The 55,274-nt window shown below is 72.3% G+C and carries 53 protein-coding genes and 2 pseudogenes (1 of these 55 running past the window's edge); 25 read left to right on the top strand and 30 right to left on the bottom strand.

All coding sequences use genetic code 11. From position 1 onward, the window contains the following. The 9 genes in view from KDK95_RS04770 to KDK95_RS04730 are tightly spaced (at most 4 nt apart) and all read right to left on the bottom strand, a layout consistent with a single transcriptional unit that may run on beyond the window. A protein-coding gene (locus tag KDK95_RS04770) for a V-type ATP synthase subunit D (RefSeq protein ID WP_212516765.1) crosses the window boundary here: on the bottom strand, positions 1–436 show its 5' portion. 242 nt of this gene lie to the left of the window's left edge; 436 of the gene's 678 nt are visible here — the first part of the coding sequence; the start codon lies at positions 434–436; its stop codon lies off the left edge, out of view. Continuing rightward, a complete protein-coding gene (locus tag KDK95_RS04765; protein ID WP_212516764.1) occupies positions 433–1,821 on the bottom strand; it encodes a V-type ATP synthase subunit B in 1,389 nt (462 codons plus the stop codon). The genes KDK95_RS04770 and KDK95_RS04765 overlap by 4 nt, the downstream gene beginning before the upstream one ends. Beyond that, positions 1,818–3,563 carry a V-type ATP synthase subunit A gene (locus KDK95_RS04760; protein WP_372463263.1) on the bottom strand — a complete coding sequence of 582 codons (1,746 nt, stop codon included), beginning with the start codon at positions 3,561–3,563 and terminating at the stop codon, positions 1,818–1,820. The genes KDK95_RS04765 and KDK95_RS04760 overlap by 4 nt, the downstream gene beginning before the upstream one ends. Beyond that, on the bottom strand, positions 3,560–4,087 hold the full coding sequence (locus KDK95_RS04755; RefSeq protein ID WP_212516762.1) for a hypothetical protein: 528 nt from the start codon (positions 4,085–4,087) through the stop codon (positions 3,560–3,562). Before KDK95_RS04755 ends, KDK95_RS04760 begins: the two co-directional genes overlap by 4 nt. Beyond that, a complete protein-coding gene (locus tag KDK95_RS04750) occupies positions 4,084–4,311 on the bottom strand; it encodes a V-type ATP synthase subunit F (protein ID WP_212516761.1) in 228 nt (75 codons plus the stop codon). Before KDK95_RS04750 ends, KDK95_RS04755 begins: the two co-directional genes overlap by 4 nt. 4 nt (positions 4,312–4,315) lie before the next feature. Continuing rightward, a complete protein-coding gene (locus tag KDK95_RS04745) occupies positions 4,316–4,735 on the bottom strand; it encodes an ATP synthase subunit C (RefSeq protein WP_212516760.1) in 420 nt (139 codons plus the stop codon). Continuing rightward, positions 4,732–6,051 carry a V-type ATPase 116kDa subunit family protein gene (locus tag KDK95_RS04740; protein ID WP_212516759.1) on the bottom strand — a complete coding sequence of 440 codons (1,320 nt, stop codon included), beginning with the start codon at positions 6,049–6,051 and terminating at the stop codon, positions 4,732–4,734. Before KDK95_RS04740 ends, KDK95_RS04745 begins: the two co-directional genes overlap by 4 nt. Then, a complete protein-coding gene (locus KDK95_RS04735; protein ID WP_212516758.1) occupies positions 6,038–6,982 on the bottom strand; it encodes a V-type ATPase subunit in 945 nt (314 codons plus the stop codon). Before KDK95_RS04735 ends, KDK95_RS04740 begins: the two co-directional genes overlap by 14 nt. Next, positions 6,979–7,452: a hypothetical protein gene (locus tag KDK95_RS04730; protein WP_212516757.1), complete on the bottom strand. Its 474-nt coding sequence runs from the start codon at positions 7,450–7,452 to the stop codon at positions 6,979–6,981. The genes KDK95_RS04735 and KDK95_RS04730 overlap by 4 nt, the downstream gene beginning before the upstream one ends. Positions 7,453–7,638: 186 nt before the next feature. Here KDK95_RS04730 and KDK95_RS04725 point away from each other — a divergent pair, with 186 nt between their 5' ends. From KDK95_RS04725 to KDK95_RS04715, 4 genes are all read left to right on the top strand, one after another. After that, entirely contained in the window at positions 7,639–8,376 is a 738-nt protein-coding gene (locus KDK95_RS04725; protein ID WP_212516756.1) for a GAF domain-containing protein, read from the top strand. A gap of 116 nt (positions 8,377–8,492) precedes the next feature. Beyond that, a complete protein-coding gene (locus KDK95_RS36725; RefSeq protein ID WP_282971233.1) occupies positions 8,493–8,627 on the top strand; it encodes a hypothetical protein in 135 nt (44 codons plus the stop codon). Between the two features lie 38 nt (positions 8,628–8,665). Continuing rightward, the gene (gene ftsH / locus KDK95_RS04720) at positions 8,666–10,603 is read left to right on the top strand and encodes an ATP-dependent zinc metalloprotease FtsH (protein ID WP_212516755.1); all 1,938 of its coding nucleotides are present in this window, start codon (positions 8,666–8,668) and stop codon (positions 10,601–10,603) included. Positions 10,604–10,831: 228 nt separating this feature from the next. After that, entirely contained in the window at positions 10,832–12,556 is a 1,725-nt protein-coding gene (locus tag KDK95_RS04715; RefSeq protein ID WP_212516754.1) for a SulP family inorganic anion transporter, read from the top strand. A 42-nt stretch (positions 12,557–12,598) separates the two neighbouring features. On the opposite strand, the gene KDK95_RS04710 is transcribed toward KDK95_RS04715, so the two are convergent. Next, positions 12,599–15,298 (bottom strand): cation-translocating P-type ATPase, encoded by a 2,700-nt coding sequence (locus KDK95_RS04710; protein ID WP_212516753.1) that lies wholly within the window; start codon positions 15,296–15,298, stop codon positions 12,599–12,601. Between the two features lie 231 nt (positions 15,299–15,529). On the opposite strand from KDK95_RS04710, the gene KDK95_RS04705 reads away from it, so the two are divergent. Further along, positions 15,530–15,958, top strand: coding sequence for a hypothetical protein (locus KDK95_RS04705; RefSeq protein ID WP_212516752.1), 429 nt, complete (start codon positions 15,530–15,532; stop codon positions 15,956–15,958). Positions 15,959–15,985: 27 nt separating this feature from the next. On the opposite strand, the gene KDK95_RS04700 is transcribed toward KDK95_RS04705, so the two are convergent. After that, positions 15,986–16,309, bottom strand: coding sequence for a DMT family transporter (locus KDK95_RS04700; RefSeq protein WP_212516751.1), 324 nt, complete (start codon positions 16,307–16,309; stop codon positions 15,986–15,988). 61 nt (positions 16,310–16,370) lie between these two features. After that, positions 16,371–17,351 (bottom strand): annotated as a pseudogene (locus KDK95_RS38105) (NAD(P)-dependent oxidoreductase); the annotation flags it as partial. A 155-nt stretch (positions 17,352–17,506) separates the two neighbouring features. Between KDK95_RS38105 and KDK95_RS04690 the strand changes: the two are divergent. Next, positions 17,507–17,995, top strand: coding sequence for an ATP-binding protein (locus KDK95_RS04690; RefSeq protein WP_212516749.1), 489 nt, complete (start codon positions 17,507–17,509; stop codon positions 17,993–17,995). Between the two features lie 91 nt (positions 17,996–18,086). Here KDK95_RS04690 and KDK95_RS04685 read toward each other — a convergent pair whose 3' ends face one another. The 6 genes from KDK95_RS04685 to KDK95_RS04660 are packed head-to-tail and all read right to left on the bottom strand — an operon-like array spanning position 18,087 to position 24,168. Further along, positions 18,087–19,742, bottom strand: coding sequence for a fused response regulator/phosphatase (locus tag KDK95_RS04685; RefSeq protein ID WP_212516748.1), 1,656 nt, complete (start codon positions 19,740–19,742; stop codon positions 18,087–18,089). After that, positions 19,739–21,490 (bottom strand): ATP-binding response regulator, encoded by a 1,752-nt coding sequence (locus KDK95_RS04680; protein ID WP_212516747.1) that lies wholly within the window; start codon positions 21,488–21,490, stop codon positions 19,739–19,741. Before KDK95_RS04680 ends, KDK95_RS04685 begins: the two co-directional genes overlap by 4 nt. Continuing rightward, positions 21,487–22,575, bottom strand: coding sequence for an ATP-binding SpoIIE family protein phosphatase (locus KDK95_RS04675; RefSeq protein ID WP_212516746.1), 1,089 nt, complete (start codon positions 22,573–22,575; stop codon positions 21,487–21,489). The genes KDK95_RS04680 and KDK95_RS04675 overlap by 4 nt, the downstream gene beginning before the upstream one ends. Continuing rightward, a complete protein-coding gene (locus KDK95_RS35530) occupies positions 22,563–22,979 on the bottom strand; it encodes an ATP-binding protein (RefSeq protein ID WP_212516745.1) in 417 nt (138 codons plus the stop codon). Before KDK95_RS35530 ends, KDK95_RS04675 begins: the two co-directional genes overlap by 13 nt. Positions 22,980–22,981: 2 nt before the next feature. Further along, the gene (locus KDK95_RS04665) at positions 22,982–23,359 is read right to left on the bottom strand and encodes an STAS domain-containing protein (RefSeq protein WP_212516744.1); all 378 of its coding nucleotides are present in this window, start codon (positions 23,357–23,359) and stop codon (positions 22,982–22,984) included. Continuing rightward, positions 23,356–24,168 (bottom strand): STAS domain-containing protein, encoded by an 813-nt coding sequence (locus KDK95_RS04660; RefSeq protein WP_249160327.1) that lies wholly within the window; start codon positions 24,166–24,168, stop codon positions 23,356–23,358. Before KDK95_RS04660 ends, KDK95_RS04665 begins: the two co-directional genes overlap by 4 nt. A 312-nt stretch (positions 24,169–24,480) precedes the next feature. Here KDK95_RS04660 and glgX point away from each other — a divergent pair, with 312 nt between their 5' ends. The 11 genes from glgX (at position 24,481) to KDK95_RS04605 (ending at position 37,315) form a co-directional block, all read left to right on the top strand. After that, positions 24,481–26,616 (top strand): glycogen debranching protein GlgX, encoded by a 2,136-nt coding sequence (glgX, locus tag KDK95_RS04655; RefSeq protein WP_212516743.1) that lies wholly within the window; start codon positions 24,481–24,483, stop codon positions 26,614–26,616. A gap of 177 nt (positions 26,617–26,793) precedes the next feature. Next, complete coding sequence (locus tag KDK95_RS04650) at positions 26,794–27,234, top strand: Hsp20/alpha crystallin family protein (RefSeq protein ID WP_212516742.1); 441 nt, start codon at positions 26,794–26,796, stop codon at positions 27,232–27,234. Positions 27,235–27,439: 205 nt separating this feature from the next. After that, the gene (locus KDK95_RS04645; protein WP_212516741.1) at positions 27,440–27,832 is read left to right on the top strand and encodes a DUF2267 domain-containing protein; all 393 of its coding nucleotides are present in this window, start codon (positions 27,440–27,442) and stop codon (positions 27,830–27,832) included. Positions 27,833–28,079: 247 nt separating this feature from the next. Next, positions 28,080–30,275 carry a SpoIIE family protein phosphatase gene (locus KDK95_RS04640; RefSeq protein ID WP_372463262.1) on the top strand — a complete coding sequence of 732 codons (2,196 nt, stop codon included), beginning with the start codon at positions 28,080–28,082 and terminating at the stop codon, positions 30,273–30,275. A 634-nt stretch (positions 30,276–30,909) separates the two neighbouring features. Continuing rightward, on the top strand, positions 30,910–31,761 hold the full coding sequence (locus tag KDK95_RS04635; RefSeq protein ID WP_212516739.1) for an ABC transporter ATP-binding protein: 852 nt from the start codon (positions 30,910–30,912) through the stop codon (positions 31,759–31,761). Beyond that, positions 31,761–32,660: an ABC transporter permease gene (locus KDK95_RS04630; protein ID WP_212516738.1), complete on the top strand. Its 900-nt coding sequence runs from the start codon at positions 31,761–31,763 to the stop codon at positions 32,658–32,660. The genes KDK95_RS04635 and KDK95_RS04630 overlap by 1 nt, the downstream gene beginning before the upstream one ends. 55 nt (positions 32,661–32,715) lie before the next feature. Continuing rightward, positions 32,716–33,768 carry an ABC transporter substrate-binding protein gene (locus tag KDK95_RS04625; protein WP_212516737.1) on the top strand — a complete coding sequence of 351 codons (1,053 nt, stop codon included), beginning with the start codon at positions 32,716–32,718 and terminating at the stop codon, positions 33,766–33,768. A gap of 57 nt (positions 33,769–33,825) precedes the next feature. Continuing rightward, positions 33,826–34,476 carry an NADPH-dependent FMN reductase gene (locus KDK95_RS04620; RefSeq protein WP_212516736.1) on the top strand — a complete coding sequence of 217 codons (651 nt, stop codon included), beginning with the start codon at positions 33,826–33,828 and terminating at the stop codon, positions 34,474–34,476. A 12-nt stretch (positions 34,477–34,488) separates the two neighbouring features. Next, the gene (locus tag KDK95_RS04615) at positions 34,489–35,268 is read left to right on the top strand and encodes an SDR family oxidoreductase (RefSeq protein ID WP_212516735.1); all 780 of its coding nucleotides are present in this window, start codon (positions 34,489–34,491) and stop codon (positions 35,266–35,268) included. Positions 35,269–35,349: 81 nt separating this feature from the next. After that, a complete protein-coding gene (locus tag KDK95_RS04610) occupies positions 35,350–36,447 on the top strand; it encodes a DUF3500 domain-containing protein (protein WP_212516734.1) in 1,098 nt (365 codons plus the stop codon). Between the two features lie 10 nt (positions 36,448–36,457). After that, positions 36,458–37,315 (top strand): fumarylacetoacetate hydrolase family protein, encoded by an 858-nt coding sequence (locus KDK95_RS04605; protein WP_212516733.1) that lies wholly within the window; start codon positions 36,458–36,460, stop codon positions 37,313–37,315. A gap of 138 nt (positions 37,316–37,453) precedes the next feature. Here KDK95_RS04605 and KDK95_RS04600 read toward each other — a convergent pair whose 3' ends face one another. After that, positions 37,454–37,933: an SRPBCC family protein gene (locus KDK95_RS04600; RefSeq protein WP_212516732.1), complete on the bottom strand. Its 480-nt coding sequence runs from the start codon at positions 37,931–37,933 to the stop codon at positions 37,454–37,456. Between the two features lie 207 nt (positions 37,934–38,140). Between KDK95_RS04600 and KDK95_RS04595 the strand changes: the two genes are divergently transcribed. Beyond that, on the top strand, positions 38,141–38,401 hold the full coding sequence (locus KDK95_RS04595) for a hypothetical protein (protein ID WP_212516731.1): 261 nt from the start codon (positions 38,141–38,143) through the stop codon (positions 38,399–38,401). Between the two features lie 64 nt (positions 38,402–38,465). On the opposite strand, the gene KDK95_RS04590 is transcribed toward KDK95_RS04595, so the two are convergent. Both KDK95_RS04590 and KDK95_RS04585 read right to left on the bottom strand, forming a co-directional pair. Further along, entirely contained in the window at positions 38,466–40,097 is a 1,632-nt protein-coding gene (locus tag KDK95_RS04590) for a SigB/SigF/SigG family RNA polymerase sigma factor (protein ID WP_212516730.1), read from the bottom strand. Positions 40,098–40,367: 270 nt separating this feature from the next. After that, the gene (locus KDK95_RS04585) at positions 40,368–41,081 is read right to left on the bottom strand and encodes a GPR1/FUN34/YaaH family transporter (RefSeq protein ID WP_212516729.1); all 714 of its coding nucleotides are present in this window, start codon (positions 41,079–41,081) and stop codon (positions 40,368–40,370) included. A gap of 232 nt (positions 41,082–41,313) precedes the next feature. Here KDK95_RS04585 and KDK95_RS04580 point away from each other — a divergent pair, with 232 nt between their 5' ends. Both KDK95_RS04580 and KDK95_RS04575 read left to right on the top strand, forming a co-directional pair. Then, entirely contained in the window at positions 41,314–41,775 is a 462-nt protein-coding gene (locus KDK95_RS04580; RefSeq protein ID WP_212516728.1) for an SRPBCC family protein, read from the top strand. Continuing rightward, positions 41,768–43,381, top strand: coding sequence for a phytoene desaturase family protein (locus KDK95_RS04575; RefSeq protein ID WP_212516727.1), 1,614 nt, complete (start codon positions 41,768–41,770; stop codon positions 43,379–43,381). Before KDK95_RS04580 ends, KDK95_RS04575 begins: the two co-directional genes overlap by 8 nt. A gap of 75 nt (positions 43,382–43,456) precedes the next feature. Here the strand turns inward: KDK95_RS04575 and KDK95_RS04570 are convergent, their stop codons facing one another. The 5 genes from KDK95_RS04570 to KDK95_RS04550 form a co-directional block, all read right to left on the bottom strand. Then, entirely contained in the window at positions 43,457–43,798 is a 342-nt protein-coding gene (locus tag KDK95_RS04570) for a DUF3140 domain-containing protein (RefSeq protein ID WP_212516726.1), read from the bottom strand. A 384-nt stretch (positions 43,799–44,182) separates the two neighbouring features. Next, positions 44,183–45,175, bottom strand: a complete 993-nt coding sequence (nrfD, locus tag KDK95_RS04565) for an NrfD/PsrC family molybdoenzyme membrane anchor subunit (RefSeq protein WP_212516725.1) — start codon at positions 45,173–45,175, stop codon at positions 44,183–44,185. Continuing rightward, a complete protein-coding gene (locus tag KDK95_RS04560; RefSeq protein WP_212516724.1) occupies positions 45,172–46,170 on the bottom strand; it encodes a 4Fe-4S dicluster domain-containing protein in 999 nt (332 codons plus the stop codon). Before KDK95_RS04560 ends, nrfD begins: the two co-directional genes overlap by 4 nt. Before the next feature lie 2 nt (positions 46,171–46,172). After that, positions 46,173–49,457: a formate dehydrogenase gene (gene fdh, locus KDK95_RS04555; RefSeq protein WP_212516723.1), complete on the bottom strand. Its 3,285-nt coding sequence runs from the start codon at positions 49,455–49,457 to the stop codon at positions 46,173–46,175. A 64-nt stretch (positions 49,458–49,521) separates the two neighbouring features. Further along, positions 49,522–50,502, bottom strand: coding sequence for a helix-turn-helix domain-containing protein (locus KDK95_RS04550; protein WP_249160325.1), 981 nt, complete (start codon positions 50,500–50,502; stop codon positions 49,522–49,524). Positions 50,503–50,763: 261 nt separating this feature from the next. On the opposite strand from KDK95_RS04550, the gene KDK95_RS04545 reads away from it, so the two are divergent. After that, complete coding sequence (locus tag KDK95_RS04545; RefSeq protein WP_212516721.1) at positions 50,764–51,135, top strand: STAS domain-containing protein; 372 nt, start codon at positions 50,764–50,766, stop codon at positions 51,133–51,135. Positions 51,136–51,150: 15 nt separating this feature from the next. Here the strand turns inward: KDK95_RS04545 and KDK95_RS04540 are convergent, their stop codons facing one another. Together KDK95_RS04540 and KDK95_RS04535 are read right to left on the bottom strand one after the other, a co-directional pair. Continuing rightward, positions 51,151–51,939, bottom strand: a complete 789-nt coding sequence (locus tag KDK95_RS04540) for an Fpg/Nei family DNA glycosylase (protein ID WP_212516720.1) — start codon at positions 51,937–51,939, stop codon at positions 51,151–51,153. A gap of 9 nt (positions 51,940–51,948) precedes the next feature. Beyond that, on the bottom strand, positions 51,949–52,260 hold the full coding sequence (locus KDK95_RS04535) for a helix-turn-helix transcriptional regulator (protein WP_212516719.1): 312 nt from the start codon (positions 52,258–52,260) through the stop codon (positions 51,949–51,951). Positions 52,261–52,417: 157 nt separating this feature from the next. Here KDK95_RS04535 and KDK95_RS04530 point away from each other — a divergent pair, with 157 nt between their 5' ends. The 3 genes and pseudogenes from KDK95_RS04530 (at position 52,418) to KDK95_RS38095 (ending at position 53,175) form a co-directional block, all read left to right on the top strand. Then, a complete protein-coding gene (locus tag KDK95_RS04530; RefSeq protein WP_212516718.1) occupies positions 52,418–52,801 on the top strand; it encodes an STAS domain-containing protein in 384 nt (127 codons plus the stop codon). A 52-nt stretch (positions 52,802–52,853) separates the two neighbouring features. Then, a pseudogene (locus tag KDK95_RS38100) lies at positions 52,854–53,054 on the top strand (STAS domain-containing protein); the annotation flags it as partial. After that, positions 53,005–53,175, top strand: coding sequence for an STAS domain-containing protein (locus tag KDK95_RS38095; RefSeq protein WP_372463261.1), 171 nt, complete (start codon positions 53,005–53,007; stop codon positions 53,173–53,175). The pseudogene KDK95_RS38100 and the gene KDK95_RS38095, both read left to right, overlap by 50 nt. A 62-nt stretch (positions 53,176–53,237) precedes the next feature. Here the strand turns inward: KDK95_RS38095 and KDK95_RS04520 are convergent, their stop codons facing one another. Continuing rightward, complete coding sequence (locus tag KDK95_RS04520; protein WP_212516716.1) at positions 53,238–53,813, bottom strand: hypothetical protein; 576 nt, start codon at positions 53,811–53,813, stop codon at positions 53,238–53,240. Between the two features lie 52 nt (positions 53,814–53,865). Continuing rightward, the gene (locus KDK95_RS04515) at positions 53,866–54,294 is read right to left on the bottom strand and encodes an STAS domain-containing protein (RefSeq protein WP_212516715.1); all 429 of its coding nucleotides are present in this window, start codon (positions 54,292–54,294) and stop codon (positions 53,866–53,868) included. Positions 54,295–54,420: 126 nt separating this feature from the next. Here KDK95_RS04515 and KDK95_RS04510 point away from each other — a divergent pair, with 126 nt between their 5' ends. After that, positions 54,421–55,101: an HSP18 transcriptional regulator gene (locus KDK95_RS04510; RefSeq protein WP_212516714.1), complete on the top strand. Its 681-nt coding sequence runs from the start codon at positions 54,421–54,423 to the stop codon at positions 55,099–55,101. Positions 55,102–55,274 lie beyond the last annotated feature (173 nt).

Below are 55,274 nucleotides of genomic sequence, written 5' to 3'. Positions count from 1 at the left end.
GGTCCGCGGCGGCCGCCACCGCCGCGCGGGCGGCGTCGAGGTAGGCGCTGCGCGCGCATGCGAGTGCCGCGGTCTCCGGATCGGGCGCGCCGAGCGCGTCCGGCGGCGGCGGCTCGTACTCGGCATCGCCGGGCATACGCACACCCATGGACACCGTCTCGCGGACGGTGGTGTGCGCGGCGTCCGTCGGCGCGCAGCGGTGGAGCCCGCCGCGTCCCTCGGCGGCGAGCGCGCGGTCGAGCCACCTGTCCGCTTCGCGTGCGGCTTCGATCCAGGCGCGGGTGCTCGCCTCGGCAGCGCGGTGCCGGGCGCGCTGCTCCTCCAGGAGGGCATGGAGCTTGCGCTCCAGCAGGTCCGCGCCGCGCTGCGCGGCGTCGAGCCTGCGGCGCAGGCGGAGCCGGCCGGCCCGGCCCGGCGGTACGCGGATCTTCGTCATGGCTCCGCCGCCCCGGCGTCGAGGAGGGACTCGGGCAGCATCGTCAGTTCCGAGCGCGGCAGAGTCAGCGCGACCTGGCGGCATCGCTCCAGGGCCTGCGCGAGCGGGCATCGTTCGGTGCGGCCCTGGTCGACGAGGCGGTGCTCGAACTCGTCCTGGAAGTCGAGGTAGTGGCGGTCCGTCGGGCCGAGCGCGTCGGCGCCGACGAGGTCGGCGAGGTCGCGCACCTGGCGGGCCCTGGCCAGCGCCGCGAGGAGCTGGGCGGCGAGCGGAAGGTGCTCGGGCGCGGTGCGTCCCGGCCCGGCGCCGTGCCGCATCAGCCGGGAGAGCGAGGAGAGCGGGTCGATCGGCGGGTAGACGCCGCGGGCGGCGACCTCCGGCGACAGGACGATCTGGCCCTCGGTGATGTATCCGGTCAGATCGGGCACGGGGTGGGTGATGTCGCCGCCCGGCATCGTCAGCACCGGCAGGATCGTCACCGATCCCGGCGCGCCGCGGATCCGCCCGCAGCGCTCGTAGAGCGACGCGAGATCGCTGTAGAGGTAGCCGGGATACGCCCGGCGGGCCGGGATCTCGTCCCGGGCTGCCGACACCTCGCGCAGCGCCTCGGCGTAGCTCGTCATGTCCACCAGCACGACCAGCACGTGCCGCCCCTCGGCGAAGGCGAGGTCCTCGGCGACGGTGAGCGCGATCCGCGGTGTCAGGATGCGTTCGAGCACGGGCGCGTCGGAGGTGTTGACCAGCAGGGTCAGCTCTCCGGCGGCGGCCCGCTCCTCGAGGGCGTCGCGCACGTAAGCGGCGTCGGCGTGCGTGAGGTCCATGCCGGCGAACACGACGCAGAAGGCCTCGTCGCCCGCGGTCGCCTGCGCGGCGATCTGGGTGGCGAGCTCGAGGTGCGGCAGGCCGGGCACGGAGAAGACCGGCAGCTTCTGGCCGCGCACGAGGGTGGCGAGCGAGTCGATGCAGCGCACGCCGGTCAGCACCGGCTCCGCCGGCGGCTCGCGCCGGGTCGGGTTCATCGGGAATCCGTTGACCGGCGCGGTGCGCGCGCCGAAGACCGGCGGCCCGCCGTCCGTCGGCCCGCCGCGCCCGTCGCAGATCCGGCCCAGCCAGCCGGGGCCGACCGGGATGCGCAGCGGCGCCCCGGCGAACGCCACGCGGGCCGCCTGGCTGAGACCCGACGTGCCCTCGAGCACCTGGACGACGGCCGTGTCGCCGTCCACTTCCACGACCGTTCCGTACCGCCGCGTCCCGGAACCGTCCTCGGTGATGCGCACGTACTCGTCGAATCCGACGCCCCGCACGCCGGTCACGGCCATCAGCGGACCGCGCAGCGAAGCCACCGAGGTGAACTCGGCATCCGGCCACTGCGTGCCCGTCGTCATCGCGCCGCCTCCCCGGCCAGATCGGCGAGCGCGCCGAGGACGCGGTCGCGCCGGGCGAATACCGCGTCGAGGTTCTCGGGGCCGGCCTCGTCGCGGGCGCGCAGCAGCGGGCCGAAGTCGACGCCCTCGACGGCGGCGGGTCCGGCGGTCTGCGCCGCCCTGTCGCAGGCGTCGATGACGTCGAGGACCGCCTCGACCAGGGCGGCCGTCTTCGCGGCCGGGCTGTGCGCGTCGGCCTCGGACAGGGCGCTCTGCTGCAGGACGCCCTCGCGCACGAGCCGCCCGGCGAGCACGTCCATCCGCTCGGCGGGCGGCAGCGCGGCGATGCCGACCAGGTCGACGAGGTCGACGAGCCGGTCCGCCCGGGACAGGATGCGCGCCAGCCGGTTCCGCAGGGAGCTGAGATCTTCTCCGCCGGGCGCGGCGGCGTCCTCGGCCAGCGCGGCGGCGTCCCGGGAGAACGACTCGGCCCAGGAGACGGCCGGGTAGTGCCGCGCGTAGGCGAGGTCGCGGTCGAGCGTCCAGCGCGCCCGCACGACGCGCTCGGTGTGCACGGTCACCGGCTCGGCCAGGTCGCCGCCGGGCGGGGAGACCGCGCCGATCACGGTGACCGAGCCGCGCTCTCCGCCGAGGGTCTGCACCGCCCCGGCCCGCTCGTAGAACGCGGCGAGCGCGGAGGCCAGGTTCGCCGGGAACCCCTCCTCGGCCGGGAGCGCGCCCGACCGGGACGCGAACTCGCGCAGCGCCTCGGCCCAGCGGGAGGTCGAATCCGCGATGACCACGACGTCGTGGCCCATGTCGCGGAAGTACTCGGCCACGCAGACGCCCGTGTAGACGCTTGCCTCCCGGGCCATCATCGGCATGTTCGACGTGTTGGCGATCACCACGGTGCGCTCGGCGAGCCGGCCCCCGGTGCGCGGGTCCTCGAGCCGGGAGAGCTCGTCGACGACCTCGGCCATCTCGTTGCCGCGCTCGCCGCAGCCGACGTAGACGATGACGTCGGCGTCGCACCACTTGGCGATCTGCTGGAGCAGCACCGTCTTCCCGGTGCCGAAGCCGCCTGGCACCGCGGCCGTGCCGCCCTTCGCGATCGGGAACAGCAGGTCGAGCGCCCGCTGACCGGTGTGCAGCAGCGCGTTCGCGTCGACCCGCCGGGCGACCGGCCGCGGGCGCCGGACCGGCCAGTGCTCGGTGACGGCGACGGGAACGCCGCCGACCTCGGCGACGACCGCGTCGGCGGGGTACTCGCCGGCGGGCGCGATCCTGTCCACCCGCCGGGTCACGCCCGGATCGGGGCCGGGCGGCACCAGGATCCGGTGCTCGACGGCGCGGGCCGCCGCCACCGAGCCGAGCCGGTGGCCCGGCGCGACGAGATCGCCCGGCTTGGCCGCCGGGGTGAACCGCCAGACCCGCTCGGCCGCGGCCGGGCCCGGTGTTGCGGCCGGCGCGCCGAGCCAGATCCCGGTGTTCGCGAGCGGCCGCAGCAGCCCGTCGAACACGCCGCCGAGCAGTCCTGGCCCGAGCGCGGCGGACAGCGGACGGCCCTGGGAGCGCGCGGGATCGCCGGGGGCGAGTCCCCCGGTGTATTCGTAGGCTTGCACGGTCAGCACGCCGCCGCGGATCGAGACCACCTCGCCGGGGATCTCCGCCGCGCCGAGCAGCACCAGTTCCGCCATGGCCGCGCCGGGAAGCCCGTCGAGCTCGACGAGGGGCCCGGCCACCCGCCGCACCGCGCCGGTCACCTCGTCCACAGGGCCCAGACCTCCTCGCCGAGTCCTTCGATCGCGCGTTCGGCGACCGTCGGCAGGCTCAGATCGACGCGTCGGCCCGGCACCGTCGCGACGATCCCGCCGCTCGGATCCTGCCTGATCTCCGCCTGCGGACCGAGCAGTTCGAGGGCCCGCGCGCCGAGCGCGTCGAGCAGTCGCGGGTAGTCCGGCCGGCGCCGCAGACCCTTGATTCCGCTCGCCACCCGCGCGCGAACCGCGCCGTACACGTCGTTCTCCGCTTCCAATTCGAGCGACCGCGCGTGCCGCCGGGCATCGGAGCGCATCCGGGCGGTCTCCAGCGCGCCGCGTGCTTCGCCGTCCGCCCGGGCCTGGTCGAGGATGGCCGTCGCGTGTGCATGGGCGGATTCGACGGCGGCGGCCGCCTCGGCACGCGCGGCGGCGATCACGGACTCGGCATCCGACCTCGCACGAAGCAGAGCCCGGTCGCGCACCGGATCCAGCGTCTGCGTGTCCGGAGTCCGCAGGTTCGCGCTCATCGCGGCAACACCACCGTCAGTGCGGCCGAATCCCGCACGCGCGTACCGAGCGCCTGCGCGGCTTTCCGGGTCAGGATCACCACCACCGCGTCCGGCGCCAGCTCCCGCCACGCTTCGAGCACTGAGGTGCCGTCCTGCGCGGGCACGACGCGCACACCCGCCAGAGCGAAGCCCTGGACGCGTTCCTCCTCGCCGAGCGCCACCACGACTCCGTGCCGGGACATGCCGCTACGCCTTCCCGATCAGGATCACCGCGACGACGAGACCGTAGATCGCGATGCCCTCGGCCAGTCCCACGATCACCATCGCGCGGCCGAACATCTCGGGACGCTCGCTCAGCAGGGCGAGCGCGGCCGCTCCCGTGTAGGCCACGGCGATTCCCGAGCCGATGCAGGATCCGGTGATCGCGATACCGGCGCCGATGAGCGCGCTCGAACCGCTTCCGGAAGCCGATGCGGCGGCGAGGGTGTTCGCGTGGGCGGCGCTCGCGCCGAGGACGGCCAGCAGCACAGCGACGACGGGAACCACCAGGACGCTCGCCACGATGAACGCGCCGCGCCGGGCGCCGTGGCGAGCGCGCCTGCTGAGGAAAGCCGCGAGGGCCGCGCCGAAAACGAGCGCCGGCACCGCGATCAGCCAGGCGGTCATGGAGTCACCTCCGATGCGAGGGGGGAGAGGCGGAACGGCTGGAAGGGGCGTCCCGAGGACGCGAAGATCCGCGAGAACATCTCGTAGTACTCGAGCCGCATCGCCTGGACACCGACCACGAGGCCTTCGAGCGCGAACGCCACGGCGTTGCCGACGGCGAACAGCAGCACCGCGCCGACGAGGGCGAACGCGCCGTGGTGCGCCAGGCCCGTCGTGCCCTGCCAGATGATCGACCCGAGAGCGGCGTGCGTGAGGCCGAAGGCCGCGAGCCGGGAGAAGGAGATGGCGTTCGAGGCCATCCCGGTCACGGTGTCGACGAGCCCGAGCCCGACCTGGAATCCGCCGGCCGGGCCGGGCGGCGAAGTCGCGGCGAGACCCGCTCCGACGGCGGCGAGCCCGGCGACGGCCAGCGCGGCGCCGGCGATCTGCACGGCACCCGAATGCCGCCATACGCCGATCGCGAGCACCGCCAGCCCCAGAAAGGCCGTCGCGCCCGCTATCCCCGAGGCCGCGTAGAGTGCGGAGCCCGGTCCCGCCTCGTGCCAGCGATTGACGCAGCCGAGGGCGTATGACGCGGCGAGGAGCACCGCGCCGAGGACCACGGCGTAGGCCAGCAGCCGCAGGGGCTGGTCCAACGGCCTGAGCCACAGTGCCGGAACGACCCCGGTCGGGCCGAAGAACTCTCCGTACAGCAGGCCCGCGGCCGCCGAGGCGGCGCCCGCGCTCGCGACGAACGGCCACAGGTGCCTGATTCTGCTCAGGGCCTTGATGCGCCCGGTGCGCAGGGCGAGCGCGCCCGCGATGAGCACGAGTCCGTGCCCCACGTCCCCGAACATGAGGCCGAACATGAGGACGTAGGCGCATCCGGCGAAGACCGTGGGGTCCAGGTCGGGGTACGGCACGGTCGTGTACCCGCGTACGAGCGGGGAGAACGCGCGCCGCGTCCGGGTCGTCTCGCGCAGCAGCGTGGGCGGGTCGACCCCGCGCGGGCGGGGGAGCGGCACGAGCGAACCGCCGAATTCGCCGAGGCGCTCGCCCAGCCTCGGGACGTCCTCGACGGGACACCAGCCGACGAGCGCCGCGGTGCCCCGCTCGCGGGCCGCCGATCGCTCGAAGCGTTCGAGCGGGTCCGCCGGGCCGGCCGCCTCGGCGGCTCCCGGCGCGGCGTCCTCGGATTCGATCTCGACGCATCCCGCCGCTCCGGCGCACACCAGCACCCGGTCGAGGTCATCGAGCCCTGCGACGAGTGCGACCCGCTGCATCCGGACCGGCCGCAACGACCCGCCCCGGCGCGACGACGGTTCACGAGGCGCCATGGTCGTCTCCCGTCGGCTGCTGCCCGCCGCCCCCGTCGGCGCCGCGCGCGGCGCGGTTCACGGCACCGCGCACCGCCCGGGCGTCCACGAGGAGCAGCAGCGCGCACCCCAGCGGACAGGCCAGGTCGAACCGGGACGCGCGGGCCAGTGCCCCGGCGTCCTGCTCCGCGCGCGACCACCACCGCTCCTCGGCGCGCCACAGCTGCCGGGGTTCTTCGATCCCTTCCAAGACCCATCCGGCGGTCGCCTTCGGCACGTGCGCGGCGAACTCCTGCCAGCTCTCGGCGCCGGCCGCGCGCTCGCCGAGGAGCGTGCGGGCCCGCTTGCGGGACTTCGGGGCGAGTCGGCGGCCGATCAGGAATCGCTGCCGGGCGTAGCCGAGAGCGCAGGCGGCCACCCCCAAGGGGCGGCAGGCCTCGTGCAGGTCGGCGAGGCGTTGCGCCGCCCTGAGCCGAAGGTCGCAGACCAGCTCGGCGGCGTCGTCCACCCCGGGATCGCCCCAAGCCGAGGCGCCGAGCGCGCGCCGGAGCCCGCCGACCGAATCGGCCGCGGCCGCTTCCCGCCACGCGGTGGAAAGCGAGCCGAGCCGGTAGGGCGCTGGGACGGGCGCCCCCGCCAGGGCACGCAGCCTGTCGGCGATGTTGCGGATCTCGTAGTCGGCCACCAGCACGCCCACGGCCGCGGCGCCGGAGCGCGGAAGCCAGCCGGCCAGTACCCGGAGATTCCACAGAACGGCCTCGTCCACCGCTCTCTCCGCCTGCGCCGCGTTCGGTTCCTCCGGCAGGAAGCGGCGGTAGGCCGTGCCGGCGAGAGTGACGGTCGCCGCGTGGAACGTCGGGGCCGCGGCCAGGTTCCCGGTCGCGGCGGATCCGATCCTGCGCTCGAGCAGTGCTCTGGCCCGGACCGTCGCGGCGACCCACCCCGCGCTCATCGCGGCGGCTCCGAGTTCTGAGTCAGCCCCCGTACGACACGGTCCACGACCTCGTCGGCGAACGCGTTCACGTGCGGTTCGGCCTGTTCGCGTATCGACGCGGCTCGTTGCCGCGAACGGGCGAGAAGCGCATCGCAGTACTCGCCGGCATCGCGCCGAGCGCGCCGGACGGCCTGCTCGCTCTCAGCGGCCTGACGTTCCCGGGCCGCCCGGATGACGGCTTCGGCCTCGCGCAGCCCGTCGGCGCGGATCGCCGCCGCCCGCGCCTCGGCCCGCGCGCGCACCGCGGCCGCCTCCGCGACCGCGCCGTCCAGGGAGGCGAAGACTGGTTCGAGCTCGGCCGCGCGCTGTGCCGCGCGGTCCGCGGGCACCGCGCCGGTCGGCGCTCCAGGCACCGCCACCGGCCGGAACCGCGCGAGCACCGCGTGCAGGAACACGGCCACCGTGACCTCCTCGCCGTCCTCGGCCATCGCACCCATCGTCGGCCGCGGGCGTCGCGGCGCTCTAGGGCCGAAGGTCCCCCGGCGGCACGGCCGAACCGCTTCCCGGCGGCCCGGGCCGGGATTAGTCTTGGAAAAAGGCGTACATCTCCGGGGTTAATCCGGGAGAATCCAGGAGAACGCGGGAGAATGCGCCGGAATGCCGAGGTGGTTGCGATGGAGGTCATCCGCGAGCACAGGGCGTTCGCGACGGGCGGGGGCCCCGCCGCGCCCGCCCCGGCCAAGCACTATCCGGAGAGCGGGCGCGCCGCCGGCGGCCTCGAGGACGTGCTTCGGCAGATCCTCGACGGTGCACGCGACCTGGCCGGCGCGGACCTGGGCAACGTGCAGTTGGTCGATCCGGTCTCCGGGGGTTTGTGGATCGCGGCGCAGGACGGGTTCGGGCCCGAGTTCCTGGAGCACTTCGCCCTGGTGGTCGACGACGATTCGGCGTGCGGTCGCGCCGCCAGGGTGCGCGCGCAGACCGTGATCGCCGACGTCGAACTGGACGCGGACTTCGCTCCGCACCGCGCGGTCGCGGCCGCCTTCGGCTTCCGGGCCGTGGTCTCCACGCCGTTGACCGCCCGCAGCGGCGCGCTCGTCGGCATGGTCTCCACCCACCTGCGCCGCCCGGGCCGCGTCGAGGAGCATGCCCTGCGTCCGCTGCGCGTCTACGGCCGGCTCGCCGGCGAGCTCGTCGCGCGCACCTGGGACCCGGGGGTGGCGCGCTCCGACGAGGCGATCGCCCGGGCGGCGCAGGACGCCGTCAACCGGATCTTCGCCGCCAGCCTCCTGCTGACGGGCGCCGCCGCCTCGGACACCGTCTGGCGCGAGCGGCTGGAGGAGGCCGCGGACGAACTCGAACAGGCCGTCCGCGAGATCCAGACCACGGCGCTCACCGCGGCACGCGGGTAGCCGCGGGTCCGTTTCGGGACCATGGACCCGCGCGTTGCGGGCCGCACGGCCGTGCCCGGAGCGCCCCCGCGGCGGCAGCCTTGCAGGTACGTAGCCGGAACCTGGAGGCGATCACGATGCAGACAGAGCCCGTCCGCCGCGACCCGAACGGGTCTGCCCGCCGCCGCGTCCAGGTCGTCCGCAAGCGCCGTCCGCGCGACATCGAGCCGCTGGACCTGCGCACCCCGTCCGGCCGCGTGCTGCCCTACTGACACCGGACCGCAGGCCCGTACCGGAGGAGAGGACGGCCGTGATCTCCCGCACCGCGTTGCCGCTTCGGCACCTGACGGGAACCGCCAAGCCCGGCCCGCCGCACGAGGCGCCGAAGCCGCCTGCCTCGCCGAGCGGCCCCTCGTGGCCCGTGTGGCTGATCCCGATCGCGACGATCCTGGCGCTGGGGCTGCTGATCGGCCTGACATCGAGCGGCGCGAAATCGACCTCGTACCCGTACAGCGTGTTCCTGACGAAGGTCGAGGCCAGGCAGGTCAAGGCCGTCACGATCGACAGCGGCGGCGCCATCACCGGAACGCTCGCGAACGGCAGCGCCTTCACCAGCCAGATCCCCACCGCCCTCGGCGCCGGATCGCTGGAGCAGGAACTGCGCGCCGACGGAGTGCAGATCACCGGTACCCAGGCGAGCAGCGGAGGCGGCACCGCCGCGGTCTGGCTGGTGTTCCTGCTGCCGTTCGCGCTCATGGTCGGGCTCTTCCTCTGGCTCGGCCGGGCCGCGCGCCGGGCCGGCGGCACCGGGCTGAGCACCGTGGGCCGCTCCCGCGCGAAGATCATCGAGGCGGAGCGGCCCGAGACCGGGTTCGCGGACGTCGCCGGGTACGAGGGCGTCAAGCGCGAGGTCAGCGAGATCGTGGACTTCCTGCGCCGGCCCGAGCGCTACGCGGCCGCCGGGGCGCAGGGCCCGCGCGGGGTGATCATGGTCGGGCCGCCGGGAACCGGCAAGACGCTGATCGCGCGCGCCGTCGCGGGCGAGGCCGACGTGCCGTTCCTGTCCGTGACCGGCTCGGGGTTCGTCGAGATGTTCGTCGGCGTCGGCGCCTCCCGAGTGCGCGACCTGTTCAACGAGGCCCGCAAGCGCGCCCCCTCGATCATCTTCATCGACGAGATCGACGCGGTCGGCGGCCGGCGCGGCAGCGGCGGCCGCCTCGGCGGCAACGACGAGCGCGAGCAGACGCTGAACCAGCTGCTGGCCGAGATGGACGGCTTCGACCAGAGCAGCGGGATCGTGGTCCTCGCCGCCACGAACCGCCCCGACGCCCTCGACCCGGCCCTGCTGCGGGCCGGCCGCTTCGACCGCGAGGTCGTGGTGCCGCTGCCGAACCAGGCCGAGCGCGCGGCGATCATCGCCGTGCACGCGAAGGGCAAGCGGATCGCGCCCGACGTCGACCTCGGCGTCGTCGCCCGCGGCACGCCCGGCTTCTCCGGCGCCGACCTCGCGACGCTGATCAACGAGGCGGCGATCAACGCCGTGCGCGACAACCGCGCGATCATCGAGCGCGACGACCTCGACGCGGCGCGCGACCGCGTGCTCCTGGGCCGCCGGGAGACCTCCAACGCGCTACTGCCCGAGGAGCGCCGCTCCGTGGCGGTCCACGAATCGGGGCACGCGCTCGTGGCGGCGCTGTGCGAGCACGCCGACCCCGTGGCGAAGGTCACGATCCTGCCGTCCGGCATGGCGCTGGGCGCCACCGAGCAGCTGCCCGAGGCCGAGCGGCACCTCTACAGCGAGGCGTACCTCGGCGACCTGCTCGCCGTCCGGCTCGGCGGCCGCGCCGCGGAACTGGTCGTCTTCGGCGAGGGATCGAGCGGCGCCGCGAACGACCTGGCCGGCGCGACCCAGATCGCCGTGCGGATGGTCCGCGAGTTCGGGCTCTCCCCGGAGCTCGGCCCGGTCGGCTACGGATCGCAGTCCATGGAGTTCCTCGGCGCGCAGGACGACGGCCCGCTCTCCCGGCCGTACTCCGAGGCCACCCAGCGGGCCGTGGACGAGGAGGTCGCCCGGCTGCTGCGGCGCGCCGAGCAGCGCGCTCTCGAGCTGCTGCGCGAGCACCGCGCGGCCCTCGACATCCTCGCCGACCTGCTGCTGGCCCGGGAGACACTCGACGGAAGCGTGGTGCGCGAGGTGCTCGCCGAGGAGCCGCAGCCCCGCGACGTCTCATCTCCGCTCATCGCGTAAGGATCCCGGCCGCTCAGCGCGGCACCGCGGCCGCGAGGCCCGCGCCCGGCGCGCAGGTGTCCCGAACCGGACCACCGGTCGTTCGGGAAGGCTGAGCGCGACGCGCCCGTCGAATCGGCGGGCGGGGCGCGTGGGGCACGGCCAGAATGGTGCCCTGTACAGCCATTCACGCAGCTGTACCCGGTTGCTTTCCGGAACGGAGGCGGCGGTGAGTGCCGAGGGCGTTCCATGAGGGCCGAGCGATGGTGGCGGCGGGCGCTTCCCGCCGTGCCCGAGCCCGCGCTGGCGGCCGGGTATCGGCGAGCCTGGCTGCGCGCAGACCTCCTGGCGGGGGTGACCGTGACCGCGTACCTGGTGCCGCAGGTGATGGCCTACGCGACGGTCGCCGGCCTGCCGCCGGTCGCCGGGCTGTGGGCGATCCTCCCGGCGCTCGGCGGGTACGCCCTCCTCGGCTCATCGCGCCTGCTCTCGATGGGCCCGGAGTCGACGACGGCGCTGATGACCGCCACGGTGATCGGCCCGCTCGCCGGCGGAGACGCCGGACGCTACGCCGACCTCGCCGCCGCACTCGCGATCGTGGTGGGGCTGCTGTGCCTCGCGGCCTGGCTGGCACGGCTCGGCTTCCTGGCGGATCTGCTCTCGCGTCCGGTCCTGATCGGCTACCTGGCCGGAGTGGCCCTGATCATGATGGTGGACCAGTTGCCGAAGCTCACCGGAGTCCCGTCGACGGGCGCCGGGTTCGCCGCCCAGCTGAGGTCCTTCGCGAGCCATGCCGACGAGGTGAACCTCCCCACGGTCGCCGTCGGGGCGATCACGATCCTCTTCCTCGTCCTCATGGCCCGCTTCGTTCCGAGCGCACCCGGCCCGCTGCTCGCGGTCATCCTGTCCACGGCCGCCGTCGCGGCGTTCGACCTGAAGTCGCACGGTGTGGCGGTCATCGGCGAGATCCCGGCCGGACTGCCCAGGCCGTCGCTCCCGGACCTCGCCGGCCTCCAGCGCCTGCTGCTGCCGGCGCTGGGCCTGCTGCTCGTCGGGTACACGGACGTCATCCTCACCGCCCGCGCCTTCGAGCGCCCGGGCGGGGCCGAGCGGCTGAAGCCCAACCAGGAACTGCTTGCGCTGGGCGCGGTGAACCTCGGAGCCGGGATGCTGCACGGCTTCCCGGTCAGCAGCAGCGCGAGCCGCACCACGATCGCCTCCTCGGCGGGCGCGCGCAGCCAGGTGTACTCGCTGACCGCGGGCGCGGCGGTCGTGGCCGTGCTGCTGTTCGGCCACTCGCTCCTCGCGAACACCCCGTCGGCCCTGTTGGGGGCGCTCGTGGTGGTCGCCGCCGCCCGCCTGATCGATATCGCCGGACTGCGCCGCCTCGCGTCCTTCAGGGTCCGGGAACTGCTGCTCGCCTTGGCGTGCCTCATCGGCGTGCTGGCCCTCGACATCCTCTACGGGGTCCTGATCGCGGTGGGCCTCTCGGTCGCCGAACTGCTGAGCCGGGTCGCCCGGCCGCACGACGCGATCCTCGGCTTCGTCCCTGGCCTGGCCGGCATGCACGACATCGACGACTACCCGCAGGCACGCACCGTTCCCGGGCTCCTGGTCTACCGCTACGACTCGCCGCTGTTCTTCGCCAACGCGCAGGACTTCAAGCGCCGAGCACTCGGCGCGGCGTCTAGGCAGGATTCCCCCGTGCGCTGGTTCGTCCTCAACGTCGAGGCCAACGTGGAGGTCGACATCACCGCGCTCGACGCCGTCGAGGCGCTCCGCAAGGAGCTGACGCGGCGCGGCACCGTCTTCGCCCTCGCCCGCGTCAAGCAGGACCTGCGCACCCAACTCGACGCGTACGGCCTGACCGAATCCGTCGGCCGGGACCTGATGTTCCCGACCCTGCCCAGCGCCGTGGACGCCTACGAAGCCTGGCGCCGCGCCCACGGACGGGGATATGGCACGGGGGAGTAGCCCATCGGCGACGGCGGCGCGCACTCCCGCTGGCCGCCCAGCTCACGTGGCGTGGTGATCGGCGTGCCGTCTTCCGGCGCCGATGCGCTGGACGATCTTGAGAGCGGGGTAGCCGAGCGCGGAAAGCACGCTGACGACCAGCAGTTCCAGCCCGGTGAGCGGCTGGGTGCCGAGCAGGTGGCGCAGCGGGGCGAGGTAGAGGCCGGCGAGCTGCAGGGCGAGGGCCCCGGCGATGGCGGCGGGCAGTAGCGGGTTGGCGCGGGTGCCGGGGCGTGCGCGCGAGGCGAGGCCCACAGCCAGTTGGGTGGCACCGAGGGCGAAGAACGCCATGGACTGCCACGGCCGTCCGTCGGCGTGCCCCCAGACCGCGACGCCCAGCGTCACGGCGCTGATGACGGTGCCGACGCACAGGATGCGCTGCCACAGTCCGGCGCCGAGGACGCTTTCGGCGGGCGGCCGCGGCGGGCGGCGCATCGTGCCGGGGTCGACCGGCTCGCTGCCGAGGGCCACGCCGGGCAGGCCGTGGGTCAGCAGGTTGATCCAGAGGATCTGGGAGGGCAGCAGGAAGAGCGGGAGGCCGAGCAGCGGACCGAGCAGCATGACGATGATCTCGGCGCTGCCCCCGGCGAGGGCGTAGAGCAGGAAGCGGCGGATGTTGGCGTAGACGCGGCGCCCTTCTTCGGCGGCGTGGACGACGGTGGCGAGTTCGTCGTCGGCGAGCACGAGGTCGGCGGCCTGGCGGGCGACTTCGGTGCCGCGGTCGCCCATCGCGACGCCGATGTCGGCGCGGCGCAGGGCCGGAGCGTCGTTGACCCCGTCGCCGGTCATCGCGACCACGTCCCCGGCCGCGCGGTGGGCTTCGATGACGGCGAGTTTCTGGGCGGGCAGGGCACGGGCGAACACCCGTGCCGCGCGTACCTCGTCCGCGCTCAGCCCGCCGAGGCGCCGGCAGTCGATCACGCCGTCTTCGCCCGATCGGAGGATGCCCACGTCGCGGGCGATGGCGCATGCGGTGGCGGGATGATCGCCGGTGATCAGTATGGGCGCTATTCCCGCGGCGCGGCATGCGGCGATGGTGGCGGCGGCCGATGCGCGCGGCGGGTCGAGGACCGCGACCAGGCCGAGGAGGCGCAGGTCGTGTTCGAGCCCTGCCGCGTCCCGCGGGATGCCGCCGGAGAACTCGGCCTGCGCGACGGCGAGCACCCGCAGGCCGTCGCGCGCGAAGTCCTCGGCGCGGCGCGACGCTTCGGCGATCACCGAAGGCGACTCGGCCAGTACGCCTGACTTCAGCAGAGCCTCGGGGGCTCCCTTGCACACCACCCGGAGACCGCCCGGCCGCCTGTGCACCGTGGTCATCCGGCGCCGTTCGCTGTCGAAGGGGCTCTCGGCCACGCGGGGGTAGGCGGCGGCGAGGTCCGCGGAGTCCAGGCCGAGCTTGCCGGCCGCCGCCAGCAGCGCCGCCTCGATGGGGTCTCCGACGGCGGTCCAGGCGGGGTTTCGATCCGTCGGTGCGCGCAGCGCCGCGTCGTTGCAGAGCGCGGCCGCGCTGAGCAGCGCGACGGCGTCCGCGTATGTATCCGCGTTCGTAGCCGTAGCCGTAGCCGTAGCCGTAGCCGCAGCCGCGTCCGCGCTCGCGTCCGTATCCGCGCCGGGCGCGGCCTCGCGTGGCGGACCGGCGCGCAGGATCCGGCCGCTCGGCTCGTAGCCCGTGCCCTCGATCCGCGCGGCGCCGCGGCCCGGCGTCCACAGGGCCCGGGCGAGCATTGCGCCTTCGGTGATGGTGCCCGTCTTGTCGGTGGCCAGCACGGTCACCGAGCCGAGGGTCTCGACCGCGGGCAGCCGCCGTACCAGGGCGTTGCGGGCGGCCATCCGCCGTGCGCCGAGCGCGAGCGCGAGGGTCACCACGGCGGGCAGGGATTCCGGGACCGCGGCGACGACCAGGCTGATCGCGGTGACGATCATCAACTCCACCGCCTGCCCGCGCGCGAGGCCGAGCGCGAGCACGACCGCGCACAAGGCCACCGCGGCGATCGCGAGCGCGCGTCCGACTCCGACCAGGCGGCGCTGCAGCGGGGTGAGCGTGGGTCCGGAGCCCATCAGGGCGGCGATCCGGCCCATGGCGCTGTCGGCTCCGGTCGCGGTCACCGTCGCCAGTCCGCGCCCGCGCACAACGACGGTGCCCGCAGACAGCTTCGAAACGGCCGGGTCCGCTCCCTGACCGGTGTCGGCGCCCTTGTCCACGGGCACCGACTCCCCGGTGAGCGCGGACTCGTCGACCAGCAGTGCCGCCGCCTGCACGAGGACGGCGTCGGCGGGCACGATCTCGCCCTCGCCCAAGGCGAGCAGGTCTCCCCGCACCACGTCGGCCGATGCGATCTCCTGCTGAAGCCCGTCGCGCACGACGCGGGCGTGCGGGGCGGTCAGCGCGTCCAGCGCTGCGATGGACTGGTCCGCCTTGACCTCCTGCGCCACGCCCACGCTCGTGTTCACCACGATCACCAGCAGGATGACGCCAGCATCCGTCCAGTCCCCGGTGCCGATCGTCAACGCCGCCGCGACCAGCAGGACGGCCACCAGCGGGTCGCGCAGCTGCATCAGGACCCGCTGCCACAGCCGGACCCGCCGACGCGGCGGAAGAGCGTTGGGACCGTTGAGCGCCAGGCGCCGCGCCGCCTCCGGCGAGGACAGCCCGGCCGCATGGCGCGCCGAAGCGGCCTGCGTCGTCTGGTCGATCGCGGACATGAGGCCAGCATCTCCGCGCCGCGCGGGTTGCGCAGGGGCCAGGGGGCCCGGCGGATCGGGGCCCTTCGGCGGGAGCCTGGCACGACCGCCGCCCGATCGGTGACGCATCGCCTGGACGTTCGGCCCTACTGCGTCCGTGGTCTCGGCTGGAGGCTGACGGTGTAGGAGGGCACGCCACGACCCGGGCGTGATCCGGGCGCGACGGCGAAGGCGGCGTCGGGAGGTGTGATCATGAGGCTGACCTGGCGGGATGTGGTCGCCCTGCCGTTCATGGCGGCGATCGTCGCGGCATACGCGGCCTACCTTTCCGGGACAGAGGATGAGCTGCTGTCGAGCACGCGCGGCGTCGCCGCGACGATGCTCGTCCTCGGACTCGGCGGCGGATGCGTGCTCGGCAGAGTGGGCGAGGTGTTCTCGACCGGACGCGCGCGCGGAATGCGGCTCTACGGCGTGCTCGCCGGCGTCCTCGGCCTCACCGCGCTGGTCAGCGGGTTCTTCGCGCTGGTCGGGGGAGATGGGACGGCGCTCGCGGTGCTGTTCGGCACGACGATGGGGCTGTGGGTTTCGGCCACGGCCAGGCACGCGGTGAGCCCGTCGCGCCCGTCCGCGCTCGACGCCGACGTGCTCGGGATACTCGGCCGCCTGCGCCCGCGGCACTGACTGTGCCTGCGCCCGCGGCACTGACCGTCAGGCGGTGACCCCGGAGAGGTTCAATCCGATCACCCCGGCCACGACCAGGCCGAGGGAGGCGAGCTTGAGGACGGACGCCGACTCGCCGAGCGCCGCCATCCCGACGACGGCGGTCCCGGCGGTGCCAAGACCGGTCCATGCCGCGTAGGCCGGACCGACCTCCAAACCGCGCAGTGCCCAGGTCAGCAGGCCGAAGCTGATCAGCGCGCAGACGGCGAAGCCCACGGTGGGCCACGGCTTGGTGAAGGTCTCGCTCTGCTTCAGCAGCACGGCGAACCCCGTTTCGAAGATCCCTGCGATCACGATCAGCAGCCATGCCATCGTCGCGCCCTCCTCGGCCGGTCCGCGGGCGCGCGAGCCGGCACCCGCTCCTGCTTCCTCTCTAACCGCCGCCGTGCGGGCGCGGCAGGGGCCGGACGTCCGCGGATTCGGGACCTTGGTCCCGCCGGGGCGTCGCCCGGCGGGCGCGGGAGGAGTCGGCGAGTCGGGTGCCCGCCTGCTCCTCCAGCCACGCCGGCCCCATGAGCTCTCCGTCCACCGGCCCGAAGTGGTCGAGCGCGGCGCGGTGCAGCGCCGCGGTCACGGACGTCAGCGGATGGGGGAGGCCGGCGAGGTCGGCGGTGCGGTCGATCGAGTCCAGCTCCTCGACGCAGCGTTCGAGGCCGAAGTCGCGGAGGTAGTCGCCGCGCAGGAGGGCGGGCAGATGCCGGGCGGCGAACGCGCTGTCGCCCGCGCTGTCTCGGAGCACGGTCTGCATGACCGCGGGGGAGATTCCGTGGTGCTGGGCCAGCAGCAGCGCCTCGGTCGTGACGGCCGCTTGGCTGAACCACAGTAGGTTGATCAGCAGCTTGGTCAGGTACCCGGCCCCGTTCTCCCCGACATGGTGAATCGTCGCGGCGAAGGAGCGCAGAACCGGCGCGGCTGTTTCGAGTGTTTCTTGCCGCCCGCCGACGTAGAGGGTCACAGTGCCCTCGCTCATGGCGCCGACGCCGCCACCGATCGGCGCATCGAGATAGCCCACGCCCTGCTCCCGCGCGTGGCGCGCGCACTCATGGCCCAGTTCGACGGACGCGCTGGTGAGGTCGGTCCAGATGGCTGTGCCGCGCATGTGCGTGATCATTCGGCCGGCGCCGAGGACGAGTTCGCGCAGTTCGGGGCTTCCCGGCAGCGCCGTCAGCACCAGGTCACCGGCGGCGGCGACCTCGGCCGCGTCCTCGGCCCAGCGGGCACCGGCCTCCTGCACCACATGGCGCCGCTCCGGGCGCACATCCGTCGCGACCACCTCGTGCCCGGCTCGGACCAGGCGGTCGACGAGCAGCGCACCGATGCGGCCGACTCCCACGACTCCTACCGTCATACGCGCATTCTCCTCGTCGGCATGCCAGACAGAACACTGTGGCCTGCGCGGCGAATTCGAAAATCAGGGGTCATATTTACTGACCGGGGTTTGCGCCTTCGGCTTCGGGTTACCTCGTTGAGACGATACCGATGCCGAGGAACGGGAGCTGCAGAATGGACATGAGGGGGTTGAATCTCACCCCGGTTTCGCATGCGCCGACCGGGGCAACGATCCGCGCACGCAACCTGGCCGCCGGGCGGTACCTCCCGGGGACGCCGGACGGCGTCACCCGGCTCGCGAGCGTCGAGTTCACGGCCGAGAAGGACTACCTCCCGCTCGCGCGGATGGCCACGATGCACGTGACTGGCCTGCTCGGGCTGCCGATCGGCCGGGTGACCGATCTCAGGCTCGCGGTGAACGAGGCGTGCGCGCTGTTCGTCGGCGGCGAGCCGGCCGGGGCGGGGCGGCGGCGCCTCGCCGTGGCGTTCGACCGCCTCGAGGGCTGGCTGAGGATCACCGTCGACGGCCCGGCTCCGAGTCGTCCGCCGACGCCGGACGACGTGGGTTGGACCATGCTCTGCGCGCTCGTCGAGGAGCCGCACTGGCAGGTGCGCGACGGCGCGGGCACCCTGATCTTCACCGAACCGCTGCGCGGCGTCCAGCACTGACCGGCCTTCCCGACCGGAGCGGCCCGACTGGCCTGACTGGTCTGATTGCCCGACTGGCCCGACTGGCCTGATCCCGGCTGACCGACGCGGACTAATCCGGCGAGGACCGGCCCGACGGGGACCGCTCGTCGCGCGGCGGTTCCGGAATCAGGTCGGCCGCGAGCAGCGCGATGTCGTCGTCCTTGCCGCGGCCGAACTCCGCGAGCACCGCGTCGCAGAGGGCTTCGAGGTCCTCCGGGCCGCCGCGCACTGCCTCCTCGTACGCGGCGAGGTTCTTGGTGATCGAGACGTGGCGCACCTCGACCAGCCCGTCGGTGCACAGCACCAGGCGGGTCGGCTCGGGCAGATCCACGACGGTCGCCTCGAACCGGCCGCCGCCGAGGCCGAGCAGCCGGCCGTGCTCGGCGACGAACCGCGTCCCGGCGCGGGAGGCGAGAAGCGGCGGGATATGGCCCGCGTTGGCGATCCGCAGGCGGCGTCGCCCGGATTCGACCAGGACCAGGCACAGCGTCACGGTGGTCAGTTCCGATCGCCCGTGCGCCAGGACGTTGTCGAGCAGGTCGAGGATGACCTCGGGGGCGTGCCCTTCGATCGCGTAGGCCCGCAGCGCGTGGCGGACCTCGCCCATCAGGATCGCCGCCTGCAGCGAGTGCCCGACGACGTCGCCGATCGCCAGCAGCAGCCCGCGGCGGGTCTCGATGGCCTCGTAGAAGTCCCCGCCGATCTCGGCCTGGGTGCTGGCGGGCACGTAGCGCACCGCCAGCCGGATGCCCTCGGACGCGGCGAGCCGGCTCGGCAGGAAGGAGCGCTGCAGTTCCAGAGCCAGGGCGTGTTCCTCGGCGTAGTTGCGCAGCGATTCCAGGGCGAGGGCGCAGGCCTGAGCGATCTGGATGAGCAGGGTCTTGTCGTCGTTCGGCGGCGCCTGGTCGGCGGCGATCGCGACGCACACCGGCGGTCGCTCGGCACGCGCCCTGACCGCGGCGACCAGCACGTCGCCGCGGAGCACGGGCCCTGAGACCAAGGTCCGCCACTCCCGCTGGGGGATGAAGGCGATCCGCGCGCCGGAGCCCGCGCCGAGCACCGTGCGGGCGATCCTCTCCAGCACTTCGGTCGACAGCGGTTCGGAGACCACCGGCGCGTTCTCGTGCAGCTGGTAGGTCCGCACCGGCCGCCCGGCCAGGCTCAGGTACACGCTGGCGGACTGCGCCCCGAGCACCGCCCGGGTGCCGTCGACGGCCGCCCGGGCGAAGCGCTCGAAGTCGGTCGCGCGATAGAGATCGAGCGTGGCCCGGTTCAGCAGGAGGAGGCGGTCGGCGAGCCGCTGCACTCTGCGCCGGGCCCGGGTGTAGCGGAGCACCGCCGTGATGGTGGCCAGCAGCTCGTCGCGATCCACCGGCTCGGTCAGGTAGGCGTCCGCGCCGCCGTCCAGGCCCTGGGTGCGATCGGCGACGGAGACGGCGGTGGCCGAGATGTGGATGACGGGAATCTCGTCCGTCCGCGGCGCGGCCTTGAGGCGCCGGCACAGTTCGAAGCCTGTCATGTCGGGCAGCACGATGTCGAGCAGGGCGACCTCGGGCACGGCGTTCAGCCGGCTCAGCTTGTCGAGGGCGTCGGCTCCGTCGACCGCTTCGACGACCTCGTGTCCGGCGCGGCGCAGCCATTGGGACAGCAGATAGCGGTTGGCCGCGTTGTCGTCCACGATCAGCACGAGGCCGCTCTCGGCCTCGGCGGCCGCCCGGCCGGTCACGAGGCCCCCTCGTCGAGGGGCGCCAGGCCGAGTGCCCGGGCAAGGCGGCTCGCGTCGACGGATTCCTTCGCGAGCACGGCGCGGGCATGCCCGAGGCGGGCCATGTCCACGTCGGCCAGGGCGAAGCCCGTGACGACCACGACCGGTACGGCGGCCAGGTCCTCCGATTCGGCGAGCAGGCGCACCGCCTCGTACCCGTCCACGATCGGCATGTCCAGGTCGACGACGACCGCGTCCGCGCCCTCGCGCCGGACGGTGGCGAGCAGGTCCGCGCCGTCCCGGAGCTCGATCACGCGCTCGGCGAGCCGGGTCAGTGTCGGGCGGAACACGGCCGCGAACGCGGGATCGTCGTCCGCGCAGACCAGGCACGGCACGGTGGCCGGCGTGTCGGCCGCGGCCCCGGCGGCCGGGGCGGGCAGCGAGACGGTCATCCGCGTGCCGCGGCCCGGCGCGCTTTCGAGCGTGAGGGAGCCGCCGAGCAGTTCGGCGAGCCGGCGGGCGTAGGGCAGGCCGAGGCCGGTGCCGGCCTTGCCCCGCTGGTGCGGTCCGCGTACCTGATAGAACTCCTCGAAGATTCTCGCCTGCTCCTGCTCCGGAATCCCGATCCCGGTGTCCTCGACGCCGATCTCGATCCGGTCGCGATCCGATCCGGAGACCGCCACCTCGATCCGCACGTGGCCTGACTCGGTGAACTTGAGGCTGTTACCGACGAGGTTCCGCAGGATTCGGGTCAGCATCGTCTCGTCCGTCACCAGCGCCGGCAGGCCGGCCGGCTCGGGGAAGACCAGCGCGACGCCCGGGTTCGGGACCGCGGGGCGCATGACGGCCTCGAGCTCCGCCAGCAGCAGGCCGAGGTCGACCGGCGCGGGCTGCGGGATCAGCTGGCCCGCCTCCGCCTTGGCGACGTCCAGCAGTTCGTCCACCAGGGTGCGCAGCGTCGCCCCGGAGGACGCGATCAGCTCGACCTGCTGCCGTTGCGCCTCCCCGAGCTCCTCGGGCGGGGCGTCGGCCAGCAGCCGGCTCAGGCCGATCACCGAATTGAGCGGCCCGCGCAGCTCATGGCTGACGTTGGCCCAGAACCGGGTCTTCGCCTCGCTCGCCTCGCGCAGCCGGCGGGTCTTGTCCTCGAGCTCCGCGTGCAGCGCGACGACGCCGATGTTCGTCTGCTCCAGCTCGGAGGAGAGCTCCGCGTACAGAGCCATGACGCCCGAGTTCGTCTGCTCGAGCTCCTCGTTGAGCAGCTTCAGCTCCTCGCCGTGCGCACGGGCTTCCTCGAGCGCGACGATCAGATCCCGGGTCTGCGCGCGAAGGTCCTCCTCGCGGCTGGCGGCGACGCCCATGCTCAGTGCCTCCGTGACTCGCTCGGCCGCCGCGGCGAAATCCTCGAGCGGCACCGCGACGGGGTACCGCAGGATGATCCGGCCGCGGCGGCAGCCGATCTCCTGGTCGAGCTCGCGCACCAGCCGGCGCATGGAGAGCAGCGTCTCCGCGGCCGGCGCGGGGCCGCCGGACCAGCGCAGGGCCACCTCGAGTATCGCGGCCGGCTCCGCGCGCAGCGAGAACCGGCACGTCGCGTCCGCGCAGCCGATCCGGTCGCGGCCGAACTCGCTGAGCGCGGTGGCCAGCCGGATCTGGTCCTGCGGGTCGAGCCCGACGATCTCGGCCACCGCACGGCCGTCGCGCCGCAGCGCGAAGACGTCCTGTTCCGCCGAGATGCCGGTCGCCAGCAGCTGGACCGCGCCGGTCACGGCCCGACCCCGCGGCGGCCGCCCTTGACGACGACCACGCTCGCGTCGTCGCGGCGCACCCCGGCCTCGCGCAGCAGCTGCGCCGCGATGACCGTGCTCGAACGGCCGAACAGCCCGGCGAGCGCGGACTGGTCCCAGCGTTCGCTCAGCCCGTCGGAGTGCAGGACGAGGCTCGCCCCGGCGGGCAGCTCGGCCTCGAAACCGCGCAGCCGCGGCAGATGGTGGCCCACGATCCCCGGCGAGGACAGCAGCGAGCTGCGACGGCCGTCGGCGACGATGAAGGCGCTGATGTTCCCCACGCCGCAGAACGACACGCCCTCGCCGTCCGGGGCGATCCGCGCGACGGCCAGGGCGCCGCCGCGGGTGCCCGCCATCGCGCGGTGAAGCTCGCTCACGATCCGGACGGGCTCGGCGGACCCGGCGCCGTGGAAGGCGATCTTGGCCTGCTCGCTCGCCCGCGCGGCCAGCGGGCCGTGGCCCAGGCCGTCGCACATCAGGACCAGCAGCGGCAGCTGTCCTTCAGGCGCGGGGCCGTCCGCCGCGGCCGCGGCGATCTCGCGCAGAGCCCAGCCGTCCCCGCAGACGGCCTCGCCGCTCATCGGCCGGGTCAATCCGGCCACGGCGGGCTCCGGATAGGGGGCCGGGCCGTGCTTCCCGCGCGCGCGGAACCGCGCGACCAGGACGGTTCCGCGACCCATCAGCGAATGCACGTCGAAGGAGTCCGCCATGCGCTCGACCACGCCGAGGCCGATGCCCAGCGTCCCGGCCGAGGAGTACCCGTCCCGCCGCGCGCCGGCGACGTCCGCCATGCCCGGCCCGTTGTCGACGGCGATCAGTTCCACGGCGGCGCGGCCGCCGTCGTCCGCCAGACGCAGCAGCACGGCGCCGTCGGCGGCGTGCCGGTTGAGGTTCACGGCGGTCTCGGTGACGGCGAGTTCGATCTCCGCGACGCGCTCGGGCTCCAGCCCGATCCGCTTGCCGAGCGCCGCTGCCGTGCGGCGGGCCCGGGCGGCGAGGGAGACCTCCTGGCGGAGCCAGACGCCCTCGCGCGGATCGGCCGGCAGGGTGCCGGTCAGTGCGTCCATTTGATCACCGTCACCGTGGTCCCCGCTCCCACGGTCGTGCGCAGGTCGAAGTCGTCGGCGAGCCTGCGGGCGCCGCTCAGGCCCAGCCCCATCCCGCTGCCGGACGACCAGCCGTCGCTCAGCGCGAGGTCCACGTCCGGGATGCCGGGCCCCTGGTCGGTGAAGGTCAGCCGCACCCCGCGGCGTCGGGCGTCCTGGACGAGCGCGCCGCTGAGCGAACCGCCGCCGCCGTAGACGAGCGTGTTGCGGGCCAGCTCGCTCGCCGCGGTCACGAGCTTCGTCTGGTCCACCAGCGACAGCCGGCACTCCACGGCGAGGTTGCGCGCCAGCTGCCGGGCCCGCACCACGTCGTCGGACGTTGCGATGGTCTGGACGCGGACCTCGCCGACATCCGGCTCCGCCACCGTCACCGCCCTGCCGCGCCGGCCGAGGCGCGCTTCGCCAGAATGGCCAGTCCCTGCTCCAGATTGAGCGCGGTGCGCACTCCGCCCAGCGAGAGCCCGAGCTCGACCAGCGTGATCGCGACCGCGGGCCGCATCCCGACCACGACGGTCTCGGCGTCGAGCAGCCGGCTGACCGAGGCGATGGTGGAGAGCATGCGCCCGACGAAGGAGTCCACGATCTCGGCGGCCGTGATGTCGATGACGACGCCGCGGGCACCGTACTTGACGACCTGGGCGGCGAGATCCTCCTGGAGGTTCATCACCGTCTGGTCGTCCAGGTCGATCTGGATCGAGACCAGCAGGTTCTCGCCGATGCGCAGGATCGGCACGCGGTCGCTCACGCGGCATCCCCGACGCTCAGCGCCGCGCGCTGCGCGGACCGCCGCAGGGCGTGGCGCAGCGCGTCGGCGAGGGTGGCCTTCGTGACGATGTCGCCGAACTCGATCCCCAGCGCGACGATGGTCTGCGCGATCTGCGGCCGGATGCCGGACACGATGCATTCCGCACCCATCAGCCGGGCCGCCACGACTGTCTTGAGCAGGTGCTGGGCGACCTCGGTGTCCACCGCCGGCACGCCGGTGATGTCGATGATCGCGTGCGCCGAGCCGGTGTCGACGAGCTCCTGGAGCAGCTTCTCCATCACCACCTGGGTGCGCGCCGAGTCGAGGGTGCCGACGAGCGGAACGCCGATGACGCCGTCCCACAGCTTGACCACCGGAGTGGAGAGCTCGAGCAGCTCCTCCGCCTGCGAGCTGATGATCTGCTCGCGGCTGGCGGCGAAGCTGTCGACGGTGAACATCCCGAGCTCGTCCGTGAGCCGGCTGAGCGCGAGGTAGGCGGCGACGTCGTCGGCCGACCCGTCGTCGAGCAGCCTCTCGAGGCCGCGCTTGAGCGCGAACAGGCTGACGGCGGTCTCGGCCGGCCGGAAACCCTGCCGGGCACGGTTGCGGGAGAGCTCGGCGAGCAGCGCGCGCACCTCCGTGTAGTGCTCGCCGGAGGCGTCGAGGCCTCCAGCGCGCAAGGCCTCCACCAGCGCCGCGTACAGCTCGTGCAGCTCCTGGTCGAGTTCGGCCCGGCTGATCCGGCCCGCGAGGGTCTGCGAGACCACCTCGATCCAGGCGGCGGCGAGCTCGTCGCGGCGCGTCGTCATCAAGCCGAGCAGGTGATCTGAAGATCCCAGCTTCACTGCAACCTCATTCTTACCGGGACCGGACCCTCCCTCCATCGGGTCCGGCTCTGTCGGCGCCGGATAACCGCCTGCGCGGAAAACATGCGCGGCCGGCCAAGGTAGTCAGGAATCGAGCATAAAGTCCGGAATGCCGGATTCGCCCGGAGGGGCGGGGAAGAGGGCGCGCACCGCGGGCGTGCGCGCCCGTTTGGGCCCTCGCCCGCGCGGCAACCCGGACGGCGCACCGCCACGTCGAGAGCACCGGCTCTCGCCGGTCACCTGGGAGGGGTCCCGATGTCGACGCACGCATGGCCTGGTCGTCCCTATCCGCTCGGCGCGGCGTACGACGGGGCGGGAACGAACTTCTCCGTGTTCTCCGAGGCTGCCTCGTCGGTCCGGCTGTGCCTGTTCGACGACGAGGGGCGCGAGGAGCAGGTGCGGCTGACCGAGGTGGACGGCTTCGTCCATCACTGCTACCTGCCGGGCGTCGGTCCGGGGCAGCGCTACGGATTCCGCGTCGAGGGGCCCTTCGAGCCCGCGGCGGGCCTGCGCTGCAACCCGAGCAAGCTGCTCCTCGACCCCTACGCCAAAGCCGTGAGCGGCGACGTCGCCTGGGGGCAGGAGGTCTTCGGGTACCCGTTCGGCGCGCCCGACGCCCGCGAGGACTCCGACAGCGCCGCGCGGACCATGCGCTCGATCGTGGTGAGCCCCTATTTCGACTGGGACGCGGGCCTGGGCGCCGACCACCGCCCGAACACTCCGTATCACCACACGGTGATATACGAAGCCCACGTCAAGGGTCTGACGGCCCGTCATCCGGAGATACCGCCGGAGCAGCGCGGCACCTACGCCGGGCTGGCGCACCCGGCAGTGATCGAGCATCTCAAGGGACTGGGCGTGACCGCCCTGGAGCTGATGCCGGTGCACCAGTTCGTGCACGACGAGCGGCTCCTCTCGCTGGGGCTGTCCAACTACTGGGGGTACAACACCATCGGTTTCTTCGCTCCGCACAACGGATACAGCGCGAGCGGGGACCGCGGCGAGCAGGTGCAGGAGTTCAAGATGATGGTGAAGAGCCTGCACCAGGCGGGCATCGAGGTCATCCTCGACGTCGTCTACAACCACACCGCCGAAGGCAACCACCTCGGGCCGACGCTCTCGTTCCGCGGCATCGACAACGCCGCCTACTACCGCCTGGTCGACGAGGATCCGCGCTACTACGCGGACACCACGGGCACCGGCAACAGCCTGCTGATGCGCCATCCGCACGTCCTGCAGATGATCATGGACTCGCTGCGCTACTGGGTGACGGAGATGCACGTCGACGGCTTCCGCTTCGACCTCGCCGCGACGCTCGCCCGGCAGTTCCACGAGGTGGACCGGCTCTCCGCCTTCTTCGACCTGGTGCAGCAGGACCCGGTGGTCTCCCAGGTGAAGCTGATCGCCGAACCCTGGGACCTCGGCGAGGGCGGCTACCAGGTGGGCAACTTCCCGCCGCTGTGGGCGGAGTGGAACGGCCGGTACCGGGACACCGTGCGCGACTTCTGGCGCGGCGAGCCGGCGACGCACGCGGAGCTCGCCTCCCGGCTGACCGGCTCCGCCGACCTGTACCAGAGCGACGGCCGGCGCCCCATCGCCTCGGTCAACTTCGTCACCGCCCACGACGGGTTCACCCTGCGCGATCTGGTGTCCTACAACGAGAAGCACAACGAGGCCAACGGCGAGGACAACCGCGACGGCGAGTCGCACAACCGCTCGTGGAACTGCGGCGCCGAGGGCGAGACCGACGACGGGCAGATCAATACCCTGCGAGCCCGTCAGCGGCGCAACATGATCGCGACGCTGCTGCTGTCCCAGGGCGTGCCGATGATCTCCCACGGCGACGAACTGGGACGCACCCAGCAAGGGAACAACAACGCGTACTGCCAGGACAGCGAACTGAGCTGGGTGGACTGGGAGAACCCCGCGCCGGACGGAGGCTTCGGCGAATTCCTCGCGAAGACGGTCCGCCTGCGGGCCGAGAACCCGGTCTTCCGGCGCCGCCGGTTCTTCCGGGGCGCCCCGCCCCCCGGCGCCGAGCCGGATGCGCTGCCGGACATCGCCTGGTTCACCCCGGCGGCGCAGGAGATGACGGAGCAGGACTGGCAGGCCGGATTCGCCCGCGCGCTCACGGTGTTCCTCAACGGAGAGGCCATCGCCGAGCCGGACGAGCGCGGCGAGCGGGTGACCGGCAGTTCCTTCCTCCTGCTGTTCAACGCCCACCACGAGGGGCTGGAATTCGTACTGCCGCCCACGCGCTTCGGCGACGTCTGGGAGGCCGAACTCGACACGGCGTCGCCGACCTGCGCCGACGTGACCCGGCTCAAGCCCGAGGAGTCGGTCCTGATCGAGGGCCGCTCGATGCTGGTACTCAGGCGCAGCACGCCGTAGGCCGCGGCCGCGGCCGCGGCCGCGTCCGTCGGGCGCCGGACGCGGTCCCGGCTTGTCGTCGCTCAAGCGACCTGTCGATTTGTCATCGTAATGACGACGTGCTACAAAGAGTGGTGTAGGCATGTCGAGCCCGTGACAGGCCGGGTTCGACCCGCTCTGACTCATGGAGGTAGTGCCATGCTGATGCGCACCGATCCCTTCCGCGAGCTGGACCGGCTCGCTAACCAGCTGCTCGGCACGGCGGCCGCGGGGACCTGGTCGCACCCGAACGCGATGCCCATGGACGCCTACCGCGACGGCGACACCTACGTCGTCTGCTTCGACCTGCCGGGCGTCGAGCCGTCCGCGATCGAGCTGGAGGTCGAGCGCAACGTGCTCACGGTCAAGGCCGAGCGGCGGCCGGTGCACACCGGCGAGCAGTTCGAGATGCAGGTCAACGAGCGCCCGCTCGGCGCCTTCTCGCGGCAGCTGTTCCTCGGCGACACGCTGGACGCCGAGCATGTCGACGCCGACTACGACGCGGGCGTGCTGACCCTGCGCATCCCGATCGCGGAGAGGGCCAAGCCGCGCAAGATCGAGATCACCGCGACCGGCGACCGCAAGCAGATCACCGGATAACGCCCGCAGGGGCTTCCCGGGGTGCCCGCAGGTGTGGCTGCCGGCACCCCGGCGAGCCTCCGGCGCGATCGGGAGGAGAACCGGGCGCAGGCAACCCGCCCTCCCGTGCGAACCGGGTCGGGGAATCCTCGCGGCGCCAGCCGCCGCGCTCTCGCAGTGTCCTGACAAATGCCGGCCGCCGGAACACGGCGAAGGAGGCACCAGCATGCCGATGCCCTGGCACGCATTCCTGGCCCAGGTCCAGGAACGCGGCGAATACACCTCGCCCGACGAGGCCGAACGCGCGGCGCGCGTCGTGCTCGCCCTGCTCGGTGCGCACCTGGTCGGACAGGTCCGCGCCGACCTCGCGGCCCGGCTCCCGGAAACCTTCGCCCTCATCCTGCTCAACCCCCTCCAGGCACGCGAACCGCTATCGCCAGAACGCTTCATCCGCGCGGTGGCGGCCTGGATCGAGGGGGCCACCGAGAAGACTGCCGCCTGGGACACCAGCGCCGTCCTCAGCGTCGCCGCCGACGCCGCGGGCGACGGGCTCACGGCCCAGATCCTGCTGCAACTGCCCGACGGCTACGACCTGCTGTTCGGCCGGCCGCAGGCCTGACCGGGCCGGGGCCGGCAGATCGCGGCGCGCACCGCGCCGCGGGCACCAGTTGCACACGCGAATACACATAGGGTGATGGGGTAGCCGTACGGCATGCCTCCACGCACCCGAGGGTCCAACGAGCCGATTCACCCCATCGAGGCGCACCCCTCAGGCCGCACCGGTATATGTCGAACCTGGCCGGTCAGCCCGTCCCTACCGCGATGGTCGCCTCCCGCCTGCCCGCCTTGGACGCAGTGACATGACCATGGCGCGCAACGGGCTCCGGCGCTCGACGGCTGAAGGCACGCCGTCGGCGTCCGGCGGCCTGTCCCCGGCCCAGGACGCGATCGAGGACGTGCTGGCGGACGTCGTTCGGCGTACCGGCGCTTCCATGGGCGGGATCTACCTGTTCGAGCCCGGCGACCGGATGCTGCGTATGACGGCCCTTTGCGGGCTGCCGGTGGAGTTCGCCACTCCGTGGCGGCGCGTGCCCTTGTCGGAGGCGTTGCCGGTGGCCGACGCAGTCCGGCAGGGCCGGCTGGTGTGGATCGGATCGCAGGAGGAGATGGCGCGCGACTATCCCCGGGTCGCCGCAGTCCTTCCGTACCGGCTCGCCCTGGCCGCGGTGGCGCTGGAGGGCGCGAACCGGTGCTGGGGCGCGTTGCTGCTGCTGTGGTCGGGCGCCCATCCCCGCCAGGCGAGGCGCCGTGAGCGCGGCCACATCACCTCCTCGGGACGCCGGATCGGCCGCTTGCTGGATCACGTCGGGACCGGGACGCTCCCCGAAGAACCGCAGGTGGTCGCCCTCGCGCGGGCCCGGCGGCACGTCGGCAACCAAACGGCGATCGCGGACTTCGCCGAGCGCCTGCCCGGCGCCGCGGCCCTGGACCTCGAGGGCAGGTTCACCTACGTCAGCGCGCACGCGGCACGTTTTCTGGGCCGCGAAGCCGAGGTCCTGCTCGGAACGCGGCCCTGGCATTCGCTGCCGTGGCTCGACGACCCCGCCTACGAGGACCACTACCGCACGGCGGTCGTGAGCCGCGAACCGGTCACCTACAGCGCCGTGCGCCCGCCGGACTGCCATCTCACCTTCCAGCTCCACCCCGACACCAGCGGAATCAGTGTGCTGATCAGCCCGGCCGACGGGCCGGGGGCGCTCGACGCGCTGCCGCGCCCGGCGTCCCGGCCCGAAGCCGCCCCGACCGGACGGCTCTACCAGCTGGTGCACCTCGCCGCCGCGCTCACGGAGACCGTCGGCGCCCAGGACGTCGTGGACCTGGTCGCCGACCAGGTGCTGCCGGCCTTCCGCGCCCAGGGTCTGGTCCTTTCGGGCGCGGACGCCGGACGGCTGAAGATCGTCGGCCACCACGGCTACCCGGCGGAGATCATCGAGCGCCTCGACCACCTTCCGCTGGACACCGACCTGACCCCGGCGGGCCGGGCGCTGTCCACCGGCTGCCCCTGCTTCCTGCGCGACCGGGAGGAGCTGAGCCGGGGCTACCCGCGGGCGCCGTCGCTCACCGACAAGCAGGCCTGGGCCTTCCTGCCGCTGATCGTCTCCGGACGCCCGGTCGGCGTCTGCACGCTGTCCTACGACGAGCCGCACGCCTTCTCCGCCGACGAGCGAGCCGTGCTCACCTCGCTCGCCGGCCTGCTCGCCCAGGCGCTCGAGCGCGCCCGGCTCTACGACGCGGCGCACGCCGTGGCCCGCGACCTGCAGCAGGCCCTGCTCCCGCGGACCCTGCCGAGCCTGCCCGGTCTCGACGTCGCCGCCCGCTACCTGCCGGCGAGCCACGGACTCGACGTCGGCGGCGACTTCTACGACGTGATCAAGCTGACCGAGCACACCGCGGCCGCCGTCATCGGCGACGTGCAGGGCCACAGCATCGCCGCGGCCGCCCTGATGGGGCAGGCGCGCACCGCCGTGCACGCGCACGCCACCGCCGGCGCGGCCCCCGACCAGGTTCTGGCCAGAACGAGCCGGGTCATCGCCGACCTCGAGCCCGATCTGCTGGTCTCCTGCCTCTACGTCCATCTCGACTTCGCCCGCGGCCGCGCGATGGTGTCCAGCGCCGGACACCCCGCCCCGCTGCTGCGGCGACCGGGCGAACGCGCCGACCCGGTGCCCGTCGAACCAGGCCCGCTGCTCGGCGTCGACCCGGATTCGACCTATCCCACCACCACCTTCGACGTGCCGCCCGGCTCGCTGCTGACCCTGTACACGGACGGATTGATCGAAGCGCCCGGCACCGATCCCGACGACGCGGTGGCAGCCCTCGCCGACGTGCTCACCGACGTCGGCCCGAGGGCCCCCGACCACCTCGATCACGTCATCGACGCGCTGCTGCGCCACGCCCAGCGCGGCGCCCAGCACACCGACGACATCGCCGTCCTGCTCGTGCACTGCTTGCCGGGCTCGCCCAATCCAGCCCATATATTGTCAGACAACAGTGGACCATAGCACGGACTTTGGAGCGCGCGCCCCGACGTCTTTCGGGGTCGCAGAAGACGCTGGAATCGCGCTCTATCAGGGAAAATGCGAGGCCATGGTACTGATGGTAGCGAGGTTGAGCCCGAGGTGTTACGGTCCATCTTGCTAGACAAAGTGAGCAGAGCCGGTCGGTGACCGGGTGACCGGTGAGCACGCACACCGCGTGGGCTCGGCGGCGCCGTGTGCGCCGTGTACGAACCCACCTCGAACGCACCTGCGCGTCGCTCGGCGTCCCTGCGCGTCGCTCGGCGTCCCTGCGCGTCGCTCGGCGTCGCCCCGTCGCGCCTTGGCGGCCGAGTCCTAGATTGTCTGTCAATCGTGTGCCTGGCATGAGCTGGTCGCGAGGATGCGCTCGCCCGCCGTCGGGCGCTGCGAGGCGGTGCGCTTGGCGCGCAGCCGTCGGCTGATGCTGGTTATTCGCCATGCCGGTCAGGTATTTGGCCTCGTAGAGGGGCAAGTGGCACAGCCTGTCCGCTCAGGGATGAAGGGGATTATGGAAGGGCGTAGTGATCCCTTGTGTACCGGTAGGCGCGGTGCTACGGTGCCATATTGTTAGACGATCTGAAGCATGGCAGTTCAGTTCAGCGTAGAAGGGAACCGAGCTATGCAATGGCGACGACCAGAGTCGGTCGGCGCGCCGGCCTCCGCGTCACGCGACGCACGGCCGGCCGTCGAGGACGAGGCTCTGCGCTTCGAGGATGTGACGTTCGGCTTCGCCGGCAGTGCGCGTCCGGCGATCCGCGACGTCTCGTTCCGCGTGGCGCGGCGCAAGTTCGTCGCGGTCATCGGCCCGAGCGGCTGCGGCAAGAGCACGATCCTCAACCTCTCCGCGGGCTTGCTCTCGCCCGTCCGCGGCGAGGTCTACTTCGGCGGCCGCAAGGTCGAGAAGATCAACGCCGAGGCCGCCTACGTGACGCAGAGCGCGAATCTGCTGCCGTGGCTGACCGTCGAGCGCAACATCGGGCTGGCGTTGAAGTTCCGCGACGTCGGCGAGAGCGAGCGCCGCGAGCGGGTGGCCCGCTGGATCTCGCTGGTGGGGCTCGAAGGATTCGAGCACCACTACCCGCGCGAGCTGTCCGGGGGCATGCAGAAGCGGGCCTCGATTGCCCGCGCGCTGGTGTACGACCCCTCCATCGTCCTGATGGACGAGCCGTTCGGCCCGCTCGACGCCATCACCCGGCTCAACCTGCAGCAGGAACTGCTCGACATCTGGCAGCAGCAGAGCGGGACGGTCGTGTTCGTCACCCACGACCTGTCCGAGGCGATCTGCCTGGCGGACGAGGTGATCGTGATGTCGCACGGCCCTGCCACGGTGCGCAAGGTGCTGCCGGTGCCGATCGAGCGGCCCCGCGACATCGGCGCGATCCTCGAGTCGCCCGAGTACGCGAGCATCTACCGGGAGCTGTGGGAGTTGTTCCACGCGGAGCTCGACACGAGCCGGAAGGTCGCGGCGTGATGGAGGTCTCGACGAGTTCGGACGTGGACGTGGAGCAGCCGGAAACGGCGGGCGCCGCCGTGGACGGCGCCGCGTGGGCGGCGATGGTGGGCCCGAAGCGCGGCCGCTTCTCCGGCCCGTACGCGATCACGTTGATGCGCATCGCCACCGTGCTGGTGATCCTGGTCTTCTGGCAGTTGGCCAGCGGGCCGATCCTGCCGGCCTACGCGGTCAGCAACCCGGTCTCCGTGGCCGAGGCGGCCAAGAACCTGCTCACCTCGAGCGCGGGGTGGTCCGATATCCAGACCACCGGGATCGAGCTGGTCGTCGGCTTCGCGCTCGGCGTGCTCATCGGCACGGTGCTGGCGCTGGTGCTCGGCGCGGTGCCGGTGGCCGGACGCGTCCTGGAGCCGCTGATCGCCGCGGTCAACGGCATCCCCAAGATCGCGCTCGCGCCGCTGTTCCTGCTGTTCTTCGGCATCGGGACCGAGTCGAAGATCGCGATCGCCGTGTTCAGCGCGTCGTTCATCATGTTCTACAACCTCTACCTGGGTCTGCGGCTCGTCGACGGCGAACTGGTGGAGATCGTCCGCGTCATGGGCGGCCGGTGGCAGGACGTCCTGCGCTACGTGACCCTCCCGAGCCTCGCCCCGCCGTTCTTCGCGGGCCTGAAGGCGAGCGCGCCGCTGGCCATGCTGGGCGTGATCGCCGGCGAGTTCATCGCCTCGTTCAACGGCCTCGGCCACCTGCTCTACATCGATTCCCAGCAGCTCGACGCCGCCGGCACCTTCGGCGCGCTCGTCGTCCTGGTCATCATGTCGCTGATCATCAACAGCATTCTGACCTGGCTGGACAACCTCGTGCTGCGCCTGCTCGGCCTCGGCGACCGCGGCAGGGCCGCCGCCGCGAAGAGCCGCTGAAGCCCCGTTCCGCACCTCTTCCCCATCCGGATCATCGACAAGAGTAGGTACACCCATGCATGAAACAGTTCTGCGTCGCTCCGGGTCGCGCCGCCGGGTGGCCGCGACGGCCCTCGCCCTGGCCGTCGGCCTGCTCGCCGGTGCCTGCGCGGGTTCGTCCGCGTCGGGCTCGGGAGGCGGGACGGACAGCGTGACGGTCGGCGTGTCCGGCGACAACGTCAACATCCTGCCGGTGTGGGTCGCCCAGCAGAAGGGCTACTTCGCCAAGTACGGGATCAACGTCAAGCTCGCGGTGCTGAGCGCGACGAGCACGAACAGCGCGCTCGCCTCCGGCTCGGTGCAGTTCCTGGCCGGCAGCGCGAAGAACTTCCTGACCGCGGTCCAGCAGAACGTGGGTGAGATCGCCGTCGCCCAGACCTCCATCGGGGTTCCGCTGGGCCTGGTCGTGAGCACGAACTTCGCCAGCGCGCACCACATCACCAAGGACACGCCGTTGGCCACCGTCGCCAAGGACCTGGTCGGCTCCACCGGCGGCTCCGCGTCGACCTCGACGACGGCCGAGGTCAACCTGTTCCTCAAGCCCTACGGCGTCAGCACGAGCAGCATGAAGATCGCGACGCTCTCGAGCGCGCAGACCTATCTGACCGCCCTGAAGACCAACGAGATCGACTGGTTCATGACCTCGGAGCCGACCCCGCTCCAGGCCCAGGCGCAGGGCGCCGGAATCGTGGTGGCGACCTCGAAGAACGTCGCGGCGTGGGCGCCGGAGACCATCGGCCCCGGCAACGTCACGATCACCACGAAGAGCTACGCGGCGAAGAACCCGGACGTCGTCAAGAAGTTCACCCAGGCGATGCAGGCGGCGGTGCAGTACATCCACGGCAACGAGCAGTCCGGCGCGGTCACCGCCATAGCGGCGAAGGAGCTGTCAGGCGTTCCGAACGACGTCCTCGAACAGTCCATCGCCGAGATCGACTGGCCCGAGACCAGCGCCATGACGGTCGCCGGGTGGACTGCCGGAGTGAAGTTCACGGTGCAGACCGGCGCCGTCAGCGCGAGTACGACCGTGCGCCAGGGCACCGACTGGACCAACCAGTACCTCGGCTAGCCGCGTCCGAGGCGGCGCCGATCAGCATCTCAAGGGAAGAAGATGAAGGAGGAAGCCATGGTGGACGCGCGTCCAGGTGGCGGTGGCCCGGCAGTGACGACAGCGCCGCCCCCGGCGCGGGTGGGAGTGATCGTCGGAAGCACGCGGCCGACCAGGATCTGCGCTGAGATCGCCGCACTCGTCACCGAGTGCCTCGCCGAGGACAGCGAACTCACCTACGCGACGATCGACCTCGCGGACATCGGCCTGCCGTTCCTGGATGAGCCGCGAAAGCCCGCGCTCGGGGACTACGAGCACGCTCATACCCGGGCGTGGAGCGAGATCGTGCGATCTTTCCAGGGCTTCGTCCTCGTCTTCCCCCAGTACAACTGGGGATACCCGGCGCCGCTGAAGAACGCGTTGGACTTCCTGTACGCGGAATGGCGGGACAAGCCGGCCGCGCTCGTCACCTATGGATCCCGGGGCGGGGCGCGGGCGGCGCAGCAGATGCGGGAAGTCCTCACCGGCCTGCACATGCAGGTCGCAGCCGAGGGCGTGCAGATCAAGATCCCCGAAGGCGACGTCGACGACGCCGGCCGGCTCGTCGACGTCCGGCGGACCCTCGCCGGCTATCTGCCCGAGATCCGGGCCGTCGACAAGTATCTGACGAGCTCGCTGATCTCCCCGGCGCCGAAAACGACTTCTCCCACCACCCCGGCTACTGCCTAGAAGGTCACCGACATGGACTTGGGAATCGCTGGCCGGAAGGCGATCGTATGCGCGTCGAGCCGGGGAATCGGCTTCGCCTGCGCGGCTGCCCTCGCGGCCGAGGGCGCGGAGGTCTGGCTCAACGGACGGCACTCGGAGTCACTGTCGCAGGCGGTGAAGGAGGCCGGCCGTGACGGCGAGTTCGCCGTGCACGGCGTGGTGGGCGATATCGCGACGGAGGAGGGCAGGCGCGCGCTGCTGGACGCCTGCCCGCAGCCCGACATCCTCGTCACGAACAACCGCGGACCGCGGCCGGGCCGTCTCGACGAGATCTCGGACGCGGACCTCGCGGAGGCCCTCGGCCTCCACTTCGCGGCGCCGATCCACCTGATGCGCGCGGTGATGGGCGGCATGGTCGGGCGGCGCTTCGGCCGCATCGTCAACATCACCTCGGCGGTCGTGACCCGGCCGAGCACCACGATGGTGGCCTCGAGCGGTGCGCGGGCAGGCATGACCGCGGTCATGAAGGCCGTGTCCAAGGACGTGGCCAAGCACAACGTGACGATCAACAACATCCTGCCGGAGCGCATCGACTCCGGGCGGCAGCTCGAACTCGCGCGGCGCACCGCGGACCGCGAGGGGATCAGCTTCGAGCAGGCTCGCCGGCGTCAGGCGGAGTCCGTCGCCGCACGCCGCCTCGGCACTCCGGGCGAGATCGCCGCGGCGTGCGCGTTCTTCTGCTCTGACCAGGCCGGATACATCTCGGGAAACAACCTGCACGTGGACGGCGGCAGCTACGTGGGCCTTGTCTGACTCGGGCCGGGAGAGTGCGTGATCGAGTGGGTTGGGAAGGCTATGTCTGAGGTATATGAAGCGCCTGAGGTGATTCGGCGGATGCTGGTGAACACCAGTGCCCTGCTGAGCTGCATGACCGTGGAGCAGCGCGCGCGTTCGTGGTTCCCGCTGGACGCGGCGGACCGGCGGGACTGGGATTTCGTGCCGAAGCCGGACCGCGCCGGGCTGCCGCTGTCCGCGATGGACGGCCACCAGCGCGCCCTGGCCCACACCCTGCTGAGCAGCGGTCTCAGCATGCGCGGATACACCATGGCGCTGTCGATCATGGCCATGGAGAACGTCCTGCGCGAGACCGGGGCGGCCCGCTTCGGCGTGGCGGCCGCGGACATGCGCAATCCGGATCTGTACTTCTTCTCCTTCTTCGGCCGGCCCAGCCATGAGGAGACCTGGGGGTGGCGGGTCGTCGGGCATCACCTCTCGCTGAACTACACGATCGTGGATCAGCGATTCCTGTCGGTGACCCCGTGCAACATGGGCAGCCAGCCGCTCGCGGCCGGCGTCATCGCCCCGCTCCGGGAAGACGACCGGCTCGGGTTCCGGCTGCTGGACGCGCTCTCGCCGGAGCAGCGGACCAGAGCGATCATCCACGACGTGGCCCCCGCCGACTTCGTCACCCGGCAGGTGCCGCTCATCGGCAAGGTGGAGTACCCGGACTACTGGGACCTGGGCATCCCGTCCTACGTGATCTCCGACGAGGACCGGGAGGCGCTGAAGTTCGAGAAGGACAATCCCCGCGGCGTGGCCGTCTCGCAGATGAAGCCCGAGCAGGCGGACGCGTTCTGGTCGCTCGCGTCGAGCCATCTGAACCGGATGCCGGAGGTCGTCGCGGACAAGCAGCTCGCGCGGCTGCGCGAGGAGGGCGCGGAGAACATCTTCTTCTGCTGGGCCGGGGGGACGCTGCCGGGCACCTCGCACTACTACCGCATCCAGAGCGAGCGGCTGCTGTTCGAGTTCGACAACGCGATCGACGACGGCAACCACATCCACTCGATGTGGCGGGAATACCGCAACGACTTCGGCCACGAGCTGCTGCTCGAACACTACGAGAGGGAGCGGCTGACGGGGCATCACCTCAAGACCCGGCTGACCTCGTCGGATCCGGAGCTGCACGCGCGGCCGACCTTCGTACACGACTAAGGACTTTGCAATGATCTTCTGCTTTTTCGACGGCGGCCGGCTCGGCGTGGTCGACGACCGCGGCGTGACCGAGGTACCGGAATCCCTGGTTCCCGCGACGACGACGCCGCAGGACCGCCTGGTGGCCCTGATCTCCTGCTACGAGGAGGTGAGAACGCAGTTGGCCGCGTTGCCCGGTGAATCCTCGCCCCCGCTGGCCGGCGTCACGCTCGAGGCCCCCGTCCCGTCGCCGCGGCAACTGCTGTGCGCGGTCAAGAACTACGCCGACGACCGGCAGGGCGTGGAGGCCGACTTCTTCCTGAAGTCGCCGCTGTCCATCGTCCCGACCGGAACGACGGTGACCCTGCCGCCGATCGCCGCCCGGGTGTTCCACCACGAGGCGGAGCTCGCGGCCGTGATCGGCCGGGGCGGCCGGAACATTCCCGCCGCGGAGGCGATGAGCCACGTCTTCGGCTACACCGGCTTCCTCGACCTCTCGGCGCGCGACGTCGGAGACACCTACTACTTCAAGAAGTCGCCCGCCGAATTCGGGCCGATGGGCCCGTTCCTGGTGACCGCCGACGAGATCCCGGACCCGCACGACCTCGTGGTCGAACTGTCGGTGAACGGCGTGCGGCGGCAGCGCTTCTCGACCGGGCAGATGGCGAACCGGATCGACCGGCTCGTCGAAGTGGCCTCATCCGTCGCCGGCGTAGCCCCGGGGGACGTCATCGCCACCGGCACCTACCACATCGGCATGGGGCCGGTGCAGGACGGCGATCACGTCGTGCTGTCGGTCGAGCGGATCGGCGAGCTGGTCATCGATGTCGCCGACCCCCTGCACCGGAAGTGGGATGAAGCGGGCAAGCCCGTGACCGCCGCCGTGTGAGGACTGTGAGGACTTCGGGGGCTCGATGCCGCTGATCCCGGATAAGGCCCGGACCCGGCCTTATCCAGGATCAGCAGACGCCGGAGCGCCGGACTCGACATCGGTTCGAATCCGGCGCCCCTTCAGGCTGTAAGGCGGTCAGACGCCGAAGCCGCCCGGCCGGGGCGCGGGGTGCTCGCCGCGGTAGGCGCCGGTCTCGGTGCCGCGCTGCTCGATGAACCGCTTGAACCGCGCCGTGTCGGCCTTCACCTGCCGGTTATCCACGTGCAGGGCGCTGCCGACCTTCTCCTTCACGCCTTCCGGCTCCCAGGACAGCTGCACCGTCACCTTGGTCTGGGAGTCGTTGAGCCGGTGGAACGTCACGACTCCGGCGTGCTTGGTGTCCCCGCTCACGCTCTTCCAAGCGATGCGCTCGTCCGGGTGCTGCTCGGTGATCTCGGCGTCGAACTCCCGGCGCACGCCGGCGACCTCGGTCACCCAGTGGGTGTGCCGGTCGTCGAGCTGCCGGACGGATTCGACCCCGTCCATGAACTGCGGGAAGGACTCGAACTGCGTCCACTGGTTGTACGCGGTGTTGACGGGCACGTTCACGTCGACGGATTCGGTCACGTCAGTCATCAGGTGTCTTCCTCTCGAGCGATGATCCGCTACGGGCGTTGACGGCCTGCGGGTGCCCGCCGATCCGCGCGGCAAACTCCCCGATCGCCGGACACGCGGGACGGTCGGCCCCGGCGAGCGGAACGAGTTTGACCGACGGTCCAGGCGGTAACCCGCAAAGACCGACAGGACACGCCGTACGCACGTCAGGGGGTGTTGACGCTGAAGGTGAGCGAGCAGCAGGGGACGAAGCCCGACCGGTCGCGGTCGCGGAGCGACTCCGCCGACGACGGACTGCGCCACATCATCTGCTTCCTGTGTTACCCGGCGTTCGAGACGCAGCCGGTGGCACCGCACGACGCCCAATGCATCTGCGGCAAGCGGGTCAAGAAGGGGGACGCCCCGGCGTCGAGGGCGGCGCCCCAGTGCATCTTGTGCGACGAGTTGGCCGAGGGCCACTACCGGCGCTTGCATGACGTCGATGAGTGAGCGGCGTGCGCACGTCGCGGAGCCGCCGATCTGATCGCTGCTGCGCCGAAGCGGACACGGGTGCTCAGCGGCCTGCGTCGGCGGTCGACTCGGCCTCGTCATCGTCGGGGAAGAAGCCGTCGCGCAGCCTTGCGATGATCTTCGTGAGCAGGCGGGAGACCTGCATCTGCGAGGTGCCGATCACGGCGCCGATCTCATGCTGCGTCATGCCGCGGAAGTACCGCATGAGCAGGATCTTCTTGTCGCGTTCCGACAGTTCGGCCATCAGCCCGCGCAGGACCTCGTGGTTGACGGCGTGTTCGAAGCCGGGGTCCTCAGAGCCGAGCAGTTCGCCGAGGCTCGCGGATCCCTCGCCTTCCCCCACGGGCCGGTCCAGTGAGGCGGTGCGGTAGGCGTCCGCGGCATCGAGGGCCTGGACGACGTCGTCCTCGCCGACGTCGAGCCGGGCGGCGAGTTCGCGCACAGTCGGTTCGCGTCCGAGTTCGGTGCGCAGCGCGTCCTTGGCCTTGTACATAGCCGCGGTCAGTTCCTGCAGGTGGCGTGGGACGTGCACCGCCCAGGTGCCGTCCCGGAAATGGCGCTTGATCTCGCCGAGGATCATCGGCGTGGCGTAGCCGAGGAACCCGGTGCCGTATTCCGGGTCGAAGTTGTCGACGGCTTTGACCAGCCCGAGATAGGCGACCTGCTCGAAGTCCTCACCCGCGGCGTGATGCGCCCGGACGTAGCGGCGCGCCAGATGCCGGGCGTAGTTCATGTGATCTTCGATGACCTGGGTGCGCAGCCGCGCCCTTTCCGGATCGGAATCGGGCAGTGCCGCGAGGCGCCGCAGCAGCCGCATCGTCTCCTCGCGCTCCCTCTCCCGCCCGGGAGACCCGGGAGAGGTCGCGGCGGCGCCGGGAGCGCGGGCCGACGGCGCACCGGGATCGTCGGACTCCTGCTGGACACGGAGGCGCAGCAGTCCTTCACGTTGCGCCGTGCTCCACGTACCGGCTTCGGGTCGGTAGGCGGTGACGACGCCGAGGAGTTGGCCGGTGGACGTGGTGACCGGCGCCGAAGCGCAGGATCCGATGCCGGCTTCGAGCATGGCAGCGAGTTCCGGGGAGCCGCCGTAGCGCTCGTCGGCGGTCACGTCCTCGCTGAAGACCGGTCGCGTCAGTTGAACGTCGCCGGCGCCGGTCTCGCCGTACCCGGCGGTTTCGAAGAACGCGGTGAACCGCGCGCCGAGGCCGACGTGAGCGACCAGCCGCAGCGCCTGTGCGTCCCGATCGAGGAGTTGGGCCATGCCCATGCGCGTACCTGCGATCGACGTGGCAGCGTCGAGCGCCTCGGTCAGCTCCTCCACGTGTGCCTGAGGCGGGGTCGGCGGACGTTCGCGTTCGTCGCACAGCGACAGGCCGGTCGACTCGAGCACCTGCCGCATGGCGCTGTGCGGGGCGCGTAACTCCAGGCGGACACCGCACGCGCGCAGATTCGTCTGCGCCTCGTAGAGCGCGCGTGCCGAGGCGATCGTGCAGTAGGTGACTCGGCTGGCCTCGACGACCAGCCGATCGCCGCCGGCGCGCCGGGCTTGCGCCATCATGTCGAGGACGCCGTGTGCGCAGCGGGCGTCGAGTTCGCCTGCCAGGTGGATGACAGGGACCGCGCCCTGGCCGCCCACGGCGACGTGCGCCGTTGAGGAAAGGGCCGACCACTTCATACCGTGTCACCCGCCGCTCGTGAAGGTTTATTGGCTGCGCCGGCGTCGCCGAAGAACGCGAAGACTCGCAGCCGGTCCATCTCGTGTGCCCGATCGCGGCGAAAGGCCTTCATCGCAAAACGAACTTTCTTGAGCGGAAAACGAAAGCACCTCCCTGACCTCTCGAAACACCAGGCCATCGGGCTCTGTGATGACAGTCACTCCGATGGCCTGCCCCCGGCCAAACTGCGCCATTCGGGTCGGCAAACGCCGAGGCGGAGGCCCGCGCTGTCAGAGCTGGCGGCGAACACCCGGCTCTCGCGGGAGCCTGGCCTGCTGGGCGGCCAGGTCGTCCTCGATGGCGCCGCGGGCGTCGCCGTGCCGCATGATGGGAAGCTTGGTGCGCTGCCGTACGTCCTCGATCAGGAACGCGGTGCCCGAGTACACGGCGAGGCCGACGAGGAGCAGGGCGGTCACCGCGTCGGCCGTCTGGAGCGCGTGGGGGGCACCGAGCTGGTAGGCGGCGGCGAAGGCGCCTCGCGCTATCGAGACGGACAGGACGAGCCCGAGCAGTCTCTTGCCAAGGAAGGCGACCGCGGTCAGCGGCACCAGCATCAGCGCGAACGCGCACAGGTAGACGCCGATGGTCCTGCTCGTCTGCTGGTCGGGGGAGAGGATGTAGAGCACGCCCAGGGCCCCCCAGGAGGTGGAGAACAGTCCCAGCGCACTGGCCGCGCCGGTGTCGCGGACCAGGAACGCGACGACCGCGGCGAGAATCTCGAGTGGGCACACGAACGCCGCCAGCAGGACGCCCGTGGCCCGCACCTGCTCGCTTCCCGTGATCACGCCCAGGGCGAGGCACGCCAGCAGGGCCATGCCGATTCCGAACGAGAAGAACCCGAGCGGCAGCGGGTTGGCGTAAGCGCGCACGACGACGCTCGCAGCCCGCGGCTCGCGGTCGAGCACGGCGGAGCCGTGCGCGTCGGTGTCTGCGGCCTCGTTCATATCCTTCTGCCCTCCGATCACCGTGCCCACCTCAGTGTCGAGCGGCGGGTGTACCCGGGTCCGCCGCGGACATGCGTCCGGCGAACGCCGGTCTCCGCCGTCTCCGGCTCTCCCGCGCCTCCGATCTCTCCGGCGTCTCCGAAGTCGTTTCCCGCCCGCCGACCGGGGTACCGGCGCCCTCCCAGTTCTCCGAGGGAAGGCCCGCGGCGCCATGGCGATCAGGCACAGGCTCGTGAATCGACCGGTCGAGACGGTCTGGGCGCTGCTGAGCGACCCCGAGCGCTACCGGACCTGGGTGCCGGGGACGGTGGAGAGCACCGGCCGCCTCGGGCAGTGGCCGCAGGTCGGCTCCGCGCTCGCGTACCGGGTCGGCGTCGGACGGCTGACGCTTCCCGGCCGTACGGTCGTGCGAGTCTGCGAGCCGCCCACCCGGCTCGAACTCGAGGCGATCCTCGGGAAGGCCGGCAGCGCGCGGATCGCGATCCGGCTCACGCGCTGGGGCCGCGACACCCTCGTGATCGTCGACGAGCACCCGCTGCGCGGTCCGGCCGCTTCCCTCCACATCGCCCCGTTCGAGTTCGTCCTGCACCTGCGCCACCGCCTCCTGCTGGCCCGGCTGGCGTCCGCCGTCGAAGAAGCACCGCCCGCCCCCGAGCGCGAGCACGCGGCGTCCGGGGGCGGTGAGCATGGCTGACGCGGTCGTGATCGGCGCCGGCCCCAACGGGCTCGTCGCCGCGAACCTCCTGGTGGACGCGGGCTGGAGCGTCGAGGTGCTGGAAGCGAACGAGCACCCCGGGGGCGCCGTCCACAGTGACCGCAGCGTGCACCCGGACTACGTCACCGACGAGTGCAGCTCGTTCTATCCGCTCGCCGCCGCTTCGCCCGCGATCCGGTCGCTGTCCCTGGAAGAGCACGGGCTGTCCTGGAGCCACGCCCCGGCGGTGCTCGCCCATCCGATGGCGGACGGACGCTGCGCCGTGCTCGAGCGCGGGATGGCCGAGGGGCCCGCCGGCATCGAGGCGATGTTCGGCCCCGCGGACGGTGCGGCGTGGCAGGGGCTGACCGAGCTCTGGCGGACGTTGCAGCCGCGTCTGGTCGAATCCCTCTTCGCGCCGTTCCCGCCGGTGCGCGCCGGGCTGAGCCTGGCCGCCCGGCTGCGCGTGTCGGGTGCGCTGCGGGCGGCCCGATTCGCCGCGCTGCCGGTCGCGCGCCTGGCGCAGGAGGAGTTCACCGACCCGGGTCCCGGGCTGCTGCTGGCCGGCTGCGCCCTGCACGCCGATCTCCAGCCGGAGTCCCCGGGCAGTGGCATGTACGGCTGGCTGCTGGCGATGCTCGGCCAGCAGGTCGGCTGGCCGGTCCCGGTCGGCGGCGCGGCCTCGCTCACCAACGCGCTCGTCGACCGGCTCACCTCGCACGGCGGCGTCGTCCACTGCGGCGCCCCGGTCGCCGAGGTCGTCGTGCGCGGACGGCGGGCGGTGGCCGTGCGGACCGCGGACGGCCGCGGCGTGCCCGCGCGGTACGCGGTGATCGCCGACGTCTCGGCGCCCCTGCTCTACGGCCACCTGGTCGGCTGGGAGCACCTGCCCGCCCGGATGCGCGCGGACATGACCCGCTTCGAGTGGGACTTCGCGACCGTCAAGGTCGACTGGGCCCTCTCCGGCCCCATCCCGTGGACCGCCGCGCCGGCGCACCGGGCCGGGACCGTGCACCTGGCGGCCGACATGCAGGAGCTGAGCGACTTCGCCCACCACGTCGTCACCGGCCGCGTCCCGGCCCGCCCCTTCGGGCTGCTCGGGCAGATGACCACGGCCGATCCCACCCGCTCGCCCGCGGGCACCGAGTCCGCCTGGATGTACACCCACGTGCCGCGGCGGATCACGGAAGACCTCGGGCCGGACGGGCTGAGCGGTCGCTGGGGCGAGCGCGAGGCCGAGGCCATGGCCGAGCGGATGCAGCAGCAGGTCGAGCGTTTCGCCCCGGGATTCGGCGACCTGATCGTCGCGAGGCGGATCCTCACCCCGCCCCGATTCGAGGCCCTCAACGCCAACCTCTCGGCCGGCGCGCTGGGCGGCGGCACCGCCTCGCCGCACCAGCAGCTCTTCCTGCGCCCGACCCCCGGCACCGCCCGACCCGAGACACCGGTCAACGGCCTCTACCTGGCCTCGTCCTCGGCGCACCCCGGCGGCGGCGTCCACGGCGCCTGCGGTGCCAACGCCGCCCGCGCCGCCCTGCACGGACGCCGCCTCGGCGGCCTGATCGCCGCGGGATGGACCGCGGCGCAACGAAGCCTGGCCGGGTGAGGCGGAGGGGCGGAGGGTTCCGGATAAGCGCCCGGCCCGTCTGTCAGCTGATTTCCTCTTCCAGCGGTCCGGTTTTCAGCCGACGGGCTTGAGCGGGTCGTGCCCCAGGCACATGAGCCGGTGCCGCCAGACGGTGTCGCCGGGCTTGGTCGTGTACTGCTCGTCGCGTTGCGCGGACACCGTCTCCACGACCTCGCGCATCACGGTCTCGTCGTGGCGGTCCAGGTCGGTGCGCCGTTTGCCGAGGATGCGCAGGACGTCGTGGCCGCGTCCGTGACCGCCGGCCTGGTCCGGCAACGGCTCCGTGGCCTCGTGCGCGTCCTCGGTGCGCAGCCAGTCCTCGAGTTCCCGCGACGTCATGTTGACGACGGCGTGGAAGTCCTGCCAGAGCTCGTCGGAAACTATCGCGTGGCTCATGTTCGCCCCTCGGGATCGTCGGCTCGGGATGCGTCCCGGGCTACCCGGTCGGGCGACGCGTATTCGCGCCCGCGCCCGAGGTGTGCCGCCGGGTTTGGCGCTCGCCGATCGGGTAACCGGACTGCCCGCCACCGGATGGCGGGTGGTCCCATGACGCATCGTCAGGCGGTTGTCGAGGCGATGGGCATCGCGGAATCCGACAGCCTCGACTGACCGGTCGAGATCGGCTTCGAGTAGCGCGAGCGTCGCGCAGCGCAGGGCATATGCAGCCAGGGTCGCCATCGTCGACACGTCGCGGCCGCAGTCGCCGAGTTGCTGGTGGAAGGATTCGCGCATCGCCGGCTCCTCAATAGTCGGTTCGGCGCGCCACGGGGATGTGGCCGTTCACGCCGATGCCGCCGGATCGGTTTCCTCGGAGCGGCTGGCCATGCGGCTGCGCTGGGGAACGACCGTGTACTTCGGGTCTCTGGCCGAGGCGACTCCGGCCTCGAACACGCCGAACCTGGTGAGCGCCGAGCCGGCGAGCAGGGCCGCGCCGCCGAGCACCGCGGCGGTACGGCTGCGGCCGCCGAGCAGCGCCGCGCCGAGGGCGCCGGCCGTGGTCAGGATGCGGGCCGTGTGCATGAGCCGCCCGGCTTTGCCCTGCTCGTACGTCTCACCGACCAGCCCGAGCTGTTTGGTCATCATCTCGGTCGCGGCCAAATCCGCCGCGCACGCTGCCACGGCTGCCCGGCGGGCCGGCCCGGCCTCGTGGACCGGGGACGCGACGAGCGCCATTCCAGAGGCGGCGCAGGTCGCCGAGGCTGCGAAGACGAACGGCAGGTGCCGATGGGCGTCGTGCCAGGCCGGGGTCGCCGTGTCGGCGGCCAGAACGGCGGTGTACGTCGCCACGGCGGGACCGAGGGTGGCGGCCCCGACGGTGGCCAGTGTCCCGAGCCGGGGCAGCCGGCCGGTGAGCGCGGACGCGCACGCTCCGGCGGCGGCGGGCCCGTACCCGGCAAGCAGCCAGGAGCCGACGCTCATGGGGGAGGTCGGCTTGATCACGCGCAGCATGTTCGCGAACCGCCCGGGCCGCCCCAGGTCGTGCACGAGGGCCGCGGCCGATCCGGCGATCGCGAGCGCCGAGGACGTTTTGAGCGCCCGGGCCGTCGCAGGCCGGCCGGTCAGCTGCGCGCCGGCCGCGAGCACCGAGCCGGCGCCGGCCAGTCCGCCGAGGAAGAAGTAGCCCGCGATGTCCACCGACGACCAGGTCGGCTCCTTCAGGATCGGGCGGCCGTAGTACGAGGTGAACTCGGCGCGCTCGACCATCAATCGCTCGCCGCGTGCGCCGCGCCGCCGCCGGCCGGTGCCGACGCGGCCGTTTCCGGTCTCCGTCATCGTCCGCTCCTCCTTCCGGGCAGCGGCAGGAACACCGCGGCTGCCGCGCCGACCAGGCCCAGTGCCGCGTACGCCGCGTGGCGCCACATCTCCGGGAGATCCCGCGTGGTCACCACAGGGTCCGGCGGCAGACCGTAGACCTCTGGCTCGTCGAGCAGGAGGAAGAAGGCGCCGTCGCCGCCGACTCCGTCGTCGGGCTCGTGGCCGTACAACCGCGCCGAGGTCACTCCGCGCCGGTGGAGTTGCTCGACGCGCTCCGCGGCCCGCTCGCGCAGCTCCTCCAGCGGACCGAACTGGATCGATTCCGTCGGGCAGGCCTTCGCGCAGGCCGGCTCGAGCCCGTCGCCGAGCCGGTCGTAGCACATGGTGCACTTGAAGACCCGGCCGTCGTCCTTACGCTGGTCGATGACGCCGTACGGGCACGCCGGGACGCAGTAGCCGCATCCGTTGCACACGTCCTGCTGCACGACGACCGTGCCGTACTCGGTGCGCACCAGCGCCCCGGTCGGGCAGACGTCCAGGCACGCGGCGTGGGTGCAGTGCTTGCACACGTCGGAGGACATCAGCCAGCGCACGCCGTCGCGCTCCGCGCCGTCACCGGGCTCGGTCGCCCCGACCGTCCCCGGTTCCGTTCCTGAGGCCAGGGCGAACACGTCGACGTCGCTGTGGTCCTGCGCCGAAGGCAGCGACGCGGCCACCACGTTCTGCTCGATGAAGGCCACGTGCCGCCAGGTGGAAGCGCCCAGGGACTGCGTGTTGTCGTAGGACATCCCGGTCAGGTCGATCCCGTCCTCGGGGATCGCGTTCCACTCCTTGCACGCGACCTCGCAGGCCTTGCAGCCGATGCAGACGGAGGTGTCCGTGAAGAACCCGACGCGCGCGGGAGCGCCGGTGTGCCCGGCGTCCTCGGCGGGCTCCGGCTCGGGGCCGGACAGCAGCCGCCGCAGCGTCCCGGTCCGGCGCCCGGCGCCGGAGGTGTCGGTGTCCTGTGCCATGCTCAGACCTCCGTTCCGGTGGACGCCGTGATGCCGGCGCGCTCGCGGTACTCGGCCAGCAGGCGCGGCAGGGCGGGGCCACGCGGCCGCCGCCCGGGCCGCACGTCGGCCGTCAACGCCTTGACTTCTTGGATGTGCACGTTGGGGTCGAGGGAGATCGACGAGAGCTCGTTCGCCGCGTCCCCGGTCACGTAGCCGTTCGGCCCCCAGTGGTAGGGCAGGCCGATCTGGTGCACGGTGCGCCCGTCCACCCGCAGGGGCGCCATCCGCTCGGTGACCATGACCCGGGCCTCGATCGCGCCGCGCGCGGTGATCAGCGTCGCCCAGCCCTGGTGCTCCAGTCCTCGTTCGGCGGCGAGTTCCGGGGAGACCTCGCAGAACAGCTCGGGCTGGAGTTCCGCGAGGTACGGCGACCAGCGGGTCATCCCGCCCGCCGTGAAATGCTCGGTGAGCCGGTACGTGGTGACCACGTACGGGAAGACCTCTGATCCGGGCTCGCGGCCGCTGGGGTGGTAGCGGTTGCCCTCGTGCGGAAAGACCTGGCGCACCGGATTGCGGCCGCGCCCGTAGAGCGGGTTGTCGAACGGGGAGTCCTGCGGCTCGTAGTGCACCGGCATCGGGCCGTCCACCAGGCCGGCCGGGGCGTACAGCCAGCCCTTGCCGTCGCTCTGCATGATGAACGGGTCGTCGCCGCGCAGCGCCGCCGGCCCGGTCGCCCCGGCCTCGGGCCGCGCGCCGGGCGCGAGATCCGGCGGGAAGTCGGGCACGTCGCGGCCCGTCCACCGGGAGGACTCGGCGTCCCACCACACGTACGCCTTGCGCTCGCTCCACGGCCGGCCCGCCGGATCGGCGGAGGCCCGGTTGTAGAGCAGCCGCCGATTGGCCGGCCAGGACCAGGCCCACTCCGACGCGACCCAGTCCTGCTCGGTGTGCGGCTTGCGCCGGGCGGCCTGGTTGACCCCGTCCGCGTACACGCCGCAGTAGATCCAGCAGCCGCAGGAGGTCGATCCGTCGTCCTTCAGCTGCGTGTACGCCGACAACGGCTCCCGGTCCGGTCCGCCGGTGCCGTTGATCTCGGCCAGCACCGCCTCGGCGGACGGCTCCCGCAGCTCTCCTTCGACCGGGTAGTCCCAGGCCAGGTCGAGGACGGGACGGTCGTCCGGGTTCGTCGACCCGGCCAGCTTCTCCTGGATGCGCCGGCCGAGGTGGTACATGAACCACAGGTCGCTGCGCGCGTCGCCGCCGGGTTCCACGGCCGCGTGGTGCCACTGCAGCATCCGGTTGGTGTTGGTGAACGAGCCGGACTTCTCGGTGTGCGCCGCGGCCGGGAAGAAGAAGACCTCCGTGCCGATGTCCTGCGTGCGCAGCTCCCTGGTCTCGATCTCCGGCCCGTCCTTCCACCAGGTGGCCGACTCGATCAGCGAGAAGTCGCGCACCACCAGCCAGTCGAGCTTCGCCATCCCGAGCCGCTGCAGCCGCGTGTTCGCCGATCCGACGGCCGGGTTCTCGCCCATCAGGAAGTAGCCCTTGCACACGCCCTTGAGCTGCTCCATCACCGTGTCGTAGGTGCTGTGCGAGCCGGTGAGCCGCGGCAGGTGGTCGAAGCAGAAGTCGTTGCCGGGCTGCGCGGCGTCCCCGAAGTACGCCTTGAGCAGGCTCACCGCGTAGGAGCCCGCCTCGCCCCAGAAGCCCTTGCGGGCGCGGATCGCCTCGACGTAGCCCGCCAGGTTCTCCTCCCGGTGCGCGTGCGGCATGGGCAGGTACCCGGGGAGCAGGTTGTAGAGCGTCGGGATGTCGCTGGAGCCCTGGATGCTCGCGTGCCCGCGCAGGGCCATGATGCCGCCGCCCGGGCGCCCGATGTTGCCAAGCAGCAGCTGCAGGATCGACGCGGTGCGGATGTACTGCGAGCCGACGGTGTGCTGGGTCCAGCCGACCGCGTAGCAGAACGCGCTGGTCCGTTCGCGCCCGGAGTTCGAGATCAGCGCGTCGCAGACCTGGCGGAACAGGTCCTGCGGCACCCCGCAGACCCGCTCCACCATCTCGGGGGTGTACCGGGAGAAGTGCCGCTTGAGGATCTGGTACACGCAGCGCGGGTGCTGGAGCGTCTCGTCCCGCTCCGGGTCCGGGTGCGCGGAGGCCCCGCCCGAGCCGTGCGCCTCGGAGCCCCCGGCCTGCGAGACGCTCGCCGACAGTTCGGAGCCGCCCTCGTCCGCGGATCCGCCGTCGTGATCGCCCTGCGTCTCCTCCTGCTCGCCGCCCGCCTCCTTGACCGCGGCTCCCTGGTACTGCCAGCTGTCCGGGTCGTAGCTGCGGCCCTCCTCGTTCAGGCCGGAGAAGACCCCGTCGAGATCCTCGGAGTCCAGGAAGTCCTCGTTCACCAGGAAGGAAGCGTTGGTGTAGCGCAAGACGTACTCGCGGAAGTCCTTGCCCTCGGCCAGGACGCGGTTGATGATCCCGCCGAGGAACGCGATATCGCTGCCGGCCCGGATCGGCACGTGCAGATCGGCCAGCGCGCTGGTGCGGGTGAAGCGCGGATCGACGTGGATGACCTTCGCGCCGCGCGCCTTCGCCTCGACCACCCACTGGAAGCCCACCGGATGCGCCTCGGCGAAGTTCGACCCCTGAATCACGATGCAGTCGGAGTTCTGCAGATCCTGCAGGAACGTCGTCGCGCCGCCGCGGCCGAACGAGGTGCCGAGCCCGGAGACCGTGGCGCTGTGGCACACCCGGGCCTGGTTCTCCACCTGGATGACGCCGAGCCCGGTGAAGAGCTTCTTGATCAGGTAGTTCTCCTCGTTGTCCAGCGTCGCCCCGCCCAGGCTCGCGATTCCCAGCGTGCGGTTGACGCGCTTGCCGTCGAGTTCGCGCTGCCAGGTCTCGCGGCGGGTGCGCACGACCCGCTCGGCGACCATGTCCATCGCCGTCTCCAGGTCCAGCGCCTCCCACTCCGAGGCGTACGGCTTGCGGTGCAGCACCTGGTGCAGCCGGGCCGAGCCGGTGGTCAGCTGCAGGCTGGCCGAACCCTTGGGGCACAGCCTGCCGCGGCTGACCGGCGAATCCGGATCGCCTTCGATCTGGACGACCTTCTCGTCCTTGACGTAGATGTTCTGCCCGCAGCCGACCGCGCAGTACGGGCACACCGACTTGACCACGCGGTCCGCCGTGCCCGTCCGCGCGGTCAGCTCCTCGGTGCGGCGGGAGAACGCCGCCGCGCCCCGGCCCAGCCGGTCCGCGCCGGTCAGCTGCCGATACGCCGGCCACCGGCGCGCCAGATCGAACAGGTCCATCGCTACCTCCACGTACCCGCGGCCGTCCCGGTGAGTCGGCGGCGGTTGCCCGGAGGAAACCCGGTCAAACGTCCCGGTCGAGGCTTTTCTCGGAAGACCGGCGAGCCGGGTCCGCCGAGCGCAGCGTGGCTGTGGGGGTGACGCCGTACACGTCCCGGTAGTGGGCCGAGAAGCGGCTGTGGCTGACGAAGCCCCAGCGCGCGGCGATCTCGGCGACCTTCGTCGTGGCCGGGTCGGCGGCGGTCAGCGCGCGGTGGGCCTGTTCGAGCCGGACCCGGCGGAGGTAGGCCGTCGGCGTGAGGTCCAGGTGCCGTCGGAATGCCAGCTGCAGTGCGCGGATGGACACGAACGCGGCGGCGGCGATGTCCGCGACGGCGATATCGAGGTGCGCGTTGTCGTCGATGAACCGGATCGCTCTGCGCACGGCGGCGGGGTGCGCGTCGCGCCGGTCGGCGGCTGTCGGTTCGAGGGCGGCGGTGCTGGGAAAGACCTCCAGCGCCGTCGCGGCGAGCAGGCGCGCAGCCTGGCGGGCGAGCAGCGGCGACGTCGGAGTCCCGGCGGCGAAGGTGTCGTAGACGTACGCGAATGTGGTGCGCCACAACTCGGCGGCCTGTGCGGAGGTCGGCTCGAAGCCGGTGATCTGTATCGCGCGCTGCCGACTGCCCGGCGCTGCGTCGGCCACCTCGTGCAGAAGGCTCTGATCGACAGCCGCCCAACGATGCCGCGAGTCTTCGAGCCTGGCGTCGTAGCCTCGGTCGGGCTGAGCGGCGAGGAAGACGTCACCGGGACCGTAGACGCGGGTGGCGCCCTTGCGATCGAAGGTCATCCGCCCGGCCAGCATCTGGCCGAAGAAGTACGCCCCGAGCGGACCGGCCTCCGCGTCCAGGCGCATGACGCAGTCGAACTCGTGCAGCGCCGCGGTCGGTGCCAGCTGCTGCTGGTCGATGCGCATCCGGTGCCGAGCGGGCGAGGCCTCGAATCGCCGCACACCGTACATCGACGACAGTGCCTGGCACGTGACGTCTATGTCCCTGGTGTCGACCATCCTGGCCACGGTCCTGCCACCTCCGCACGGTAGTGCCCGAGCACGCCTCGACGGCACGATCAACCAACCTACCCGCCCGCTGTCCGCTGAACGAAGCCGCTTCGCTGCTGAGCGCACAATCCGAGAATTCCGCCCTCGGGGCCGTGACGGCGCGGCCTGCCCCCACTAGCCTTGCGGAACCAATGGTCAGGCGCATGATCGAGCGCGGCGGTCGGTCCCCGGAAAGCCACGCGCCATCCGCCCGGGGTGAAGGACGGCACGGTGCTCAAGATCGAGGTGACCCGTACGGCTAGCGAGGAGTCGATACACGTCCGGATGGCCGGTGAGATCGACGCGCCGGTCGCCCAGTACGGTGTGGCGGCGCTGCACAGAGCGCTGAGCGCCGTGACACCCCCGACGGTGATCGTCCTCGACCTCTCCGATCTGAAGGCCCTGGCGGCGGCCGGGGCGCGGTCGATCCTCGGCTTCGCTGATGCGCGCGTCCGCGGGGGCTTCGAGTTGCGCCTGGTCGCCGACCCGGAGGGCGTCGTCACCGAGATACTCCGGTTGACGAGCCGCCAAGCCGCGCTACTGGTCTACGACACGGCCGCGGCCGCTCTTCGACTCGCGGCGCCCCCCGCGACGAGCGACTGATCCCGGCCGACCGGCTCAGGACTCGTCGGGTTGGCAATGAGGGCACCACACTGTGCCCCGTCCCGCCATCCGGGTCCGGCACAGGCGGGTGCCGCAGCGAGGGCAGGTGGGCACCTTCTCGTCACGATGGCCGGTGAGCCAGGTCGCGCGCGGCGGGACGCACTCGGCGGCGATCGCGGAGCGGACGGTGCGGTGCATCTGCGTGTAGAGGCGGCGGCGATCGGCCTGGGTCAGGTCGTGCGTCGAACGGTCCGGGCGGAGTCCGGCGCGCCAGAGAATCTCATCGGCGAGCAGGTTACCGAGGCCGGCGATCATCGTCTGGTCGGTCAGGGCGGTCTTGAGGCGCCCGCGCCGGGCGCCGATCGCGTGCTCGAACTCGTCGCGGCCGACCGCCATCGCGTCAGGGCCCTGGTCCCCCAGCAGCCGTGCGACCTCGCTCTCGTCCTCGGCGAGCCAGAGACCTCGAAGTTTGCGTTGGTCCCGGTAGAGCAGCCGGTGGCCGTCGTCCAGGGTGAACAGCACGCGGTCGTGGGCGTGCGGCTCATCCCCGGGCGCGGCGCAGACGAGCAGGCCCGTCATGCCGAAGTGCACCATGAGCGTGGGGCCGTCGGTGCGCGCGAGCAGCCACTTCCCGCGACGTTCCGGCGCGGCGAACCGTCGCCCCTCGAGCGCGCCGCTCAGGCCGCGCGCGCTGACTCCGTGCAGCACACCGGCGTCGCGTACCTCGACCCCTTGGATGACACGGCCGGTCGCGCAGGACTCGAGCAGCTTCCGGAAGCCTTCGACATCGGGCAGTTCGGGCACGGTGGCGGCTCAATCCCGGGGGGCGGGTGGCTCGGTGTCGCCGTTGATCAGGGCGAGCAGGCCGGCGATCTCGTGGTCGGCCTCGGCGGCGTGGCGGAAGCGGGTACCGGTGGCGATCGCGTAGTGGTTGCGGCGTCCGTCGCGGGTGCGGGTGAGGTATCCGGCGTGCTCGAGGTCGGCGACGATGGCCTGGGCGGTGCGTTCCGTGATCCCGCTGACGGCGGCGACGTCGCGCAGGCGGACGCCGGGGTCCCGCGCGATCATGATGAGGATGCGGGCGTGGTTGGTCAGGAACGTCCAGGTCGGCGTCGTCGCGTCCATCTCTCCATCCTGCGCTCGCGGTAGGCGAAGCACAATGCGCGAAATGTTTTTCGTGCAACGCTTGACGTAGGTTGGGGAGCGCGCTCACGATGGTTCCTGGACCAGCGTCACCGCGTCGGAAAAACGGCGCTGAACCCTCGACGGTCCCAGGTAGGCCATGTCCCCCCAGCAGGTATCCGAGGTTCGCGCGGTCGCGGCCGCCCCAGCCGTGCGCGGGAAGATCGGCGAACGGGCGGCACTGCTCATCGAGCGCCATCGAGGAGGGCCGGCCCGGGCCGTAATGTCCGGCGAGTTCGACATGACCAGTGCCGGTCTCCTGGCCGGGGCGCTGTGCGAAGCCGTGGAAGCCGAGCCGGCGGGGCTGAGCCTGGACCTGAGCGCCGTGGAGTTCTGCGACTGCTCGACGGCGCATGCGCTGATGGCCGCTAAGGCCTTCGCCCGCACCCGGGGCCGGGCGTTCACCCTCGCCCCGTGCAGCTTCCACGTCACCCGCGTCCTGACGCTGGCCGGGGCCGGACAGCTGCTGGCCGTCCCCGGGTGAGGGACGCCCACGAGCAAGGGAGCTGCGATGGGCGCGGGAGCCCCCCCTCCAGGTGCGGGAGTGCCGCGGCAGGTCGGACGCCACTGTGATCACCGCGACCGGGGAGATCGACCTGTCCTCCTGCGCGCGGCTGGGCGGGCTGCTGTCCGCGGCCGTCGGACGGGGCACCACGGTGCTAGAGCTGTCCGAGGTCGGCTTCTGCGATTCCTCCGGCCTGCGGCTGCTGGTCGAGGCGGGTCAGGCCCGCGCGCGCGAAGGGCACGGCGTTGCGACTGGCCGCGCCCTCCCCGGCGGTCGGGCGTGTGCTGGAGATCGCCGGCCTGCTGCAGTTCTTCGAGGTGTTCGCGGACGTCGATGCCGCGCTCAAGGCGTAGGTCAGGCGTAGGTCAGGCCTAGGCCGAGGCGCGGGACCGGTTCTTGATCGGCCGACGGCCTGTCAGGCCGCCGAAGCCAGGCCGTCGCGGGTCTTGGCCCCCGCGCCCGCGCCGCCGGACACCGTGCCGAATTCGCTGTACGGCTTGCCGACGGCCAGGGTGGTCTCGGGCGCGAGGCCGTGCTTGAGGATCTCCAGGCCGGCCGGGGTGCCGGCCGGATCGCCGATGAGGATCGGCCGCGTCCCGCCGCTGCGGGCCAGGGCGCTGCGGCGGAATTTCATGGTGAACGCGACGCCCAGGTAAGCCGTGGCGCTCAACCCGCTGAGACCGGCGTCGACGACCTGTCCGCCGAAGGTGGCGCACCAGGCGTGCTCGATCACCGTCCGCGAGTCCGGCAGGAGGGCAAGGCCTTCGACGTACGTCAGCGCGTGCCGATCGGCGAGGATCGCGGCGGCCTGGCAGGCGTGGCCCGGCAGCGCCGGATAGACGTCCCCGGGAAGCGGCGCCGGTTCGAAGACCCGCCCGTGGGCCAGCACGACGTCGTGGATCGATCCGTGGCGCCAACCCTCGCTTCCGGGATGCCGGGCCCGCCGCGCCATGGTGCGGGCATGCTCGACGAGCTCTTCCACGGGTGTCACGACGTTCCTCTTCTTGCGAGCCGGGATGGAGAAACCGGTGTCCGGTGCCCGCCTAGGCCGAGGCCAGGGCGCGGGCTGCCGGATGCGGGCGGCGGGCTGCGGGCGGGGCTTGCCGGGGACGGCCCGCACCCGGTGCGGTCCCGGCGAGCACGGGTGCGGGGGCGGGTTCACGCGGGAAGAGGTGGTCGAGGCCGGTCAGGTCGAGGGTCTTGGCGAACAGGGGGCGCACCCCGCGCAGCGTGATCGGCGGCCTGCCGAGCTCGGCGGCCCGGCGCTGGGCCGAGGTCAGCACGCGCAGCCCGGCCGCGTCGATCAGGACCGCCCCGGCGACGTCCAGCACCAGCGGCCTGCCGCGGGCGATCTGCTCGTCGAGGGCGGCGCGCAGGCGCGGGCCGGTGCGGATGTCGACCTCGCCGCGCAAGGTCAGCACGCTGCGGCCGTCGGGGTCCCGGTGGCTGGTGATCTCGAGCGTGGTGTCCACGTCAGCTCCTCCTGTCACACGATGCTCGTCCGGAGAGGCCGGAGACCCTTGGGCGGCCTCGCGTCCTCGTTGTAGCATGTCGTCTGAACGATGACAAAATCAAGTGTCGGCGAAAGGGTGACTGTCATGGTCCGATCGACTGTTCCGGAGCCGGGCGCGGCGGCACCCGGCGGGGATTCCGGGAGAACGGAGGCGGCCTCGGGCCTGCGGCGCATCGAGGCGGCCGTCGACACCGCCCGGGCGGGCGCGTCGGCGAAGCCGGATTCCGCCCAGTTCCTGGTGGCCCTGGCCCTGCTGCGGCAGATGCGCGAGCAGCTGGCCGGCTGGGAGCCGGAACTGATCGACGCGGCCCGGGCCAGCGGTGCGAGCTGGGCGCAGCTCGCCCCCGCGCTCGGCGTGGCCAGCCGGCAGGCGGCCGAGCGCCGCGCGCTGCGGCTGCGCCCGGCCGCCGATCAGGCCGCGACGACCGGCGACCAGCGGGTCTCCGCGGAGCGCGACCGGCGCGCTGGGATACGCGCCGTGGACGCGTACGCGCGGGACCGCTCCGCGGACCTGCGTGTGCTCGCCGCGCAGGTCGGGGGCCTGACCGGCCTGCCACGCGGCGCGGACGCGCCGGTCGCGGCGCTGCTCGAGGCCCTCGGCGGCGCGGACGCCGCGGCGCTGCTCGGGCCGCTGCTCGACACCCGCGCGCACCTCGGCGACGGGCACGAGCAGCTGGCCGCGCGGATCGACGCCATCTCGGACGGTGCGGAGAGTGCCCGCGCCGACGCCCGCGCCCAGCGGCGGGACGGAAACCGCGCCGGGTAGCCCGGCCGGTCCAATGTCGTCGTCCAACAGGCGACAGAGAGAGTTGTCATCGAAACGATGACATGCTAGAAAGTTCTGCGAAGGCACACCGGAGCCCGGCAGCCCGGGTCCGGCCCGTTCTGACTCACCAGGAGGCTTTCGATGTTGATGCGCACCGATCCCTTCCGCGAGCT

This window comes from Actinospica acidithermotolerans (assembly GCF_018139625.1).
GTDB classification, from domain to species: Bacteria; Actinomycetota; Actinomycetes; order Streptomycetales; family Catenulisporaceae; genus Actinospica; species Actinospica acidithermotolerans.
The sequence above is the reverse complement of the archived record's forward strand: the minus strand, read 5'-3'. Positions and strand labels throughout refer to the sequence as shown.

Bases quoted from the DNA above. Each gene is read 5' to 3' on its own strand.
- KDK95_RS04630 (WP_212516738.1), top strand. From the start codon at position 31,761: ATGGAGGTCTCGACGAGTTCGGACGTGGACGTGGAGCAGCCGGAAACG.
- KDK95_RS04550 (WP_249160325.1), bottom strand. From the start codon at position 50,502: ATGGTCGACACCAGGGACATAGACGTCACGTGCCAGGCACTGTCGTCG.
- nrfD (WP_212516725.1), bottom strand. From the start codon at position 45,175: ATGACGGAGACCGGAAACGGCCGCGTCGGCACCGGCCGGCGGCGGCGC.
- KDK95_RS04745 (WP_212516760.1), bottom strand. From the start codon at position 4,735: ATGACCGCCTGGCTGATCGCGGTGCCGGCGCTCGTTTTCGGCGCGGCC.
- KDK95_RS04725 (WP_212516756.1), top strand. From the start codon at position 7,639: ATGGAGGTCATCCGCGAGCACAGGGCGTTCGCGACGGGCGGGGGCCCC.
- KDK95_RS04660 (WP_249160327.1), bottom strand. From the start codon at position 24,168: ATGACGACGCGCCGCGACGAGCTCGCCGCCGCCTGGATCGAGGTGGTC.
- KDK95_RS04620 (WP_212516736.1), top strand. From the start codon at position 33,826: ATGGTGGACGCGCGTCCAGGTGGCGGTGGCCCGGCAGTGACGACAGCG.
- KDK95_RS04625 (WP_212516737.1), top strand. From the start codon at position 32,716: ATGCATGAAACAGTTCTGCGTCGCTCCGGGTCGCGCCGCCGGGTGGCC.
- glgX (WP_212516743.1), top strand. From the start codon at position 24,481: ATGTCGACGCACGCATGGCCTGGTCGTCCCTATCCGCTCGGCGCGGCG.
- KDK95_RS04535 (WP_212516719.1), bottom strand. From the start codon at position 52,260: ATGGACGCGACGACGCCGACCTGGACGTTCCTGACCAACCACGCCCGC.
- KDK95_RS04650 (WP_212516742.1), top strand. From the start codon at position 26,794: ATGCTGATGCGCACCGATCCCTTCCGCGAGCTGGACCGGCTCGCTAAC.
- KDK95_RS04750 (WP_212516761.1), bottom strand. From the start codon at position 4,311: ATGTCCCGGCACGGAGTCGTGGTGGCGCTCGGCGAGGAGGAACGCGTC.
- KDK95_RS04700 (WP_212516751.1), bottom strand. From the start codon at position 16,309: ATGGCATGGCTGCTGATCGTGATCGCAGGGATCTTCGAAACGGGGTTC.
- KDK95_RS04740 (WP_212516759.1), bottom strand. From the start codon at position 6,051: ATGGCGCCTCGTGAACCGTCGTCGCGCCGGGGCGGGTCGTTGCGGCCG.
- KDK95_RS04755 (WP_212516762.1), bottom strand. From the start codon at position 4,087: ATGAGCGCGAACCTGCGGACTCCGGACACGCAGACGCTGGATCCGGTG.
- KDK95_RS04710 (WP_212516753.1), bottom strand. From the start codon at position 15,298: ATGTCCGCGATCGACCAGACGACGCAGGCCGCTTCGGCGCGCCATGCG.
- KDK95_RS04610 (WP_212516734.1), top strand. From the start codon at position 35,350: ATGCTGGTGAACACCAGTGCCCTGCTGAGCTGCATGACCGTGGAGCAG.
- fdh (WP_212516723.1), bottom strand. From the start codon at position 49,457: ATGGACCTGTTCGATCTGGCGCGCCGGTGGCCGGCGTATCGGCAGCTG.
- KDK95_RS04585 (WP_212516729.1), bottom strand. From the start codon at position 41,081: ATGAACGAGGCCGCAGACACCGACGCGCACGGCTCCGCCGTGCTCGAC.
- KDK95_RS04730 (WP_212516757.1), bottom strand. From the start codon at position 7,452: ATGGCCGAGGACGGCGAGGAGGTCACGGTGGCCGTGTTCCTGCACGCG.
- KDK95_RS04705 (WP_212516752.1), top strand. From the start codon at position 15,530: ATGAGGCTGACCTGGCGGGATGTGGTCGCCCTGCCGTTCATGGCGGCG.
- KDK95_RS04590 (WP_212516730.1), bottom strand. From the start codon at position 40,097: ATGAAGTGGTCGGCCCTTTCCTCAACGGCGCACGTCGCCGTGGGCGGC.
- KDK95_RS04600 (WP_212516732.1), bottom strand. From the start codon at position 37,933: ATGACTGACGTGACCGAATCCGTCGACGTGAACGTGCCCGTCAACACC.
- KDK95_RS04530 (WP_212516718.1), top strand. From the start codon at position 52,418: ATGTCCCCCCAGCAGGTATCCGAGGTTCGCGCGGTCGCGGCCGCCCCA.
- KDK95_RS04570 (WP_212516726.1), bottom strand. From the start codon at position 43,798: ATGAGCCACGCGATAGTTTCCGACGAGCTCTGGCAGGACTTCCACGCC.
- KDK95_RS04635 (WP_212516739.1), top strand. From the start codon at position 30,910: ATGCAATGGCGACGACCAGAGTCGGTCGGCGCGCCGGCCTCCGCGTCA.
- KDK95_RS04615 (WP_212516735.1), top strand. From the start codon at position 34,489: ATGGACTTGGGAATCGCTGGCCGGAAGGCGATCGTATGCGCGTCGAGC.
- KDK95_RS04575 (WP_212516727.1), top strand. From the start codon at position 41,768: ATGGCTGACGCGGTCGTGATCGGCGCCGGCCCCAACGGGCTCGTCGCC.
- KDK95_RS04675 (WP_212516746.1), bottom strand. From the start codon at position 22,575: ATGGACGCACTGACCGGCACCCTGCCGGCCGATCCGCGCGAGGGCGTC.
- KDK95_RS04560 (WP_212516724.1), bottom strand. From the start codon at position 46,170: ATGGCACAGGACACCGACACCTCCGGCGCCGGGCGCCGGACCGGGACG.
- KDK95_RS04715 (WP_212516754.1), top strand. From the start codon at position 10,832: ATGAGGGCCGAGCGATGGTGGCGGCGGGCGCTTCCCGCCGTGCCCGAG.
- KDK95_RS04765 (WP_212516764.1), bottom strand. From the start codon at position 1,821: ATGACGACGGGCACGCAGTGGCCGGATGCCGAGTTCACCTCGGTGGCT.
- KDK95_RS36725 (WP_282971233.1), top strand. From the start codon at position 8,493: ATGCAGACAGAGCCCGTCCGCCGCGACCCGAACGGGTCTGCCCGCCGC.
- KDK95_RS04690 (WP_212516749.1), top strand. From the start codon at position 17,507: ATGAGGGGGTTGAATCTCACCCCGGTTTCGCATGCGCCGACCGGGGCA.
- KDK95_RS04605 (WP_212516733.1), top strand. From the start codon at position 36,458: ATGATCTTCTGCTTTTTCGACGGCGGCCGGCTCGGCGTGGTCGACGAC.
- KDK95_RS04510 (WP_212516714.1), top strand. From the start codon at position 54,421: ATGGTCCGATCGACTGTTCCGGAGCCGGGCGCGGCGGCACCCGGCGGG.
- KDK95_RS04640 (WP_372463262.1), top strand. From the start codon at position 28,080: ATGGCGCGCAACGGGCTCCGGCGCTCGACGGCTGAAGGCACGCCGTCG.
- KDK95_RS04645 (WP_212516741.1), top strand. From the start codon at position 27,440: ATGCCGATGCCCTGGCACGCATTCCTGGCCCAGGTCCAGGAACGCGGC.
- KDK95_RS04735 (WP_212516758.1), bottom strand. From the start codon at position 6,982: ATGAGCGCGGGGTGGGTCGCCGCGACGGTCCGGGCCAGAGCACTGCTC.